The organism is Occallatibacter sp. (assembly GCF_049582745.1).
GTDB lineage: Bacteria > Acidobacteriota > Terriglobia > Terriglobales > Acidobacteriaceae > Telmatobacter.
The window spans coordinates 1-55,667 of sequence record NZ_JBAUUO010000083.1; the positions used below are offsets into that span (position 1 = coordinate 1).

Genomic DNA, 55,667 nt, shown 5'->3' on the forward strand with positions numbered 1-55,667 from the left:
CTCGTCCCCGCCGACCCCACCCACTCCCGCAAATTCACCGCCAGAATCAACAGAAACGAAACATACAGCAAGCTCAAGTCCCGAAACTCCCCCGGCTGGCAGAACAGCAAAAACAGCGGAATGTTAATCGCCGCCGCGATCTGCGCGTGCCGCTTCACCCACAGCGGCAGCAAACGCCATCCCCGCCACACGACCCAGATCAGCATCAGCATCGGAATCGGCGCGCTCAACGCAGGAAACATCAGGTCGTACGTCCGGTCGACCCACGTATCCATCTTGAACGGATGGAGGTAGAAATCGATCTGGTCCCTGAGATGCCACTCAACCGTCCCGCCCGCGTTGTGCGCGAACGCATGACGGATCGGCAGGTAAACCGCCGCGCACACTGCCACCTGCACGCCGACGCCGATCAGTGAACTCACTCGCGAATGCCGCCGCCGGAACACCGGATACAGCGTGAACATGAAGAGCAGAAACGACTCCTTGTTCCAGGTTCCCAGCGCCGCCACCGGAATGACCCACCACCAGTCGAGCTTCAGCGCAATCCAGAACGCCGCCGCCATAAAAAACAGTTCCGGATAGTCGCAGAAGTATCCCCCCTTCACCCCGAAATGCGGAAACAGCAGCATGAACACAACCGCCGCAAACACCGCCACGGGCTCTCCCACATTAGCCGCCGCACAAACCATGTACAAAGCCGCGGCCGCCAGCAGCGCAAACAAATACGTAGCAATATAAAAAATCAAGTATTGAGCTGGATACTTCTTTGAAGACAAGTTGAACGCAACGCTGATCCGGTCCTTCGCTCGTTGCGGCACCCGGCGCGCAATCGCTTCACCCGGCAGTACACGGGTAAGCGAATTGGCAAGGTCGGGAAGCAATTGCCGATAGATATACGGACGGTGGGCCGTGCCGTCGATCATCCGATCGAATTCGGCAATCAGGTCGGTACCCCGCGCTCCCTGCTCTCTGAAATGCCACTTCTGGTAGAACGCACTGAACGACGCAGCCGAAACCACGATAAGTAAAACCAGCACGCACATGCGATGGAAGAGCCGCGTGTTGCGCGTCTCATTCGCACCAGCGCGCGACTCAGTAGGCGGCAACACACCGCCTTCTTCATGGGTTTTGATATCAAGGCGCAAAGCGGCAGGGGAAGCTTCGAAAGCGGGTGTAGGGTTCATTCGATGGTTCCAGATTATAGCGGATGTCTTCGTCAGTGCGAACTTGGGCTTGCATTACTACCAATAACAAAGAAATGTGTCGGGCAAAACCAATTGTTACGATTCCGTGAAGCCTCCCCGTCGCCAATGCAAAATCACCCGCGTACGGCGGTCGACGGTGCTTTTGCGGTCTCGACGCGAGAGGCCACTGCTGGACTGGGAATCGCCAGGAAATCGGCGCGGTCTTCGGGATCTTCGGGAGAATCAAAACACTCAAAGTGATAGCCGTATCCTTCCATCAGCGCACGGCACTGGTCCCGCAGCAGGTTAGAATGCGTAGCCAGCAGCCAAATGATGTCCCCTTTGGAGAGAAGCCTTTTCGCTCCTTCCAGCGCCAGTTTTTCTACACCTTCGATGTCCATCTTCACGAAGGACGGCAGAGGATGCCCGGCCGCAATGAATTCGTCGAGAGACATCGTTGGCACCACGTACGATTTTTCCGTTCCCATGCGCCAGCCGTCGAAGGTCACCAGGCCCGTACGGTCGGCGATAGCCGTTTGCACAACGGTTACGTTGCGGATGTTGTTTAGTTCGAGGTGCCGCCGCAGGAAATACACGCTCCGCGCCGCCGGTTCGAATGCGAAAACATGTCCCGATTCGCCAACCAGCCGCGACAGCGCCAGCGTATAGAACCCGACGTTTGCTCCAATATCGTAGGCAATGGTTCCGGGCTTGATCAGGCGCGGAAGGGTCACTGCATGGTCTCTTTCGTAGTTTCCCAACCAGCAGCCATGCGTCGGCCCCGATCCGGTGATCCACCGTGAACCCTTGTTTACACCGCTGAGCACCCGCACGGTGCGATTGTTGGGAACGAGCCGAAGAGGTAAGCGAACAACCTGACCGATGAAGCTCTTGGGGTCTGGAGCTGAATGGAAGGAAGGCCTGCTGCTCATGGCTTCAGGATATCCGATATCGACTCACGGCAATCGCCAGGCCCATCCCCCGGTGCGGTTGTATGATGACTGCCATGTCGAAAAAGATTCGCTGGGGTGTCCTGAGCACTGCAAACATAGGAGTTAAAAAGGTATTGCCGGGCATGCAACGGGGCCAATACACGACCGTCGACGCCATCGCCTCGCGCGATTTGGCCAAGGCAAAAGGGGCGGCGGCCGCGCTCGGCATCCCCCGGGCTTACGGGTCCTACGAAGAGTTGCTTGCCGACCCTGAAATCGACGCCATCTACAATCCCCTGCCCAATCAGATGCATGTGCCCTGGACCATCAGAGCCGCAGAGGCTGGCAAACACGTTCTCTGCGAAAAGCCCATCAGCCTCACCGTCGCCGAAGCCAAAACCCTCCTCGCCGTCCGCGCACGCACCGGCGTCAAGATCGGCGAAGCCTTCATGATCCGCAGCTACACCCAATGGCTGCGCGTAGGCGAGTTGCTCCGCGCTGGCCGCATCGGCCAGTTGCGTTCAGTGGTTGGATTTTTCAGCTACTTCAACGACGATCCCGCCAACATCCGTAATCACATCGAAAGCGGCGGCGGCGCGCTGCTCGACATCGGTTGCTACTGTATTCAGGCCGCCCGCTTCGGCTTCGGCGCCGAACCCAGACGCGTCATCGGCCTCATCAAGCGCGATCCAAAGATGAAGATCGACCGCCTCACCTCCGCTATGCTCGACTTCGAAGGCGGCCACGCCATCTTCACCTGCAGCACGCAGCTCGTCCCGTATCAGAAGGTCCAGTTCTTCGGCACCACCGGCCGCATCGAAATCCAAATCCCCTTCAACGCGCCCAAAGACCGACCAACGCGCATCCTCATTGACGAAACCGGCGAACTCTTCGGCAGCGGCATCGAGATCGAAGAATTTCCCATCGCCGACCAGTACACCATGCAGGGCGACGCTTTCTCCCGCGCCGTCCTGGAAGGCGGCGAAGTCCCCATCCCTCTCGAAGAAGCCATCGCCAACATGGCCGTAATCGAAGCCATCTTCCGCTCCACCGAAGCCGGCCAGTGGGAAACTCCGCAAGCTTAGGAATAGTCCTGCAACCGGCGGGTGGCCCACTCATCGATTCCGAATATGCGTTTTTTAGGAGGTGCAGGAAGTGTGCCCCGTTCATCGCGGCTCCATCGCGATGAGCGGGTCTTCCACTTTCGCAGGCGGGTGGCCCACTCATCGATTCCGAATATGCGTTTTTTAGGAGGTGCAGGAGGTGTGCCCCGTTCATCGCGGCTCCATCGCGATGAGCGAGGGTCTTCCACTTTCACGGCGCCTGCTACCGAGTCTCACCCGTCCGCAGAATCGCCTCGGTCCGCCTGCTATACCGTCCCGTGAGCGCATTCCACCGCACAATCGCCAACTCCTTCAGCATCTGCAGGCCGTCCCGCAGGTAGCTCATCCGGGAGCGCTCATCGTGCGCCCAGCTTACCGGCACTTCCACCACGCGGAATCCCCGTTTGATGGCGATAAACAAAATCTCCGGGTCGAACCCCCACCGCTCAATGGTCTGCAACTGGAAGACCGTATGCGCCGCCGCCCGCGTAAACGCTTTAAATCCGCACTGCGTATCCGCAAACGGCAACTGCATCACCATGCGGCAGACAGCGTTGAAACAGCGCCCGAAAAACTGCCGATACAGCGGCTGGCGATGGGTCTGCCGTCCGCTTTCGAGCCACCGCGACCCAATGGCAATATCGGCGCCGTTCGCAATTGCGGCAAACAGGCGTCCAGCCTCGTCCATCGGTGCCGACAAATCGGCATCGGTAAACATGACGATGTCGCCCTGTGCATTTAAAACTCCGGCCCGCACACTGTAGCCCTTGCCGTGATTTCCGGGGTTTTCCAGCAGGCGAACCTCCGGAGCGCTCACGGCAAAATCCCGCACCAGTTGGGCAGTTGAATCGGTCGAACCGTCATTCACCACGATCACTTCGGCGTCCCACCCGTTCGCGCGAATCGCAGCCACCACCGACTCAAGCGTCGCCGGAATGCGGGCGCTTTCGTTGTATGCCGGAATGACAACGCTGTATTTCGGAAATTCCACGAGCCTCTGGCTCCTTCCCTCTGGATGAAACGGCAGCGGGGGAAGACTCAGGACATGATAAACCCGTGGCGTCCGCCCCTGGCGCCCTTCCCGCGGGAAAGGTCTACTCCGGCCCCGATCCGTACTTCAGAAAGCTCAATTCCACAGAAGAATCGGTTTTTTCTTAACCCCCTGTGCCGAATGCGTTTATCCTGTGGTACGGAGGCCAGAGGACATGACGAAGGCAGATCTGGTGGAAAAGGTCACTCGCCTGGGCGACCTGACGCGCCGCGATGGCGAAGTCATCGTGGAGACGGTTTTTGATTCGGTGATCTCTGCACTGCAGAGCGGTGACAAGATCGAAATCCGCGGCTTCGGTTCTTTCCGCATTCGCCAGCGCAATCCCCGCATTGGCCGCAACCCCAAGACTGGAGAGCGCGTCGAAGTCCCCGCCAAGCGTGTTCCTTACTTCAAACCCTCAAAGGAACTGCGCGACCTCGTCAATCCCGGCGAAGCCGCCCACGCATCCTCATAGTCTGCACAACATCGAGCGAAGCCGATTCTCCATGCTGAGATCGGCAGACCTTTCTCGTCTGCGTAAACATTCTTCGCAACCACTCCAGCAAAAGCTGCGGTCCATCCGGCCGCAGCTTTTCCGCGTTCGCGGCGTTCTACGAAATCAGATCGTTCACCTTGAGTGGCCAGCAAAGAGAGCAATGTCCGAATTGGCGACAAACCGGTGCTTCGAATGACGAGACTGACTTTTTTTCTATTTGCGATTGTTTGTCTCACCACCCCGGCTTCCTTCGGACAATCCCAGTGGGTACACTTCGGAGCGGACGGAAGGCTAGAGTACGCGAGAACACCCAAAGGATCTCAGGTCCCCGATTTTTCCTCGGCCGGATACCGTGGCGGTGGTGTCGCTCTACCCAATGCAATTGCGCGCGTGAAGGTCTCGCCCGCAGGCGGACCGGATGATACGCCATTGATTCAGGCCGCGCTGGATAAGGTGGCCAAACTCGTTCCTGGAGCGAATGGCGAACGCGGTGCTGTGGAACTGACGGCAGGAAAATTTCGCCTCGCGGGAACGCTCTCGATGCATGTTTCCGGCGTAGTGTTGCGGGGCGCGGGTAGCTCGGGTACGCATGCGACCGTGCTCGAGATGGTAGGCGCGCCACATCTGGCAATTGAAATGAAAGGAGAGTTTCACGAGCAGACATTCGGCGGAGATTCATGCCGGGGACACAATCCAGATCATGAAGCCGGTCACAAAGCAATGGACCCACTTCATGGGTATGGATCAACTGTTTCGTGACGGAAAGCCGGAAGTGTGGGTGCAGAACGACATCCGTGTTCGGCGCCGCGTTGCATCGGTCACCCGAAATATTCTCCGACTCGATGTGCCGTTGACTGACACATTCGACGCGCGACTCTACCCGGGGCAACAGGCAGAAGTGACACGGGTGGAGGTGACCGGACAAATTGCGCAAGTGGGAGTGGAGGATCTACGTGTCGTCTCACCGGCACGCGCAATCAATTATCGTCAGGATCCGGAGTTCGATGGAATTGCGATGGACAATATAGTCGACTCGTGGCTGCGCTCCCTCGCGTTCGAAGACACCACCAATTCGGTTCGCATCGATCAAGGCGCGGAGCGGTTGACGGTGGTGAACGTGGATGTGCGCCAACACAAGGGGGTGACGAGCAGCGCTAAGCCGTTTGATTTTCGGATCAACGGGGCGCAGATCCTGCTGGATCGGTGCACGGGCCAGGGGAACAAGGTTTGGTACGTTGCAACTCAGTCCCGGTCTGAAGGGCCGGTCGTCGTGCTCCATTGCCGATTCACCGGCGATGGCGAGATCGAGGGACATCAACGATGGTCGACCGGTTTGCTCGTCGATGGGTGTGCGATACCCAACGGAAAGATAAACCTTCGCAACCGTGGTGAAATGGGCAGTGGACACGGCTGGGCGGTCGGCTGGTCCGTCTTGTGGAACAACCGCGCAAAGAGCTTCGTCGTGCAGAATCCGCCCGGCGCTCTGAACTGGTCGATTGGTGATGTCGGAAAACACGCGAGCGAGTCGATGCCCGTCTTTGGACAGCCGCTTGGCCCGCCGCTCCCGAGCGGCGTCGTCGAGTCCACCGGCAAACCCGTCAAGCCCGACAGCTTGTATCTCGAACAGCTGCGAGAACGAATGGGACCAAAGGCCGTAACGGCCATTGGAGATCACTGATAGTCGTTCACCGGTGGGGCTGCCCCCATACCCTTCACCCCCGCACCCCAATCACGCTCATCATCCGCCCCGCATGTCCCCGCGATGCACGATGCGAAAAAAACAAGTCCGTATGGCAACTCGTGCATCCCCCCGTCACGCTGATCGCCGACGCCTTCACGCCCGCATCGAGCAGCTGCCTGCGATTGGTCTCGATCAAATCAAGGTGCAACGCCGGCCCCATCGGCGAATGCCCCGGCGCCCGCTGCGTCAAAAACAGCATCGGATACTTCCTGCGCACCGGATCGGAATCGAACACCTCGCGAAAAAGCTCCCGCGCATAGTTGAATTGCGATTCAAATTCAGAGACCACTTCTTCTCCAACCGCATAGCAGCACTGCCCCACCCCAGGTCCGATCGCGGCGATCAGATCTTCCGGCTGCGAACCAAACTCAAGCCGCATCCGCCCCACGCCAAGTTCCACAATCCGCTTCACCGTGCCCCGCCAGCCCGCGTGGAAAGCCCCAACCACCCGGCGCCGCTTGTCCGCCACCAATACTGGAATGCAGTCCGCCGTCTGGATCGCGATCAGCAATCCCGGCTCGGACGTGATCGCTCCATCCGCCTTCCGCGGCCGCTCGCGGTCCGCATCAGCGCCGCTCACCACAATCACCAGATTCGAATGAAACTGCCTCAGCGCAACAATCGGCGTGGACTCATCGCCCGCGACAGCCTGCGCCAGCAGCCTGCGATTCCGCGCAACCGCCTCGCGGTCATCCGCGGCGGTAAAGCCCAGATTCAATTCGCCCGGAGCACCCTCGCTGCAATAAGCCCTGCTTGTGCCGCCCCGCCGCGTGCTGAATCCATGCCAAAGCCACTTGCTCACCGCTCGCCGGTCGCGCCACGACGGAACCTGCAGCAAACTCACTCCGTTTCGCGACACCGTGGGAATCGGGGCAGCAACAGCCAGCTCCTGCTTCGTCGCGGCATCCTGCCGCTGCGCACGCAGCCGCGTCGTAATCCGCGGCGGCGTCCTGCGCCGGCTCCGCATCAGGCCGGCCTTGCGGAACAAGTCATCGATAGGCTGCAGGTTGTGTTCGGGTTTTACGCTTGGGGAAGGCAAAGACCGCTTCACAAATTCGATTGTACGATTGTAGCGAGGCGCCATAGCTCCTCTAAAGAGCAGATGGGCCCACCTTCCGGTGAGCCCGCTCGAGAGGCATTTTTATGGAGGGAGGTCCTGAAGGGGTCGTGAGAAGGGGTCTAAAATTCAGACCCTCAAAAGGAGTAGATACCTTTCTTGGAAGGGCCAAATTCGGGGAAGCCTCTGCTAATTACTTAGTCAGATGCGCCAAGGACCGAAACGTTGCCCTCCACCCCAAAAATTCTTCTCCGCACTCAATTATCTGTGGAAAAAAGGAAAAAGCCGTCCAGATTCCCAACCTGGCCTCGACCATGCCCCAACTTTGCACTGAATTCAGTGCGGTGTCCGGTCCGAAATCCGCCCTAAGCCCTTGATTCCCTTCTTTTATTGGCTGGGAGCCTTCGGCGCTTCCTCCTGCTTCACCTGCGGACCTTCATCCGGGAATGGCCAATTCTTGTCTAGAAGAAGTTCCTTCTCCCGCTCCGCCTTCGGGACTTTGTCGACTTTCAGATTTTCAAGCAAGTGCACCCCGGTCTTGCCTGCCACCACAATATCGATGTCGCCGTCCTTATCCATGTCCTCGGTCACAAACTGCGTCCCCGCGCCCGCCGTCCCGTTCACGCTGATCGGATAGCGATTGAACGTCCCCGTCTGCCGATCGATCTTGTAGTAGTAGATGACCAGCGGATCGTACGAACCGGGATCGTTCCCGTTGTGTCCGCGATATCGCTTGCCCGCCAGCAGTTCCGGCTCGCCATCGCCGTCGATATCCACCAGCTTCAGCGCGTGCACCTGCGAGAACGACTCATCGATCGCCCGCCGCACCCAGTGGCGATTGTCCCCGTCGCCAATCTGCTCAAGCCAATAGAGTCCATAACTGTGCCCCTGTCCGTAGATCACATCCATCTTCCCGTCGTTGTTCACGTCATAGCCGATGATCGGAAATCCCGCATCCCCCAGCTGCCAGTCCGGATGCCACTCCCAATCGTTCTTGCTGGCGTCTACCTGCTTCAGCCAGCCATTCGGCGTAAGAATATCCGCCAGCCCATCGCCGTCGATATCGGCAACTCCCACGCCATGTCCGTCCTGTTCAGCCCCGCCAGCATGATGCACCTTCGGCTCGGGACCCGAAAAATCTATCCAGATAAGGCCCGAGTGGTTGTAATGCGCAAACACCAGGTCCGGAACTCCATCGCCATTCACATCGGCCATCACACCGCCTTCGGTGTCGTAGCTGTCGGTGATCATGTGCTTCTTCCACATCACGCCGGGCTGCTTCGGATTCTCAAACCACCAGATCCCGTTCGTCTGCCATCCCGCCGTCACCACATCCGGCGCACCGTCGTGATTTACATCGATCGCCCACTCCCCGCAGTCCGCAACAAATTCCCCCAGCGTGCTCGCCTCGCGATACTGATGCCGTTTCCACTCGCCCCCGTTCGCCCCCGGATTCTCATACCAGTACGCGCCGCTCAGAATGTCCGGATAGCCATCGCCATTCATATCCAGCGTGGTCACGCCTTCCGCGTGATCTGTTCCAAGACGATGTACCAGAAACGTAACCTGCGGCAAGGCCCCCGGCCCCGCACCCGGCGCGGTCTTCCGTTCTGATTGCGGCGAAGCCGGCGCGACAAGTGACACAAGTAAAACCACGAGAAACGCAAAACGCACGCTGAGTGTCATGGCACAAACCTTTCGACTGCGTGAACCTGCTTCGGCTGCCCTTGCGAAAAGGAAGGTATCTCGCACGCCATTCTCAATCGCGAAGGGGCCACCGCGCAAGCCGATCATGCGCGAAGAGCGCACGCCGGAACAGAAGTAGATGTACATGATCAACAGCGTAGAAAGCAGCCGAAGCAGAGTTTCGCGCGACAAAATGGAGTCTCGTGCAACGGCCTCCACCGGCGTTTCCGACCCGCGAGAGATGAAAACGCGCCGGAGCCACCGTCCAATGAAACGCTCCGGAGGCCACTGCCCGATAAAACGCGCTTAAGGCGCATTGTTCGATCAAAACGCGCCGGAGGCGCACCGTTCATTAGCCCCGCGCTTCAGCGTGGGGGGAAATCGAATCCCCTGAAGCCCTCGAGTTCCGTAGGGACAGCGCCTCTCAATTTTCGGGTTTCTCGCCCGAAAACCCGGTTCATCCCCTCAATCGTTCAGCCCGTATCGCCTCTTCACGCTCTCCAGCATCTCCGGTGTCGTGAGTCGTGCCCGCATCTCGGCTTTCCGCCGTTTATCCAGCAGGATGATCTCCGGCGTTTTGGTGCTCGCGGCGCTGCGCCTCCTGGCTGCATTCAAAGCGCCCAGGCGCGCATTCTGATTTTTTTCAATGCGCAGCTTCCACGCCCAGCGCAACGCACCCGACAGAATTTCTTCGCTCGCCAGGGCAAGGCGTACATGCGTCGCTCCATTGTGCCCCCATGTGCCCGCAACAGGAAGAAATACATCCGGCTCGTCAGCAATAAAGGCCGCCTGCTCCTCCGGGTTCAACATCAGATTGCCGAAACCCTGCCTCTCCGAAGCCAGGGTCGCAAAGATTCTTCCGCCGACGCGAAAATCCGCCGCTCCCATGTGCGAGCCTTCCTCGGCCCCTTCGAGATTGAGAGCGATACGGCGAAAATCTGCTGCAGTCACAATAACTACTCCTCTAAGAATCTCTTCGTCTTTCGATTGCGGGGCTCATCAAAAGCAGTCGTGATCCTTCGACGCAACGTGATGCTGTATTCCTGCGTCAACATCTCAGCGCTTTTGGCGCAGATTTACGGGATCTTGCCGTTCAGCCTTCTTGCGGCATACTCGTTTAGATGCGCAAGTCTCCCAGCGAGACGCCCGGCAGTAATCAAATTCAAACGCTTTGGTAAGAGACTTACGAGTCTGCAGGCGCAAACTCGTTTCGTTTCGACTTACTGCGCCGCGCACGGTCGAAACGCCGCCCAATCGATCGCCCGCTGAAACGCTTCGCTCGGCGGAGTCACTGTCTGAAACGTGAATGCAAACTCCGAAGGTCCATGCGCCTCGAGATACGCCAGGCGCTGCTTCGCTTCGTCCACACTCGGAATGTGTCCCGCAGGCACCCACCACAGCGCCGTATAAACGCCGGCAAGCTTTTCAAACCACGCATGCCGCTCCCGCAGCAACTCGATGTGCACTGTCTTGTACACGAAATGTCGCAACTGCTCCACCGTCTCCCACACCGACATGTTCATCAGCATCCGGTTATCGTCAAACGGCCGCAGGTACGTCGCATTGCCCTCGCCCTCAACCAGCCGCCACACAAACCCCGGGCTCCCATCTGCCAGCGCATTGCTCTCATCCAGCCGGTTCACAAACCCCGCCATCACGGGATGACTGAGTTCCTCCACAATCCGCCCGATGTTCACCTGCGCAATGTGATATCCACTCACCGCCGCCTCCAGAAATGCAGCAGCCCTTTGTCCCTTTGTCCCTAGTCCCTACTCCTATTCCTTATGCCCTATTCCTTCAAACTCTTCATTCAGCCAATTTGAAAACGCCGCAAACTCCTCATCACGCCCCAGAAAATCTCGCACCATCTCCCGCCCCGGCTTCGATCCGCCCTGTTCCAGCACCAGCTTGCGATACCGCGCACCCGCATCGCAGCCCAGCGGATCCTCCGTATCGAACTGCGCAAAGAAATCCAGCGCAATCACCTTGTCGAACGCATACGTGTAATAGTTCGACGAGTACCCCGTCAAATGCCCGAAGCTCGCATACATGCGATTGCCATCAAGCCATGTCCATGGCACCAGCGATGTGTACAGCCGCTTCGTAATCTCATCGAAATCAATCTGCGCCGAATTCTGGTCGTGCAGATCGAGCGACAGTGTCGTGTAATACAGCTGCGTCCGCACCCAGTCCGCACGCCCAAACGCGCCTGCTGTTTTCATCTTGCGAATGATCTCCGCCGGCAGCACTTCGCCCGTCTCGTAGTGTTTCGCAAAACTCTGCAAAAGCTTCTCATCGCGGAAAAACTCCTCCAGCATTTGCGAAGGCACTTCGATGAAGTCGCCCTCCGTCGCAAATCCTGAAACCCCCGCCCACTCCGTCTGCCCGCCAAGAATCGCGTGCATCAAGTGTCCGAACTCGTGGAAGAACGTCACCACGTCGCTGTACTGCAGCAAACCTGGATCATCAACATCTCCTCCCGGGAAATTGCAGATCAGCGCAGCCTCCGGCATGTACCGCCCCCGCACGCCCGTCACCACCGGCGCCGCAGAAAACCATTTGTCCTTCCCTTCGCGCGGATGCATGTCGAGATAAAAACGCCCCACCTGGATGCCTTCTTCAAACACATCGAAGACACTCACCGCCTTGTCCCACGCCGTCCCCACCGACTTGCGAAACTCAATCTTGAACAGCTTCGCCGCCGTCTCCAACACGCCCGCCTCAACCTTCGCGTATGGAAAATAAGGACGCACCGACTGCGAATCGAAATCAAACGCCGACCGCCTGTACTGCTCGTACCAGTACCCGCGGCTCGTGATATCGATGGCCTTCAACTCCGGCTGCCTGCTCTGCACAAACTCCATCACCTGTTCATGCTCGCGAACCGCACCTTCCCGGCTCGCCTCCTCCAGCTTCGCCAGAAACGTCCGCACGTTCGCCGCCGAGCCCATCATCTGGTCTGCGGTCGCCAGGTCGGCCCAGCTGCGAAACCCCAGCACGGTAGCAATCTCCTGCCGCGTCGCCAGCAGATCGAGCAGGATCTGCTTGTTCTCCGGATACGCGCGCGTGTTGTACGCCACAAACATCCGCTCGCGCAGTCCTGCATTCGACGCAAAGCTCATCACCGGCTGCATGTCCGGCTGATCCGTTGTCAGTGTGACCTGCCCCTGCGCATCCGGCTGATGCCGCCCAATGTAGTCTGGCGGCAACCCATCGAGTTCCGCCTGCGTCGCCACTATCGTCTTTCCGCCCTCTTGAATATTGCGACTGAAATCCAGCGAATGCCGCGTCGCCTTTTCATGCAGCGCCTGCAGACGATCGCGCGTCTCCTTGTCTTTGTCCACGCCGGCCAGTCGATAACCCAGCAACGTCCGCTCGACGTAATGCCGCGTCGCCGCGCTCGCGCCCGTCAAATCCATCGCCGCCAGCGCGTCATACACCCCGCGATTCAAACTCAGCGCGCTCCCCGTCATCGCCACACCCTGCGCTTCCATCTGCGCCTGGTCGCGAACCGCCTTGTCCGCAGCCACCGAATTCAGCACGCCAGCTTGTGCACCCGCCAACGCCAGGTGCTCAATCGCCGCATCGTAGAGCCGCAGCGTGTTCTCGATGTTCCGCGGGCCTTCGACAGCAAGCAATGCTGCCAGCGCTGCCTCATGCGCCGAAAGCCGCGCCCCCACCCACGCCGCAAGAGCCTCCGCGGACGACGCCCCACCCGCATCCCAGGAATGAACATCGTTGGTGACGAGCGCCGCAGCCACAGTTTCAACCGCCATAGTGTGTACAACCCTCCATTCCCTAGGTTGCCACATCGGGCCCGTCTCAGCAGCACCCCGAGTTTTTTCCCTGCCCGAGCACCCCGGATGCGATCAGGCTTTGTACGGTAAGGTAACGTCCAAATTGGCCGCCCGGATCTCACAAAAAAACACCGGATGTTCGGCCAATCTGACCAACTCGTGGTCAAATCGGCGAATCGGACGACCAATCATCCCTCTTGACTTCCCGTGCAAGCCGCATACATACTGGTTGGTATGTTGCTGGAGCGGAAGAAGCTGCAAAGCACGGCGAAAAGGCTGCGCGACCCAGAGGTCACGCGACAAGGCTTGTTGCAGGCAGCGTTTCGCGAAGTTTACCGATACGGGTTCCAGAGCGCGGGGATCGATGCTATTCTCGCCGCCACCAACGTCACCAAAGGAGCGCTCTACTACCACTTCGAGAGCAAGGAAGCTCTGGGCCATGCCATTATCGAGGAAGTCGTCGCAGAAATCACCAAGGACCGGTGGCTACGTCCTCTAGGGCAGAGCAAAGACCGGAATCCTATTGATGCTTTGATCGGCATCGTACAGGCGATACCCGCCCGGCCAGGGGATGTAAAGCGGGGTTGCCCCCTGGTCAACTTGACGCAGGAAATGTCTCTGCTCAATGAACAATTCCGAAAGCGATTGGAGAAAATCTTCAAGGCTTGGCAGGAAGGCATTGCCACCGCTTTGCGAGAGGGGCAGTCTACGGGAACAGTCCGCCGCGACCTGGTTCCGGAAGAGACTGCGAGCTTTTTGATCGCGATGGTCGAAGGCTACGAAGTGCTGGCAAAGAACACTCAGGACGCGAAGGTGTGGAATATGGGAATCAAAAATATCGCGAACTGGTTGAGTTCTCTTCGAGCGCCGGGCAAAAGCAAGTGAGGCTGAATGCAGTGAATCCAGCCTGCTGTTGCACGTCGTTACATACCAACCTGTTCGTATGTCAGAGTGTTCAGCATCGCGGGGACTCGAAAATCACATCATGGAAGGAGAACGATCAATGACGAGGATGACAGTGTCGCGCAGGAAACTGTTCGCAACGGGAGCCTGCGTACTGGTGGGTGCAGTGGCTCTGCCTGGACCGGAAAGTGCCAGCGCATTGCGAGGGCAGAACTCAATGAACGAGGAGATCGTCCGTAAATGGTACGCTGCGTGGGAAAACAATGACCTGGGCACGTTCAATGCCCTGCTCGCCGACAACTTCACCTTTAGCAGCGCAGCGGGCGACGACCACATCAGCAAAAGCACCTTCAAATCGCAATGCTGGGATACTCAGGTTGCTTTCATTCAACATTTTGACTTGGAGCGGATCAGCACGGGTGCGGACGACGCTTTCGTGAAGTATCTTTGCCACACAAAGAACGGTAAAGCGTTCCGGAATGTGGAGTACCTACGCATTACGAGCGGAAAGTTGGAATCAATTGAGTGTTATTTCGGCGCACAGTCTAGCTTCCCGTCCGCGGTAAGCACTGGGCAGAAGTAGCCTCCGGGTCGGCTGAAATCACTCCAGAAAGGGTGGAGGGTGGTCTCCGACGCGGGCGGGCGCCTTACCTCACCTGGGCGCCGGCCGTTTGATTCACGTTGAGTGGGGCGGCAACCTTCGTGCTAGGACAGTAAAAGGAAATGCCTCATTCGGAAGTGATAATCTCGCAAGGGTTTCGTGGAGGAACACTCACCTATCGTGAAGGCGACCACGAAGTCCCATTCGACTGGGAGTGCTGTGGTTGTGCGGCTGTGATAATTTGGGGAACGAAGAAGCGTACTTGGGATATCTGTCACCCCTGGGCAGCCGGTCGCCAATCTGAAATCTGCGATTTTGTTGCCAAAGAAGTGATCCGCCAGAAGGCCCTAACTTCAAATTTCAAGCTTGATCTGGGGTCAGGAACCATGACCATTCTGTGAAGCCATTTGCACGACTTTGGCGGCAGTTCTGCACGTTTCACATAGCTGCGCAGCCAATGTTCGATTGTGGCTAACCCCGCAAAAGCATCCACTTGGTACGGGACGCGATTTGGCAAGAGGCGTGCTCGCATTTTCCCGTATCTCTCCGCAGCCGTTCCCAGGAGGCACTCGCATGAACTCTTTCACTCGCAATCTCCGCCTCGCCCTCCGCCAACTCGCTCGCAACCCCGGCTTCACCGCCACCGTCATCCTCACGCTCGCCCTCTCCATCGGCGCCAACACCGCCATCTTCTCCGTCGTGAACGCGCTGATGTTGAAGAGCCTCCCCTATCCCCAGCCCGACCGCATCGGAACCCTCTTCCAGCGCGAACAAGGACCCGTCGCCTCCGACGAATTGCGCTGGATCGACGGCACGCAATGGGAGCGTCTCCGCGACAACGTGCCCTCCCTCGTCTCCGCGGTCTCCTCTGCGCTGGCCGCTGGCGCGAACCTCGAAGCCGGTCACCGAATCGACTACGTCCACGACGGTCGCGTCTCCGCTCATTACTTCGATGTCCTCGGCATTCGCCCGGCTCTCGGCCGCAACTTCAGCGAAGAAGAGGACCGTCCCAGCGGCCCCAAAGCCGCCATCCTCAGCTACAACCTGTGGCGCACGACCTTCGATACCGATCCCAACCTCATCGGGCAGGTGATCCATCTGAAGGGCGAGCCGTACACGGTTATCGGCATACTTCCTCAGGGCGCAACCACTCCCCTCAATGCCGACCTCTACACCGCACTCCAGCCCAGCCCTACGGGCGAAGGCAACGGTACTAACTACGAAGCCTTCTTCCGCCTGAAAGACGACCTTACCTGGCAGCAGGCCGATGCCGAGATCAATCGCGCCTGGGCCTATCGCATCGCGCAGATTGAAAGCAAAAATCCCGGAACCAAAATCCTCTACTACACCGTCCCCCTGCAGCGCGGAATGACCGCCGAGTTGCGTCCGCGCGCCATCGCCCTCATGCTTTCTGCGGGATTCATCCTGCTCATCGCCTGCGCCAATCTCGCCGGACTCACTCTCGTCCGCATGTCGCGCCGTCTGCCCGAGATCGCTACCCGCCTGGCCCTCGGCGCCTCCCGCTGGCAGATTCTGCGCCAGTTCTGGATCGAAAACCTCCTGCTCGCCTGCCTCGGCGGTGCCGCGGGTATCGGCGTTGGCTTCGCCGCGTTGCACGGTCTGCTCTCCCTGCTGCCCGAGGGCTTTCTCCCCGTCGCCAGTGTCCCCCTCGACGGTCCCGTCCTCGCCTTCACCATGACCGTTTCGCTCCTCACCAGCGTTCTCTTCGGCATGCTGCCCGCGCTTTTAACCAGCCGTGTCGATCTGCGCAACTCCATGTCCAGCCGCGGCGCGTCACCCGGCCAGTCCGTTCATCTGCGTCAGGCCCTGATTGCCGGCGAAGTCGCGCTGACGGTGGTTCTGCTTGCAGGTTCCGGCCTGCTCATCCGTTCGCTCATCCACCTCGAAACCCTGCCCCCCGGTTTCAATCCCAACGGCGTCATGACCGCCAAAGCCTCCCTCGACGACGCCCGATACCACGACCCGGTCGCGTTTCGCCGCCTCATGAGCGACAGCATCGACGCCATGCAGCACATTCCCGGTGTCCAATCCGCCGCCGTGGGATTAACCCTGCCCTACGAACGTACCCTCAACGACGGAGTCGTCCTCCACGATGGTCCGCAAAACGGCAAGTCTGTAGGCACTGATGTTGTTTATGTCACTCCCCGCTTTTTCGACGTGCTGCAGATGCCGCTCATTCGCGGTCGCGCCTTCACCGCTGCAGACTCGCCAAACTCGCAACCGGTGGTGATCATTAACTCGGCCTTCGCGCAAAAATTCTTCCCGGGGCTCAATCCGGTTGGCCTCGTTATTTCGAAGAACGCTCTGATCGTCGGCGTCGTCTCCGACACGCAACTCTCCTCTGGCCTGAACCCCACCGCTCCCATCCAGAGCGAAGAAACCATCTACATTCCCGCCACCCAGGTCGCAGCGCCGATGCTCGGCGTTCATGTCTGGTTCCAGCCCAGCTGGGTGGTCCGCACCGCGGGACCAGTAGAAGGATTGACCGGGCAAATGCAAAAGGCGCTTGCCGCCGTCGACCCCGCGCTCCCCTTCTCCGGCTTCTATCGCATGAGCGATCTTCAGGCCACCGCTCTTTCCGAGCAGCGCGTCGAAGTAGCACTCCTCGGCACCATGGCGGGTCTCGCCCTGCTCCTCAGCGCAGTGGGAATCTTCGCGCTCGTAGCCAGCCTGGTAACGCAGAAGACCCGCGAAATCGGCATCCGCATCGCCCTCGGTTCCACCATCCGCCAGGCCATGACCCACGTCTCGTCCTCCGGAGTTCGCGCTGCCGGAGCCGGCCTGCTTCTAGGCTTGGTGCTCTGCTTCCTCGCCTTGCGAACCATGCGCAGTGTCCTCTACGGCGTAGGTGTCTACGACGCGCCCAGCCTGTTTGCGGTCGTCGGAACGCTGGCGGCCGTAACCCTGCTCGCCGCCACCATCCCCGCCCTCCGCATCGCCCGCATCAACCCCGCCACCACCCTCCGCGAGGAATAGGAGACCGCACCCGTGCCGACGGACACCTATTAACCGCATCCGTTCAATTTTTGTTGCAACCCTTTTTACTGCAATTACTTCCAGACACCCGAAGGTTGCAGGCAGTTCCCCCCATTCGGACGCACAATCAGTTCATGGGCACGATCTTCGAGACTCACCGCCTTCTCCCCTTGTTCTCTTGTTCGCTCGTTCCCTCGTTCTTTTGTTTTCTCGCTCCCTCGTTCCCCGCCTCTCACAAAGTTACGAAAGCGCTTATCTTGCTGTTGCATACGAAACCCAAGCCATCTAAGATGCGTCAATTGAACGAAGATGCCGCAAGCGCTCGCCATTCCGCCCCCACCTACCCCCGCCCCCGCCCCGCCCCGCCTGCGCTTCGGCAAGCTCTGCGTCGCCATCCAGGGAAATTCGCCCGCGGAGTTGTTCGACCGGGCCGAGTCGGCTGTCAGGCATTTCAAATTCATCGAGTTGAGACTTGATTCCCTGTCCAAGCCCGCCAATGCCTTTTCTTACCTGAAACAGTTTTTGGGCGAGCACAGAGACGTCACCGTCATCGCCACCTGCCGCCGCAAGTCGCATGGAGGAGGATTCGACGGGCCGCTCGCCGCCCAACTCGACATCCTCACCAGGGCAGCTCAGACCGGCTGCCAGATCATCGATCTCGAAGTCGAATCGGCCGAACAGTGCAAATCGGCCCAGCTAAACAAACTCCGCTCCGCCGGAGCTGCCTTGCTCATCAGCTTCCACGACTACAGCCGGACCAAGGGCCTGGATCAGGCCGCCGACCGTATTGAAGCGTTCAAGCCCGATTTCGTGAAAATAGTCTCCACCGCTCGCAACCTGGTCGACAACCTGGCAGTCCTGCGGGTGATCGAAGACCACTCGCTCGCCTCGCACGTCGTCGGCATCGCCATGGGCGAAGAGGGCCTCGTAAGCCGTGTACTCGGTCCCCGCGCAGGAGCAGCGTTTACCTTTGCGTCGTTTTCCGAAGACACCGAAACTGCACCCGGACAGATAAAAGCGGAGACGTTGCGCGACGTCTATCGCCTGGAGCATCTCGACCAGGCGACCCGCGTCTTTGGCGTCGCCGGAAACCCGATCTCCCACTCCCTCTCGCCGCTGCTGCAGAACGCAGCCTTCCGGCGCGAAATCGTGAATGCCGTACTCCTTCCCTTGAAGGCCAAGTCCGCGCAGGATCTGTTGACCCTCGCGCTCGAGCTGCCCCTGGCCGGTTGCGCCATCACCATGCCGCTCAAGACTGAGGTCCTGCCGCACCTCGCGAACATGGACCCTCTCACCGCGCGTATCGGCGCCTGCAATACCCTGCGCATGGGCGCGGATGGAAAGCTCTACGGTTTCAACACCGACGTAGCCGGCGTCATCCGCCCCCTCGAACGCCGCCTGAGGTTGAAAGGCGCTCGCGTCGCGGTCCTCGGAGCCGGTGGCGCTGCGCGTGCGGCCGTCTTCGGCCTTGTTGAGCAGGGCGCGGAAGTGTTGGTCGTCAACCGCACCCACGAACACGCCGTAACGTTAGCCCGCCAGGCAAAAGCGAAATCCCTAAAGCACGAGTTGCTGGCCAAGCAGCGCTTCGATGTCATCGTCAACGCCACACCCTGTGGCATGCCGGGGTCAAAACAGCCGCTTCCCCTCGCCGAAAACGAGTTGAATGCAAGTCTCGTTTTTGACTTGATCTACAATCCGCTTGAAACACCGCTGCTGAAGCTCGCGAAGTCGCGTGGCATCCCGGTCATCAGCGGCCTCGAGATGTTCGTACAGCAAGGAGCGCGTCAATTCGAGATCTGGACCGGCAAACCCGCTCCCGAATCCGAAATGATGCGCGTTGTCGAACATGAATTGCGCAAACGCGGCTGAACGAACTCTCTTTGCGACAACGAATTCTGTACCCCCTGTCAAAAAATCCATCCCCGCAAAGCACCCTTCTGCCCTCTGTACCCGTCAATAGCTTCAGCGCTGGCTCCCGGTGTATTTGACTAAACTTCCCCGCCTTTATAGGTTGAAAGTGGCTGATGAGAACTTCCCCTAGGATCGGCCGCAGTCTGCCGTGCAGCCGAAGCGTGGTTTTGATGTCCCGTGATCGTTGGCGGCCGTTCTCGCCCGCTCACCTGGTCATCCTTTGTCTTGCCGCTCTTGTGTCCGGCTGCGGCTACTTCATCAACCCGAACGCCGTCATCCCCAGCGGTCCCGGCACTCCTAGTCAGAGCGGTTCGGTCACCATCTCCCCGACCTACGTTGCGCTCTCCCCTGGACAGAAATTCCAATTCACCGCTACCGCTGCCGGAGGCGGCCAGATCGAGTGGCTCGTGAACAATGTCGTCGGCGGAGTCCCCGCGACTGGCCAGATTGACACCGCCGGCAACTACTCCGCGCCTGCCGTAATCACCCAGAGTGAGAACATCTCCGTGACAGCCGCACTTACCTCCTCGCCGGCGCAGAATTACGCCACCGCCATTGCCGCCATCGTTCCCGGCGGCCAGGTATCGTGCCCCGACGCGACCGGAAGTCCGCTCGTGGCGGCATACACGATGAATCTTCCCTCGTCGGGCAAGGTATCCGTCGAGTTCGGAAAGACCACCGACTATGGCATGAACACCTGGCAAGTCCCGAGCAGCGCCAATGGCGGCGCTGTGAAAGTGCTGGTCGCCGGAATGATGGGCAAGACTCTCTATCACATGCGGGCAGAGGTTGCGCTCGACAATGGCGCGACCTACACAGATGTTGACCACACCTGTACCACGGGAACTCCGCCGCCGACTTCACCGCTTCAGATCTCCACCATGAACGGGGCAACGCCTCAGTCAGGCATCGAGATTTGGAACACGGCCACCCCTGCAGGGGTCATCCAGGCCTTCGCCACAGACCTGCAGGGCCAGGTGATCTGGTCCTACCTCTATCAGGGCGCAACCGTGGACCTGATCCAGGGCATTCAACTCCTGCCCGACGGCAACATGCTCATGCTCATTTCCTATCTTTCGTCGCTCACCGTCAACGGAACCCTTGGCTTGGTGAACGACGTCCGCGAAATCGATCTGGCGGGAAACACCGTCCGCGAGATCACCATGGACACCCTCAACCAGAAGCTCGCAGCGTCCAACCTCCGCGACGCCGACGGCAATAAATATCAATTCAAGAGCTTCCACCATAGCGTAGTCGCGCTGCCCAATGGGCATTGGGTGATGCTGACGACCTACAACAAGAATTACTCGAATCTGCCCGGCGACCCTGGGACGACCTCCGTGATCGGTGACGCAATCGTCGACGTCGACCAGAACGGCAATCCGAACTGGGTTTGGAATACCTTCGACCACCTCGACATCAACCGGCACCCCATGAATTTCCCTGACTGGACCCACTCGAATGACATGGTGTATTCGAGCGACGACCACAACCTGCTGCTGTCGATCCGCCACCAGAATTGGATCATCAAGATCAACTTCCTTGATGGCACAGGTTCAGGCGCGGTGATGTGGAGGCTGGGCGAAGGTGGCGATTTCAAGCTGGCGGGTGGTACGGATCCCACCGACTGGTTCTACGCGCAACACGGCTTGAGCTACTTTTCGCCGAACACCACCGGGGTCTTTCGTTTGGGCATGATGGACAATGGCAATGACAGGATCTTTCCAAGCGGACAGGTGTTCTGCCAGCCCCTCAAACCCTCCACACCAACTTGCTATTCCACCATTCCAGTGCTGGAGTTGAACGAATCCAACATGACCGCCACGCTGGTAACCCACTATCAGCCTCCGCCAAGCTACTTCACGTTCTTCGGAGGCAACGCGGAACTGTTGCCGAACGGCAATATCCATGCAAATTTCAGTGCCGCAGCGAGCGGCGCAATCATCCAGGAACTCAATCCGCAGGCCACGCAGGTGATCTGGCAGGGCACAACGCCCGGTGCATTCCAATTTCATGCCTACCGTTGGCCCAGCCTCTATCCGGGAGTTCAGTGGTAAATCGATGGGCCAGATGTTCACGGGCTGAACACTAATCCGGCTGCCGAACAATTTTGCTGAAATCGACGTTACATTTCATTGACACCTTGCGGCCTTCGTGAATCTAAGAATATCTAAGGCGTAGATTTCGCGGACCGAGGTACAGCGTGACCCCTGCCTACATCAATCGCATCGCAACATCGGTGCCGCCCCACGATGTGCATCGCCCATTCATCGACTTTGCCGAGGGCATGCTGCCCCAGGGAACCATGCGGTCGCTCTTCCGGCGCATGGTGCGCATGTCGGCAATTGAACACCGCTTCTCCTTTTTGCGGCCGATCGAAGGTGACAACGGAACTTGGAGAGACGCTGAAGATTTGTACGCTACGGGAAGATTTCCGGGGACCGCACGCCGGATGCAGGTCTTTGAAAAGTTCGCACCTCAACTGGCCGCGTGCGCATTGAACAAGCTTGGATTAACCACCGAGGAGCGCGCGCGGATTTCGCATGTCATTGTCACCTCCTGCACAGGCCTTTACGCTCCCGGACTCGACTACGACATCGTGGATCACCTTGGATTGGATCCCTCGGTGGAACGAACCATGATCGGCTTCATGGGGTGCTACGCCGCGATCAACGCGCTGAAATCCGCGCATCACATCGTGCGCTCCGTACCCGAAGCTCATGTTTTAATCCTCAATCTGGAGCTTTGCTCTCTGCACATGCAGGAAACGCAGGAACTCGACCAGTTGCTGTCTTTCCTGCTGTTCGCCGATGGATGCGCGGCCTGCCTGGTAAGCGCCAATCCAGCGGGCCTTTGCATCGACAGTTTTCGCGCCCTGCGCATCCCTGAAACCAGTCATCTGATCACCTGGAAGATTCGCGAAATGGGATTTGACATGCACCTCTCCGGTCACGTGCCCGCCGAAATTTCCAAGGCCATGAAAGAAGTAGGCCCCCAGATCACTCCGGGTAAAGATCCGCTGGAGATTGATCTCTGGGCTGTGCACCCCGGAGGAAGAACGATCCTCGATGCCGTCGAAAAAGGCCTGGGGCTGCGCGAAGATTCTCTGCGCTCATCGCGCGAAGTTCTGGCGTCCTTCGGCAACATGTCGTCTGCAACCGTAATGTTTGTCTTGAAGAGCATATTAAAACAGGCGCGCTCGGGCCAGCAGGGCTGCGCAATGTCGTTCGGGCCCGGAGTGACTGCGGAGACAATGCTCTTCCATGCCGCCTGAGGTGCTCGACTTCAGCAAGCGCGCGGAGCTGACGGAGCTGATGGACGCGCCCTGCAGTCGAGAAGTGATGCAGGCATGTCTCCGGGATCTCAGCAAAGTCAACCGCTGGTTTCTGGGGTACAGGCCGACCCTCAACTGGCTCGAGTCTCTTGCATTGCAGCAGTTCCACTCGCCCGTGCGCATCCTCGACGTCGGCTGCGGATACGGCGACACTCTGCGCAGAATTGAAACCTGGGCCACCGGGAAAAAGATCCACATGATGCTCACCGCTTGCGATCTCAATCCGGACACAATGGCGATTGCCGCTCAAGCCACTGCAAAGACGAGTGCGATCGAATGGGTGGCCGCCGATGTTTTCAGTTATCGGAATACAGAACCCATCGACGTCGTCGTGAGTTCGCTTTTCACACATCACTTGATCGAAAGTGACATTGTCCGTTTTCTCCAGTGGATGGAGAAACACGCGCGTGTTGGGTGGTTCATCAACGACCTTTCGCGCGCGCAGATTCCCTATCATCTCTTCAAGGCATTCTCGATGCTGGTGGGTCTGCATCCTTTCGTCCAACATGACGGCCCCGCTTCCTTCGCCCGCGCATTTGTGCCGGAAGACTGGCAAAACATGTGTGCCGCCGCGGGACTTCCCATGGATGAAATTGTGATCGAAGGGTTCACACCGGCCCGGCTCTGCGTGGGACGAAAGAAGCCGAAGCAATGACGTGCGAGTCCGTGGAGAACCTGGCAATCGGCGGCGGCCTCGCAGGCTCGATGGTCGCGATGCGGCTTGCTGCCGCCGGCCGCGAAGTCGTGCTGGTCGAGAAAGAGCGCGAAGCGCACCACAAAGTCTGCGGCGAATTCCTCAGCGCTGAAGCCATCCACTATCTGCGCCAAGCCGGGATCGAGCCACTCGATCTCGGTGCTCAATCCATCCAGCGCGTCCGATTTCTTTCCGGCGCGAGGAACGTTGAAGCGCGCCTTCCTTTCACCGCGCTCTCCCTTTCCCGGCGCATTCTGGACGAATCTCTCCTTGTCAAAGCACAGCAGGCAGGATGCGCAGTGCGCCGTGCCGCATGCGTTGAACGGCTCGAAGCGGCCGGTAATGGCTGGTCTGTTCGCCTCCGCGGTGGAGAGGCGATCCAGGCGAAAACAGTCTTCCTCGCAACCGGAAAACACGACCTGAATGCGTGGGAGCGCGGCGGAGCGAGCCAGCCAGACCTTGTCGGGTTCAAGATGCATTGGCGCCTGGCTCCCGCGCAATCCGAGATCCTTCGCGGAGTCATGGAGCTCTTTCTGTTTCGCGGCGGCTACGGGGGTCTTGCGATGGTCGAGGCCGGAACAGTCGAAGGAGGCATAGCCAATCTCTGTCTCGTTGTCCGCCGAAATACCTTGCGCCTTCTCGGCGGCTGGGAGCAGTTGCTGCATTCGATGCAGAATCAGTTGCCGGCCCTTCACGATCTACTGACAGACGCCACACCATGCTGGCAGAAACCGCTGGCAATCTCGCCGATTCCCTACGGCCATCTCGGCGGCCCTGCCAATGGCGTATGGCGAGTCGGAGATCAGGCTGCGGTGATCCCTTCCTTCACCGGCGATGGAATGTCGATAGCACTCCACACCGGCATTCTCGCAGCGGAGATGTACCTCGCCGGAAAAGGCCCGGACGAATATCTTCTCAGCGTGACGGTTCAGCTTCGAGCCGCCATGCAGTTTGCGTCGCGACTTTCGCGAGCGATGGTCACTCCCGCTGCTCGAGCGATTGCTCCCGTCTTGCTGTCGCTCGTTCCCAGTGCGATAGCGCGGATCGCGCTTTCGACGCGCATCCCCGAACCTGCGTTGCTGACCACGCGAGTTGGGCCGGTCGCGCCCATCCCTCGGCAATCCGCACCAATCGCGTAACGCTATCGAGAATCTTGAGTCTGGAATCCTTCAGGTAATTGGCGGTGTCATTCTGTCGAACGAGCCCCCAAACGCAGTTCAGTTTGGGGGTGGTAAGCGAAGAGTCTGCTTCTTGTCTTTCCGAATTCGCGTTGCTTCTTGCCTTTCCGAATTCGTGTTCACACTCACCACACTACCGCCGCTTCCTCTTCCGCGCTGCGCCCGACTTTGATTTCTCTCCCGGCACATGCGATGTTGGAATGGACGCCATGTCAGGGCCAATCCGGCGCATCAGGTTATCCCGCATCACATAGGTGATGGTACGCGGATTTACGGGCTTCGTGATTCCGGTGTCTGGATCGATGGAAACATCGGGGGAGCCCGAAATTCGAAAGCTGAACACAGGGTCAGTCCCATTCTGTCCCGGCTGAGTCCAGACTTTCACAGGCAGAAATCCCTGGATTGGGCGGACCCGGAACGCCGTCTCGTACCGGTGGTGCTTCACGCTCCACGTGAAAACGCGAATCTGGTCGAAATCAAAAGGCAGGCCCGATTTCGGCGGACTCAGCGCGGTCACGTATTCCGGAACCTGGTGATTAGGGACGTTCGCCTCAGCGTCGTTGACGTGGGTGAGCACATAAGCGCCCACGATGCGCTGGCCTTCGGCATATTGGCCAATCTCGTCGGGCACATCGACATCCACGCGGCTCGAAAGCAACCAGCCTGTGCGTCCCTGGCTGTCGCGAATCAGCCACCAGTCTTCCATGGGAACTTCGGGCTCTTCCGCTTTCTCCACATTCTCTAATACAGGCGCAGTCGCAGACGTCGACGATGCGGTTTTGCCGCCGTTCGTGGCCGGTCGAACGGGATGCTTCACCGGCTCAACGGGCGCCCCCGGAATCGCTTTCGGTACTGAGGCGCGCACAAGCAGTTGCACCTTGTCATTTTCAGGAAGCAGATAGAAACGATCAGTATTGCGGCCAGGACTGATATGCAGATACATATCATCGCGCAGCGTGCCCGTCGCGACAACCGGATCCTGTTTGTGTTCCGTTCCCATATGCGCAAACGCGTCATAGGTCTTGGAATCAATCACGGCGCGTTCTTCAATCCAGCCGATTTCGTTTTTTTCGGTCTTTACGCGGAGAAACCGGCGACCGTGTTCCAGCACTTCGAGCGGTTGCCCGTTGACAACCTGGCCGACGCGGTTCGATACGGCGGCGACGCGGTCGTGAAGGTACATTTGCCGGGCAGAGACGTAAACCGTCTCATGCGCCTGGCGATGTAACCGACCGCATCCCAAGGTGAGCAAAAGAAAAACACACACCAGCAGCCCAGGGATTCCTGCCACAGCGCAACGGACAGATGAGACGGAGGGATTTGGCAATCGGATCAACACAGCAGGAGGATCTATCTGAGGATATCAGCAATGCGCGCTCTGGCGACAGTCACCGCATCAATGAAGCGCGGCAACAGCGCTGGCCTGCACGGGATCTGTCCCCGTTGCGTTGGAGATCACCTTGTCAAGATACCCTGCATTGGTGGTGTCGAAGACATAACCGATCAGGTCCGGGCTGCCGCCGAAGTCTGCGGCGAAGACGAAAGCCTGCGTGTTGTCTTCCACAAGCGCCTGGGGATTTGTACCCGTGGCAAACGTGCTGCCCAATGCCGTCAGGGTGAATGCGCTGTTCGCACTCGTAATCGAGAATCCAGCGATGACTCCCGTTGATCCACTGCTCGTTTGCCTGCTCACCACATAAACATAGTCCCCGGTCGAGAGCGGCAAAATCGAGTAAGGTGCCAGACCGCCAATCGCGTAGGGCGAACCCGAGATTTCCTGGCGCGTGCTGAAGTTGACGACCCGCAAACCGCCGGTATTCGATCCCGAGGTGGCCACCGTTTCGCCGATATAAAACAGTCGTGGCACCGTCGAACCGGAAGGACCTGGATCGAAGGCAACAGAAAGTGCGGCGCCGTTTGCGTTCTTCACGCCGATCGTCCCAACCGTACCGAAAGGATTGGCGTTGTTGGGATTGAATCCAACAATGGCCGTTCCGCCGGAGCCCATGGCGGCCAGCACCGAGCTGTCGTCCGGAGAAACGGCAACTTGTTCGAGGCTCGTGGCAGGCAACACCGCGGTTTGCTCGGTGTTCGAGGCCAGCAACCCGGTAGTCGCGTTCACGTGAATCGCAAACAAGTTGGAAGTTCCAGAAACACCCTCCACGAGCCACGTGTTGGTGGAATCCACCTGCATGCTTGTTGCGGGATCCGAAGAGATGGGCTGGCCTGAATTCCCAACGGTCAGCTCTCCCGTCGAAGTGTTCACGTTGTACACAAAGATGCCGCCCAGCGTGCTGACGTAGAGAAAGGCATTATTCGGCGCAACCGTAATGGCGATGGGAGCAGCAGAAAGCGTATATGGGCTCCCTGGGAGAACCGTCAGCGCGCCGGCGTTGACGTAGAGACCGACCATCTGGCTCGTCGCGACATTCAGGACATAGACATCGCCGCTGCTGAGAGTTGTCGACCCCGTCCCGCCGCCGCCACTACTCGCCGGTGCATCCCAAAACCCCGTGCAGCCTGTCAGGCAAAACGCCGCCACCGCCAGGCACCCCCAAAAACGAGACCTCATGGCCGCTCCTTCTGCAAACCCGGGTTTCCCTATGCCGCTCAACAGCCTGTCCAGAATGGCATACCCGTCTTTCCAAGCTTCCCGGAATCGTTCGCTCCATCAAGACCCGTCGATTGCAGGAGTCCCCCGCCCCGGAATAAAGCAATTCTCGGAACGCTCTCAGGGTAACGCCTCCCGGCGTATCTGTCCCAATACGATTGCGGACAGGGATATCGCTTATTTTCCCATCTGAAAGAAAGGACGGGCAAAGAAGATGATTCGCTCAGACAAATTGGCCGATTTTTCGCCATGCGTACGGGCGAACGATCTGCCTGGAGCGTGTTTCATAAATAGGCTTTGTGTCAGGGCACGACTTCAGTCGTGCCGAACGTGGCCTGACAAGCGGTTTTAACTCCTGAGGAACCTCAACGAACGCTGCGGACATTTGTGAAACACACTCTAATCTCAGACGCAATCGAACAGAATCAGTGCCATGAAACTGACTACAGATTCACGTCCACGGAATCGATTCCACACTACTGAAGCGCATGCCACACAAGGCGCGCGGCCGTGACATCTTCAATCGCCATGCCGACAGACTTGAAGACAATCCGCTGACCGCGGGGAATATTCGCCGCAGATGGTTCGGCCAGGATCTCTCCAATTTCAGCCTCCACCTTCGCACCCGAAAGAATCACGTCGCCGGATTCCCGTTCGACGCACGATCTGCCTTCCGCAACAACGTAGCTCGAAAGCATGGCCTCATCATCGAGTTCGCGCACGCTCGCGCCGCTTGCGCCAACAGCAAGAACAAACGCATTCGGCTTCAGCCACTTTCCCTGTAATACAGGTACGTGCGAAGTCGTGGCCGTAAGCACCACATCGGCGGCAGCAGCTTCCTCCACCGGAACCGAGCGAGCACCTACCTCTTCGGCAAGTCGAGTCGCATTCGAAGCCTTGCGGCTCGCAATGCGAATCTCGCGCATCTCCGGCCACACATGCCTCAGCGCAGCAATATGCGCTCGAGCCTGCACGCCCGAACCGATGATGCCAAAACTCGAAGGCGCCGAATCAAAATGGAGCGGAGCCAATCCGGCGAACGCAACCGCAGACACTGCCGCGGTGCGCATCTCCGTGATCAGGCGGCCGTCCATCACTGCCAACGGCTCTCCGGTCTCGCGTCGAATCAGTTCGACGATAGCCATATGCGTATGCAGGCCCAGTTCATCGTTTCCAGCATAGAACGTAACCGTCTTCACACCCATCACGTCGCCCGCAACCACGGGCATCACGCCGAACCAGCCATTGCGATAGTCTTCCGCATTGCCGGCGCGAAGAATCATGCGCGGCGGCTGATTCACACGGCCGGCCGCGTAGTCAATCAGAGCCTGACGGATCGCCGGGATCAGGACCTCATAGGTGAGAACTGCGCGAACCTCTTGCTCGGAAACGTACATGGAGGTGCCAGTTTACAGCGCCGGAAAGGTGCGGGTCAGTTGGGGCGATTATTGCTCGAGTTCGATCTGCGACGGAACCGCTCATCCACCGGCTTGCGCCCCTTGAAACCGTCCTCGATCGTATGCCAGTGCTCGATTGCAGTCTCCCCCATGCGCCAGCAGAGCAGCACCACGTGGTCATCGATACGGCACGGAAAATCGAGCAGGCCCGTATCGACATCCTTCACCTGCACGCCGATCGAATCGATCTCGGCAATACTTTCGCGCACTCGCTGCATATGCGCTTCCATCTCAGTGCGCTGCCGCCCTACTTCCGCCACATTCACGCGCATGCCTCCGGAAAGGTAGATGCGCCGGCCCAGCTCGGCAATCTGCGACTCAATCTCCTGCGCGGCACGCTTTCCTTCGATAGCGCGCTTCAACAGCGACTCCAGCAGCGGCAGCAACGACTGCGCCTCGTCAATAGTAAAAGTCTTCAATAAAGTTCCCTGTTCTGCTCCAATGATTCCCTGTTCTAAGGATACGTCGGACGCGCTCGCCCGGCCACTGCCATTCGTAACCAGCACCGCACCAATCGGTCACTGTCTCGCAATGACGCTCGCGATCAGCGCTCAGACACAGGCCGCACGCCCCCGAAGGCCTTCCTTACTTGTCTCAAATCTGAAGATATTCCTTCAGACTCAGCCGTGTCATTCTGAACGAACGGGGCCCCAAACGTACTTCAGTTTGGGGGTGGTGAGCGAAGAATCTGCTTTCGCCTTTCGGGAAGACGGCCCTACAGAAACCGCATTTGCCCTCATCCAATCTCAAGCATCCGATCTAGCGCGACCCGCGCCCAGTGCTTAACGCTGGCGCGCACCTTGATCCGATTCACCACGCGCCCTTCCACCAGGTTTTCCAGCGCCCATGCCAAGTGCTGCGGACTGATGCGATACATCGTCGTGCATAGGCAGCCATGATCGTCGAGGCTCAGAACGCGCTTGCCCTCGGCGGCAAATCGACGCGCCAGCCGATTCACCAGGTGGATCTCCGTCCCCACCGCGAACGTTGTGCCCGCAGGCGCTTCCTCCACAATCTTGATTAGCCGCTCCGTCGACCCCAGCGCATCCGCCTTCTGGCAGACTTCCCACCGGCACTCCGGATGCACGATCACCTGGACCCCTGGATGCTTCGCGCGAATCTCATCCACGTGGCTCGGCAAAAAGCGCTGATGAACCGCACAGTGTCCCTTCCAAAGCACGATCCGACTGTCCGCTAAAGTCGACGCCGACTGCCCGCCCTGCAGGCCCCACGGATCCCACACCGCCATCTGCTCCAGCTTGATCCCCATCGCAAATCCGGTATTGCGCCCCAGATGCTGATCAGGCAGAAACAGGATCCGCTTGCCCCGCGCAAAAGCCCACTCAAACGCCGCCCGGCAATTGGACGACGTACACACCAGCCCGCCGCGCTCTCCGCAAAACGCCTTGATCGCGGCCGTCGAATTCATATAGGTAATGGGCACAATCTCGTCCGAAAGATGAAGGCGCGTGAGCGCTTCCCAGCACGCCTCCACCTGCGAAATCTCCGCCATATCCGCCATCGAACAGCCCGCATTCAAGTCCGGCAAAATCACCTGCTGCCCGTCGCGGCCCAGCACGTCCGCACTCTCCGCCATAAAGTGCACACCGCAAAACACGATGAAGTCGGCTTCCGTCTCCGCCGCAATCTTCGAGAGCTTGTAGCTGTCCCCCGTAAAGTCCGCAAAGCGAATCACCTCGTCGCGCTGATAGTGGTGCCCTAGCAGAATCGTCGAAGCGCCCAGTCGCTCGCGCGCCTTCGCAATTCGTTCATCCATGCTGTGGTCGGGAAGCGCCAGGTAGTTTTCCAGGCTGCATGCATTGCCGGTCTCCGGCGAGACCGCCGTCTCTTCGTCAATGATCAAATTCACTTTGTCCGCCTTCAGTCCGCCCGGCTCTGTAGAACCGGCGAACGGGGATGTTGAAAGCAATCAGCGGCTGCAGCGGATGCGCATTCTCTGCAAAGTTGCCCGGCGATTCCCACCAGACCTGCTCAGCAGCGACCCACCCACGGGGATGTTGCAGCCCTCTTTTAATAGACGCGCCCAGTTTGCTGCGGACTCAACAGATTCAGCCCGCAAAGAGCGCTACCATTACCTCGATTTTACCAAAGCCGCATCCATCCCCAGCCCCGGTGCGTAATGCTGGTGAGGCCAACCAAGCGGATGTTTGTGAGCACCGTGCACATACAGGTATCATTAGCCTTCATGAGCCCTCACCCTCCAATCCTCCTCGGCACCGTGTCGATGGTGGACTCCCTCATCCTGATGGTGATGGCGCTCGTCGTGTTCGGCCCCCGCCGCCTGCCCCAGATCGGCCGTCAGATCGGCAAGCTCATGTACGAATTCCGCAAAGCCTCCAACGACTTCAAGTTCCAGATGGAGGAGGAGTTGCGCAACGCTGAAGAAGCCGACCGCCGCAAGAAGGAAGAAGAACGCCAGCGCTCCCTCGCCGCTCTTGCCGCCACCGATCAGGCATCGGTCTCCGCCGATCCCCCAAAGACCCTCGAGCTTCCTTCTTCCACCATCAGCTCTGAACCCGTGGTCTCCACCACCGATTCATCCAGCGCGAGCGAAGAAACTGCCCCCCGCATCATGCCGCCTTCCATCGGCGAGACCGTCGCCGCCGCCCGCCCAAACCGCGTCTCGGAGACCTCCCCGGAAACCCCGGCAGAATCCTCCGCAACAACCCCGCCTTCCCCGGAAACAAACACCGACGAATCCGCCTCCTCCATCCGCCCCTCAACCGACTCCGCAGAGGCTCTGAACCACCATGCTTGACGCCACGGACGCCATCGGCAAAGCGCGCGCCGCCGTAACCGAACGCGCCGAACTCCCCGGCATGAGCCTCATGGAGCATCTCGACGAGCTCCGCAAGCGCATCGTCCACTCCGCCGCCTACCTTGCCGTCGGCTTCGTAATCGCATGGATCTTCCACGACCGCCTCGTCGGCTATCTCCAGGGGCCGCTTCTCAAAATCGGCAAGTCTCTTGTCTTCACCCATCCCATGGATGCGCTCAATCTCAAGCTGCAGGTTGCCCTGCTCGCCGGAGCCATCCTCGCCAGCCCCTTCATCCTTTTTCAGGTCTGGCTCTTCATCGCCCCCGGCCTCTATCAGAAGGAAAGACGCTTCGTCGTTCCCTTCATGGCAGCCACCGTGGGGCTCTTCCTCGCCGGCGCAAGTTTCGGCTACTTCTACGTGCTCCCCGGCGCCATGAGAATCCTCATCATCGACATGGGCCACGACTTCACCCCCATGATCACCATTGAGGATTACAGCAGCTTCTTTCTCTCCATCATCCTCGGCCTCGGCATCAGCTTCGAACTCCCCATCCTCATCTTCTTCCTCGCCATGTTCGGCATCGTCAGCCCCAAATTTTTGTGGAAGAACATCCGCTACGCCATCCTCGCCGTCTTCATCGTCGCTGCCGTCATCTGCCCCAGCCCCGATCCGTGGACCATGTGCATCTACGCCATCCCCATGCTCGCCCTCTATCTCATCGGAATCGCCGTAGCCTGGTACGTCCACCCCTCCCGCAGAAAGGCCAAAGAGGCCGCGCTATGACCGCATCGCCCGGTGCCCCATTTATGACGCGTCTTTTCCGCGTCATGAGTCGGATACCACGACTCCGGGTGCCGGGGAAAGCACGAACAACCCAAGCCCGTGTCATCCTGAGCGGAGCAGCTTGGGGCCCCACGCAGTGGGGTAAGCGGAGCGAAGGATCTGCTTTCTTCTTTCAGCATCACTGGCGGGTGCCCCCGGTCTCGCTTCTGAGACCGGGGAAACAACAAATCTCACAATTCATCGCAGCTCTCCTCCTCCTCCTCCCCATCGCCCTCCCGGCCCAGCAACACTTCAACGGCGGCAAAGCTTACGAATACGCCCGCGCCTTCGCCGCCATCGGCCCCCGTTGGCCCACCGGCCCCGGCCACCTCAAGGCCGAGCAGTTCCTCAAGACCCACTTCCAGCACGACCAGCTTGAAGACGACGCCTTCACCGCCAACACCCCCATCGGCCCCGTCCCCCTGCACAACTTCATCGTGCGTTTCCCCGGCAAAAAAGATGGAGTCATCGTCCTCGGCTCCCACTACGAGACCAACTACCCCCTCCGCAACATCAACTTCGTCGGCGCCAACGACGGAGCGGCAACCACCGGCCTGCTCATGGCCATCGCCGACGAACTGCGCGGCAAAAAACTAGAGGGCTACTCCGTGTGGCTGGTCTTCTTCGACGGCGAAGAGGCCTTCGAACACTGGTCCGCCTCCGACTCCACCTTTGGCAGCCGCCATCTCGCCGCTAAGTGGAGCAGCGATGGAACCCTCCGCCGCATCAAGGCCTTTATGCTCGCCGACATGATCGGCGACAGGGATCTCGACATCCAGCGCGAAACCCGCTCCACCGGCTGGCTCGTCGACCTCGTCCGCCAGGCCGCAAAAAAGTTCGGCGATGAGCACTACTTCTTCCAGACCGAAGAAGCCGTCGACGACGACCACCTCCCCTTCGTCGAACGCGGCGTCCCGTCCATCGACATCATCGATCTCGACTACGGCCCCAACAACAGCTACCACCACACCGTGCAAGACACCATGGACAAGGTGAGCGCCCGCAGCCTAGCCATCGACGGCGACGTCTTCATGGAAACCATCCGCCTCATCAACCAACGATAAAAATCACTTGTCGACAATCGGCCGGATGCCGGCTGCTGGGATGATTCGGCATGCTTGCTTGAATCGACACTGCAGAATGGCCGTTGATCGTTGAACGGTCGGACACTCCCGATACAAAGGGACTCAATTGTTCATGGTTAGAAGTAGAGGTCTGATGCAGAATGGCTCGTTGAATCCTGATTCTTCATATGGTCGGTGATATCGATGCCAATGCCAATCATGCGCTCGGAAGCATCGCCCACCATCACACCGCGTGCATCAACCCAGCAGATTGAACCATCCGGTCTCAGAACCCGATATTGAGCCGCGTATTCGTCTGTTTCGCGAGTAATGACCTTTCGAATTGCCGAATCCACTAACGGGCGGTCCTCGGGGTGGATTCTGGGAACGGCATCAGCGACCTTGCTGGAAAACGCCTCGCGCGTGAATCCCCATTGGCGATAGGACTCATCGGACCAGACAACGGTATTCGCTCGAATGTCCCAATCCCACAGGCCGATGCGTAAGCCTGCACACTCTGCCAGTTCGATGCGCTTCCGCCAACCCGTTTCCACGAGTTCGACTCGCTTCATGTCCGTGATATCCCGCAGCACACAGGCAACCGTTTCCACCACCCCGGAGACTTCAATTGGCGAATAGGAAACACTCAAGTGCCGCACCCCGATCCCCGGTAGGTCATACTCCATGCTGAAAAGAACAGGATTCCCGCGGAAGCACTGCTCGAGGTTCGGGATGACAATCCGTTCAAACACATCCCTGTTGATGGATTCCCGGATTGACCGCCCTTCGATTCCCGAGTTGGCCCCGCCGAACACTTCAAGGAAAGCGCGATTTGTGAGTACATACCGATGATTCCGGTCCACAACGGCAACCATTTCATCGAGACCCTCAACGAGTCGTTCGTACTGCCGAAGCTTATCCTCGGCATCTTTTCGAGCGGTGAAATCCTTCACCGCGCAAGATACGCCAACGACCTCTCCGGCCTCATCAAATGCCGGCTGGTACGACACGAGAAAGGTTCTCCGGCTATGCCCGTGCGAAGCGGGCTCGCGAATCTCCAGATCGCAAGTCCCCTTTCCATTCAGGGCCTCTTTTACGTGGGCCTCCAGAGTCGGGTACAACTTCGGGATGACTTCGGCAAGCGTCTTTCCATAGTGGTCCCCGACCGAGACACCATGTAGCTCGGCAAGCCTGCGGTTGATGTTGATGTACTTCAGATTTCGATCGAGAAAACCCAACCCTACGGGCGCGCCGTCGTAAACTGCCTGCAGTTGAGCCAGACGCTGTGACGGAAGCCCCTCCCTGCAAATGACCGACGACCCTATGCCTTCATTGCCAGCGCGCGAAACCGCGCGGGGCCGTCGCAACTCGATGACAGATGGAAGCTGCTCAGCCGGGGCCGGCCGTCCGTAGTGCCAACCCTGCCCCATCTCGCAGCCAAGGCGCACGAGCATGTCCGCCTGCTCCTGGGTCTCGATGCCCTCGGCTATCGTTTCCAGTCCCAGGCTTTGTCCAAGCCCCACGACGGCGGCTACGATCTTTCGGCTCTCCCGTTCAGTCGCCATCGAGCTGACGAATGTCCGGTCGACCTTCAATTCGTCGAAAGGAAGAGACTTCAAATGATAGAGACTGGAGTATCCCGTTCCGAAGTCGTCCAGCGCGATGCGGCATCCCATCGCCTTTAAATCTATGGATATACTGCGGGCCGCGTTCATGTCCTCTGCTATTGCGCTCTCAGTGATTTCAACCGTGGCGCATTCAAGGGAAAAGCGAGCGCCCTCTGCGATCTGCCGGATACGTCTCGGCAAATTCAGATCTTTAAGTTGCAGCGGGGAGATATTGAACGCGAGCCTGAGACCCTCTCCGTGAAGCGCGATCGCCTCAAATGCCTTCTGCAGGATCTGGCTGCTGAGTTCACCGATCAAGCCATGGCTCTCCGCCAGGGGTATGAAAATATCTGGAGCGATCATGCCGAAATTCGGGTGCTGCCAACGTGCGAGCGCCTCAAACCCGTGAAGCTTGCCCGTTGCGAGAACCACAAGTGGCTGAAAATACGGAAAGAATTCTCCGTTTTCCAATGCACTGCGAAGGTTCGAATGATCAAGTTTCTGCGTCTCGTCCATGGATGGCAATATATATGTTAGGTTGAGGTCATTACTTGGAATGTGATTTAAATCACCTCTCTGTTCGCGGGCAGAGGTCCTCCCTGTGAATCAGGATTTCGCGGTAATTGTCCTCGGTGGTACGGGACAAGTCGGCGGCGCAGCCGTCGCAGAACTGCTGGCAATCTCGGCATGCCGCGAAGTCGTGATGGTCACCCGGAAGCCAATTGCTTCGCGATCGCGAGTGCGCAACGTCGTCCTTGACACTGCCTCTGCTGACTTTGCCGGGCATACTGCCGCACTTGCCCGCGAAATTCTAAGCCAGGGTCCCGTCAGCGCCGTCAGCTGTGTGGGTGTCGGTTCTGGATCGGCGCGCTGGAGCGAAGAAGAACTGCAACGACTCGAGATCGGCGTCGTAGGTGCCTTTGCGCGTGGTTGCCATGACGCCGGAATCGCCCAGTTTTGCCTGCTTTCCGCGGCAGGAAGCTCCGCGCGCAGCCGGCTTCGCTATGCCCGCGTAATGGGCATGAAGGAAGACGCCGTGCGCAACATCGGCTTTACCCGCCTCGCCATCTTTCGCCCCGGCATCATTGTCGGCAACGCTCATACCCCGGCCTGGGTCGCTTGGTTGGGAAGCCTCGTGCCTGGATCGTTTGGCAATATCGATCAGCGAATTCTCGGCCGCTCAATCGCCGCGGAGATCGCTTTGCACAGTCGCGAGGCTGGCGAAGTTACCCGCGAAAATGCAGCCATGAAAAAACTCGCCGCCGAATTCAAGACCGCGCCGGGTGCTCCAACCTAAGCCTCTCCAAACATGCCGGTGCCCCATCCTGGCGTAGCAGTCCGGGGTCCCCACGAAGGGGTCGATCTTCGTGGGGTGGTCAAGGGTGGGAAAGCACCAACCCTGCTTGGTTCCGCGAATACCGACGCCTGAGTCGCCCAGCTCCCTCTCGTTGTCTCCTCTCCCGTGCTGTTTCATCCCCAATGCCGTGTCATCGCTGAACGTAGCGTCTTGGGGCCCCACGAACGCAAGCGTTCGTGGGGTAAGCGAAGTGAAGGATCTGCTTCTCCCCCGGTCTATCTCAGGAGACCTCGTACATGAAGCCGAATGAACCCAGCCGCACAGCCCTGATGATCGCCCGGCAACGCGCTGCTCATCAGCTGCTCGATCATGGCTCAATCCTCGATGACCCCTTTGCCATGAAGATTCTCGGTGAAGACGAAAAGGAGGTGCTTCAGTTTGCGAACAAACACCCCCTGGCCAGCATCGGACGTCTCTTCACCGCCGCGCGCAGCCGGATTGCGGAAGACGCTTTGTCAGGTGCGGTCGAAAGAGGGGTTCGGCAGTTCGTTATCCTTGGCGCCGGGCTCGACACGTTCGCTCTTCGTAATCCTCATCGCGCACGCGACATCCGTATCTATGAGATTGACCACCCCGCCACGCAGGCCGGCAAACTCCAGCGGCTGGCCGAAGCTCAAATCACCCTTCCGCCATGGCTCGTTCTCGTGCCAGTCGATTTCGAGCGGGACGAAGTGGGAGAGAAGCTCGCCGCCGCAGGCTTTCTTGAGAACGCGCCCGCGTTTTTTACCTGGCTCGGCGTTGTGCCCTATCTGACCAAGGACGCGATCGTCCGCACTCTGGACTACATGTCGTCCATCCCGAACTCGGAGGTGGTGTTCGACTACATGGAACCTCCCGAAGCATTCTCTGAAGAGCTAAGGCAAATAGAAAAAGCGCGGGCCGAACAGCTTGATAAAATTGGGGAACGTTCTTGCAGCCGTTTCGAGCCGGCCGGCATTGCAGCGATTCTTCGCTCGCACGGATTTAGCGCCACCAAAGACATCGATTTCCACCAGATCGCGTCCAGGTTCGGCCACGCCATCCAGTCACTCGCGCCCGGACACCTTGGCGCTCACGTTGTCCAAGCGAAGCACTGATTCGAACGTCTTCTAGGTCTGAAACTCTTCCCTGAATGAGGCGGTTGCCCACCCTTCGGAATCCCCCTCGGAGGGATGCCCGAAACTTCCGGATTTTTTTGTGTCAAGCCGATCATTCCAACATTCCCGCCTAACCCACTCAAAACACACGGCAAATTCTTTTCGCCATTTTGCAGGTTATTTCCCGTCCTTGGCGCACAATGAACTTGAATCAACATCTCTCCGGAGAGCGGCTGCATCCATACAGGTTCATCTTCCTTCTCTGACCACGGATCACCTGAAAATTGACCGCTGCGGTCGGAGCTAACTCCAATCCGTAGAATCATCTGCAGCGAAGTCCAATGACCGGAGTAATTTGGCGCCACCCCCTATCTCTAACCCAATGAAAGCAGGATATTTACCCAAAGAGACGGGATAATAGGGGGGGCTCCTGGAAGAGGCCCTGATGGGTGCGGCATGCCGAACAGAACAGAGAATCCGTCGCCATCCCGTCCACTAATCACTGATCCCCGTTTATTTGTTCACAGTTCACTCTTTCACTTGTTCACTTAGTCACTTCTTCACTTGTTCCTTTTGTTCACTGTCCACTGCCCACCGCCCACTGCTCCTGTAGCATTCAAAGAATGATCGCGGGCGCATCCTGGGGATGGTGGATCGGTTTTCACTTGGCAGTCCTCGTGCTCCTGCTCGTAGACGCCTTCTTGCCGGCGCACCGAACCGATGAGCCCCGCTCCCAGGCAACTGCATGGATATGGACCGGCGTGCTGGTGGCAGCCGCGATGGTGTTTGCCGTCTGGATCGCGATCGGGCAAAGCCAGCATCACGCGCTCGAATTCGTTGCCGGCTATGCCATCGAGACGTCGCTCAGCGTCGACAATCTCTTCGTCTTCCTGGTCCTCTTCCGAGGCTTCCGCATCAGCGAAAAGCGGCAGCATACCGCCTTGCTCTGGGGAGTTGCGGGAGCAATCGTTTTGCGCGCCCTGTTCATTGCCGCCGGCGTCACTCTGATCCAGCGCTTCGACTGGATCACCTGGGTCTTCGGTCTGTTTTTGCTCTACGCTGCATTCCGGCTGATGCGCGGCGGTTCCGCGCACGCTGCCATTCCCGAGTGGATTCGCCGCCTGCAGCCTGCCAAGGGCTCGCTGCTTCCGGTAATTCTCGCGGTCGAGTTCACTGACCTCTTGTTCGCGGTGGATTCCATTCCCGCGGTGCTGGCCATCTCGCACGATCCGTTCGTCGTCTACACCTCGAACATCGCCGCGATTCTCGGTCTGCGTTCTCTCTACTTCGCACTCGCCGCGCTGCTTGATCGCCTCCGCTACCTGCACTACGGCCTCGGCGCTTTGCTCGCCTTCGTCGCCTTCAAGATGCTCGCCTCGCACTGGCTCGATGTGCCCATCACGATCTCGCTCGCCATCATGGGCGCGATCCTGGCGATTTGTGCTGTCGTTTCCTGGTTCGCCGGCAGCAAGCCCGCCGATTCCACGACCCACAACGATCCATCATCCTGACCACCCTCACAAAGCCTCAAAGGTGACGATTCCATCCGCCGTATAGATCGAGTGCTTCTGAAAGCGCTCATCGTCACGCCGCGAAAAGTCGCTGCGAAAATGCGCTCCCCGGCTCTCCTCCCGCGCCAGTGCGGAGCACAGAATCGCCCGCGCCACGCGCGCACGCGACCGCGCTTCGAAAAGCGCCCGGCTGCTCTTTCCCTGCTGCTCGAAGCGCTCGATGCCTGCTGCACATTCCGCCTGTGCGAGCAGCCCACGCTCCAGGCTCGAAGCGGAACGCAGCAATCCGCCGTCCGCCCACATCGCGCGCCGCAAAGCACCAACATGATCCGCAACGAGAGCTTCGTCGCCGGCGTCCAGCGTCAATGTCTCGGAAACCCCGCCGTCCACCGTCACCAGCTCGAGCGAATCCCCAATCATCGCCTCCGCCGCCCGCGCGCCAAACACCAGCCCCTCCAGCAGCGAATTGGAAGCCAGCCGATTCGCGCCGTGCACACCCGTGCAAGCCGCCTCGCCCGCCGCATACAATCCACGCACGGTCGTCCGCCCCATCAAATCCGTCCGAATCCCGCCCATCAGGTAATGCGCAGCCGGCCGAACCGGAATCAGATCCCTTGAAAGTTCCAGCGAGTACCGCTCAAGAAACCGGCTGATCCCCGGAAATCGCAGCCGCAGATCGACGCCCTCCACATGGCGCATATCGAGGTAAACCGTACGCGCCTCTCCTCGCTCGCCCAACCCTTCGCGTGTGATAGCCCGCGCGACGACATCGCGCGGAGCCAACTCAAGCAGCGGATGATACCGCTCCATGAAGCGTTCGCCACGATCGTTGCGCAGGTTGGCTCCTTCCCCGCGAAGCGCCTCCGAGATCAGAAAGCGCGGTGCTCCCGCCAGCGAGAACGCCGTCGGATGGAACTGATAGAACTCCATGTCCGCAAGCTGCGCACCCGCTTCGAGAGCCAGCGCAAGCCCGTCGCCCGTAGCAACCTCTGGATTCGTAGTATCGCTATAAACCTGCCCAGCGCCACCTGACGCAATCAGGACAGCCCGCGCACCAATCCGCTTCCGATCTCGGCTCTCACCCCCCTCAGCCTTGGCCGAAGCCAACTCGGCGCCGACTACGCGACCATCCTCCACCAGCAGCTTCGTCACCATCGTCCACTCTGCAAACTGGATGCGCGGATGCGCATGGGCGTACGCCACCAGCGACCGGCTGATCTCGGCGCCAGTAGCATCCCCATTTGCGTGGAGTATGCGAGGCAGCGAATGAGCGCCTTCCCGCGTTCTCAGCAACCTGCCCGCTTCGCTGTCAAAATGCGCTCCCCACTCAATCAGCTCAGCAACGCGCTCGGGCCCTTCGCTGACAAGCGCTCGTGCTGCAGGTTCGAATACCAGCCCGTCGCCCGCGGAAAGGGTGTCTTCCAAATGAAGTTTGATGTCCGCTTGATCGTCCTGCGCGGCGACAGCAATACCACCCTGCGCATAGTGGGTATTCGATTCCCCCAGCGATTCTTTCGTGATCACCAGGACCTCGCCGTGATCCGCAAGGTCAATCGCAGCACGCAATCCCGCCACGCCCGCGCCCATCACCAGAAAGTCCACCGAAGACACTGGAACCATCACTTTCGAGGCTATCATTCAGTACAGAGCACCGACGAAGCGAGACAGAGCCGGTACGCGCTTCAGTCCTTTAGGATGGAAGCAGCGTGCAAACCATACGAGTCGACACTCCTTCGGCAAAATACGACGTGATGACGGGCAGCGGACTGATCGGCTCGCTCGCTTCGCGCATTCAACGCGTGGCAGGAAAACTGCCGCGCCGCGTCTTCGTCCTCACCTCACCGGAGATCTGGGCGCTGTGGGGCAATGCGTTTCTCAAGTCATTCTCCGAGCCCCCAGTAACGCTCTTTCTGTCCGCGGGCGAAAAGCACAAGACGATACAGAGCGTTGACCGGCTGTTGCGCCAGATGGTGGATGCCGGCGGCGACCGCGGTTCCATGTTGATTGCCTTTGGCGGCGGAATCGTTGGCGATGTCGGCGGATTTTTAGCCGCAGTTTTCCTGCGCGGAATCCGCTACGTCCAGGTGCCGACCACGTTTCTCGCGCAGGTCGATTCGTCCGTAGGCGGAAAGACAGGAGTCAACCTTCCCGAGGGCAAGAACCTCGTCGGTAGCTTTCATCACCCTGTCGCCGTTTTTGCCGACATCGATCTGCTCGGTACGCTACCTGATCGCGAACTGCGCGCCGGCCTCATGGAAAGCATCAAGGCGGGCATTATTCGCGATCGCGCCCTCCTGCGCTTCATGGAAGAGCAGGCCGATGCAGTTCTCGGCCGGGATCCCAAGGCTCTTGAAAAAGTGATCGCCGCTTCCATCCGCATGAAGGCCTCGGTCGTAAATCGCGATGAGCGCGAGAACGGCTTGCGCATGATTCTGAATCTCGGCCACACGGTCGGCCACGCCATTGAGCAGGCAACACGCTACAAGGCATTGCTGCATGGCGAAGCGGTGGGCTGGGGCATGATTGCCGCGCTCTACGTCGCGCATCGGCGCAAGAGCATCACCGGTGCACAGGCCGCGCGCCTTGAGGGCCTCATTCACCTCTACGGACCGTTGCCGGTGCTCAAACTTCGCCCTGCCAAAGTGATTGCAGCGACGGGCGCTGACAAGAAAAACATCGGCGGGATCCGCCGATTCGTGCTTCCAATCGGGATCGGCGACGCCGGCGTGATCGAAGACCTGGAGACCTCGGAGTTGCAGGCTGCCGTCGGCTATATGCTTTCGCAGGCCAGGGAGCCCCGCGCGCAATGACCGTGACGGGTGCTAAGCCGTTGGGAGCCGAGAACGAAGCCCATGCAGCCGCAGCGGTGCAGCAGATGTTCAATACGATCGCACCTCGCTACGATCTGCTCAATCATGTCCTCTCGGCAAATGTCGATCGGCTCTGGTGGTCGCGAACGGCATCGAGATTCCACGCCGTGCTGGCCGATCCGAATGCAGCGGTGCTGGATATCTGCTGCGGCACCGGGGATCTGACGATGGCCCTCTTAAAGCACCGCGCCGCGGATGCCCGTCCGATTCTCGCAGCCGATTTTGCGCATGGCATGTTGCGCCGCGGCGCGGAGAAATTCAGCCGGCAACCGCCGAATCGCTCCAGCGCAATCGCTCTGGAAGCCGATGCGCTTCACCTGCCAGTCCGCTCGGAATCGCTCGATCTGGTCGTCACGTCGTTCGGCTTCCGCAACCTGGCGAATTACGAAGCCGGACTGCGCGAATTCCAGCGCGTCCTGAAGCCCGGCGGCCAACTCGGAATCCTCGAATTCAGCGAGCCCGGCGGTCTCATCGGGAAAATCTACGCTCTTTACTTTCGCCGGGTGTTGCCGGCAATCGGGCGCCTTATCTGCGGCAACGACGGTCCGTATAGCTATTTGCCCGCTTCTGTCGGCGCATTCCCGCAGCCCCCTGAAATGCTTTCCATGATTCACGGCTCCGGCTATTCCAGTTGCGAATGGAAACCCTACACCTTCGGAATCGCCGGGTTGTACACGGCGGTGCGCCCGACTGTACTCTAGGAGGCGCAATGACTTCTGCCGCCGAAAGCCCCGCCGCACCCAGCCCGATCGAATGGTCAGCTCTGAAGCGGCGCGTCGCGCTCAAGTCGATGCTGGCGGCCACCTGCATGACTGCGCTTAAGCTGGCGGCAGGACTCATCTCGGGCTCCCTTGGCGTTTTGTCCGATGCAGCGCACTCGGGACTCGACCTCGCCGGAGCTGGGATTACGTTATTCTCGGTGCGCGTCTCCGACAAACCCGCCGATGAGGATCACACCTACGGCCACGGAAAGGTCGAAAATCTCTCGGCCTTCTTCGAAGCCGGCCTCATGGCCCTTTCCTGCGCATGGATCATCTGGGCGGCAATCCAAAGAATCCTCCATAACACCTTCGAACTCCGTTATTCCGTGTGGCCCGTCCTGGTGCTGCTCACTTCGATTGGCGTCGATTTTTGGCGGTCACGAGAGTTGCGCCGTGTCGCCGAGCAAACTGGATCGCCGGCGCTTGCCACGGATGCATTCCACTTCGCATCCGACATCTGGGCATCGCTCGCAGTGCTCGCCGGATTGCTCGCCACATGGGTGGGAATCGCTTTCCACGTCAACTGGTTGCGCTACTCCGATCCGGTCGCCGCCATCTTTGTATCGCTGATGATTCTTCGCGTCACCACCCAGCTGACAAAGGAAACCATTGGTGTGCTTATGGATCAGATCCCGGCAGAAACGCGCCTCCGCGTGATTCTCGAAGCCGAACGCGTGCCCGGTGTGCTCGCAGTGGAACAGGCGAGGGTTCGACGTGCCGGACCCAATTATTTTGCTGACCTCACACTCGCCCTGCCGCGAAGCTTCACCTTTGAGCACACTGGCGAACTGGTACGCGCGGCGACTGAAGCCGTGCATCGCGCTCTTCCCACCGCCGATGTCGTGATACACACGGTTCCGCGGCAAGCGAGGGCAGAAAGTATCTTCGACCGCGTGCGGGCCGTCGCTGCCAGAAACAATGTGGCTGTGCACGATCTCAGCATCCAGTCCCTTCACGGCAAGCTCCACGTTGAGTTGCACGTGGAACTCGACGAAAAGATGAAGCTCCTCGATGCACACAGTTTTGTCAGTAGCCTTGAAGCGGAGATCATGCGCGAAACTCCAGAGATTGATTCCATCCTCACGCACATTGAAAGCGAGCCCGCCACCATCGAGCAGCCGCATGAGCTGGTTGAAGAGGACCGCAGGATCGAAAAGGCCCTGCGAGACGCCGCCAGCCACTATGCGGAGATTGTGGATGTGCACCAGATCCTGGTGGGGCGTACGGCCGAACACATCGCACTGTCCTGCCACTGCACGCTTCCTGACGACTTGTCGATGAATCGTGTACACGAATTGATCACTTCCCTCGAGGACCGATTCAAGCTCGAATGCCCCGAGGTGCACCGTGTCACAATTCATCCCGAACCGGTCACGGATAACACCCGCTGATTTAAATCGAGCAGGCTGCAGGAGAAACCCTGCCAACGTCCTTGCCATCTAGACAGGCGCCACTGCCTCGCGTCAATGTCGGATAATGAAATCAATGGCCAGGGAGGGCTGGGTTCTTGATCGCTCACAGCGAGTGGAAACATGGTGAGGTTTTTGAGGGAATCACCGAAAAGGGCAATACCATCACAATCGACGGAGATTCCGCCCACACGCACGGACCGAGCCCCTTGGAAGCCGTTCTCATGGCGCTGTGCGCCTGCACCTCGGTCGATGTCGTCAGCATTCTCCAGAAGAAACGCCAATCCCTCACCGGGCTCCGCGTGACCGCCGCCGCCACGCAGGCGCCTGCTCCGCCTCGTGTCTTTACGCACATCAGCCTTACCTATGCAGTTCGCGGAAAGCTCAACCGTAAGGCAGTCGAAGATGCGGTCTCGCTCTCCAAAAACAAGTACTGCTCCGTATCGAAGATGCTCGAAAAGGCCGCGACCATCGATTACCAGATCGTCTATCCCGACGGAGAACCGGAGCCATGAGCACGGGCTTCATCATCCGGTTTTTTCGCATGTCTTCCGTCGTGATGCTGCTGGTTGCCGTTGCACTTCTATCGGCGATCACCACAATGCACTTTGCGATTCATGGCGCTGAGGTGAAGATTCCTTCATTGAAAGGCATGACCGTTGCCCAAGCACGGAGCCAAGCCGCCGGCATGGGGCTGAATCTCGATGTCGACAATCGCTACTACTCGTCAGACATTGCAGCTGGACATATTCTCACCCAATCGCCTTCGCCGGGCTCTGTGGTCCGTCGCGAATGGCATGTACGCGTCGCCGAGAGTCTCGGTCCGCAAAAGGTTGACGTTCCTGATACCGTCGGTGCAGATGCCCGCGTTGCTGCATTGCGACTCCGCCGCGCCGGGCTTGAAGTGGGCATCACCGCAAAGCTGCCCTGGCCTGATGCACAAGACGGCACAGTGCTGGCGCAGGATCCGCCCGCGCACTCCCAGGGAATCGCACAGCCGAGCGTAAGCATCGTCGTAGCCGCGCCCGACAACGCCTTGCCCGATGGATATGTCATGCCGGACTTCACCGAAATTCCCGTCATCGCTGCGCAGGCGATGCTGACCAAAATCGGCCTGAAGGTGGATACCCCAACATACGTCGACGTCTCTGTTCCGTCCGTAAGCACCGGAACCCAGCCGCCCAAGCCTCCCATTCAGCCTGGATCCATCGTCCTGCAGCAACCTTTAGCGGGCGCACGTGTCGACCAGGCCACCGTCATAAAGCTGACCGCGGCAAAATAGAGCGGGCCGATACGCTCGAACAAACATCTAAATCAAAGACGCATGACACTGGACCCCCGTAACCCACAAGAGGAGTCAACGGCTGCACCCGCCGCCCGCGACTTTTCGCATGCCTGGCGGGCGCTGCGTCATCGCAACTTCCAGCTCTTCTTCGGCGGCCAGAGCATCTCGCTCATCGGCACCTGGATGACGCGCATCGCGACGTCCTGGCTTGTTTACCGGCTGACGGGATCTCCGCTGCTCCTGGGCACCGTTGGCTTCGCCGGCCAGATTCCGACCTTTCTGCTCGCTCCCATCGCTGGAGTCCTGGTCGATCGCATCGACCGTCGCAAAGTGCTGGTGTGGACCCAAAGTCTGGCCATGGTGCAATCGCTCGCACTGGCGTGGCTCACGCTCTCGCACCGCATCACCATCGCCGAAGTGCTCGCGCTGAGTGCCATGCAGGGCGTCATCAACGCCTTCGACATGCCGGGCCGCCAATCGTTCATGGTCAAGATGGTCGAGGACCGCGCCGACCTCTCCAACGCCATCGCCATCAATTCCTCCATGGTGAATACGGCGAGACTCATCGGCCCCTCGCTCGCCGGATTGCTGATTGCAGCCACCAATGAAGGCTGGTGCTTTCTCGTCGATGGCATCAGCTACATCGCGGTGATTGTTTCTTTGCTAATGATGCGGATTGCCCCTGACCAGGTCCCGCGCTCAACAACTTCCTTGATCGGTCAACTGAAAGAAGGCTGGACGTATGTCGCCGGATTCGCGCCTATTCGCACCATTCTGCTGCTGTTTGCCCTGCTGAGCCTGATGGGATGGCCCTTCATGGTGCTGATGCCCGTGTTCGCTGTGCAAGTTCTGCATGGCGGCCCACACACGCTCGGCTTTCTGATGGGGGCCGTTGGCGTCGGCTCCCTCATTTCGGCGCTCTCACTCGTGATGCGGCGTTCCGTCCGCGGCCTGACCAGGATGATTCCCATAGCGGCAGCCGTCTTCGGCGTCGGATTGATTTCTTTCGGTTTCTCCCTCTTCTTATGGCTCTCCATGTTGATGATGCTCGTAACAGGATTCGGCATGATGCAGGGCATGACTGCAAGTAACACCATCGTGCAGACGCTCGTCGACGAGAATGTGCGCGGCCGCGTGATGAGTTACTACACCATGGCCTTCGTCGGCATGGCCCCATTCGGCAGCCTGCTGGCCGGCGCCCTCGCCCACGCCATCGGCGCACCACGCACAGTCATCGTGAGCGGAGTCGCCTGCATCCTGGGCTCCATCTGGTTTACAACACGCCTGAAGTCTATTCGCAAGGAAATGCGCCCATTTACGAACGCCTGGGCATCGTGCCGCAGCGAATTCCCGTGGAAGATGCCGCCGAGAGCTGAGCCTCACGCATTATGATGGCAACGCAAGAGGACGCAACCGATGGGCCTGAGCGAAGACTTGGAACGAATCGCATTGCAAGAAAAAGAACTCACATTGCCGCGTTTCGATGCGAAGACGGCGTGGACGCTTGGATCAAAGCTGCGCGCGACGGCTGCCGAGCGCAACCTGGCCGTCGTCATTGACGTTCGCCGATTCGGACAGCCGCTCTTCTACGCCGCCATGGAAGGTACGACTCCTGACAATATTGAGTGGGTGCGTCGCAAGAGCAACGTCGTCGCTCGCTTCCATCGCAGTTCCTACGCTGTCGGTCTGCAAGAAAAACAAAAAGGTCAGTCGATTTATGAAAGCCAGGGTCTATCCCTCGCCGATTACGCGACCCACGGCGGCTCATTTCCGCTCAGCGTGACGGGCGCTGGCGTTGTCGGCAGCGTTACCGTTTCCGGCCTGCCGATGCGCCAGGATCATGAACTGGTGATCGAAGCGCTTTGCGTGCTGCTTGGTCGAGACTACAAGACTTTAAAGCTTTCGTTGGAATAGCGCTGGTCCAAGCCACCGCATCATGCTTTCTTCTCAATCATCGCCACAAAGAACCCGTCGCTCTCAAACATCCCGGGCAAAAGTCGCAAATTGCCTTCCGTCGTAATCCCGGGAAGCAAATTCTCTGCTCCCCAGGCAGAAAGCACGCCCCCACAACGTAGCTCCTCAATCCGCGCTCGAAGCGGAACCAGTCGCGCATTCGAGTCTTCTGCAAGCACCGCCGCGACAATCTCCTCGTTCTCTTCGGGCTCAAGAGAACAAGTGGAATAAATCACAAATCCGCCAGGCTTGGCAGCCCGTAGAGCTGCGCGAAGAATCGCACCCTGCCGTTCTGCCTGCCGCCTCAGATCCGATAGCTGCAGCCGGTGTCGAATCTCAGGATTGCGCCCCAGCGTGCCCGTACCGCTGCAAGGCACGTCAGCCAGCACAGCATCGTACTGTGCCTCTTCCTCAAGCGCGGTGACGTCGGCGAGACGGCATTCGACCCGCTCCCCTAATCCAGCCAACCGCTCCTGCAATCGCTCCAGCCGCTGTGGGCTCACTTCGCAGGCCACGATGCGCGCATCCGGATTCCGCTCTGCAAGAATCAATGTCTTTCCACCAGGGGCGGCACAGCAATCGAGAATTGCCTTGCTCCGCGGCACAAGTTCCGCAACCAATTGCGACCCCTCATCCTGAAGCCGAACGCGCCCCTCGCGAAATGGGGCGCTCGCCGTGATATCTCCTGAAGCTACGGTGAACGCCTTCGTGAGAATTCGCCCCGCCTCCAACTCAATTCCGGCCGACGCGAGTTCTTCCCGCATTGCCGCGTTATCTGCCGGCACTGTGACCTTCGGCTGGCTCTGTCCTTGCCTGCAAATCGCACCAGCCGCTTCCTCGCCGTAAGTCGTCGTCCAGCGCGCAACCATCCACTCTGGAAATCCACGCCGCCAGTCCCGCTCGGCCGACGCTTCTCCCTCTCCCTTTGTGCGCGACGCCGCAACTTTGCGAAGCACCGCATTCACCATTCCCGAAGCAAACCGGTGTCCCGCCCGTTTCGCCAGTTCCACGCTTTCATCGATCGCCGCATGTACCGGAATCCGGTCCATATGCAGCAGCTGAAATGCACCGAGCCGCAGCGCGATCAGCACCTCCGCGTCCAGCTTGGCGTTCGGATGCTTCAGCAGCGGCAGAACGCGCCGATCGAGATCGATCTGCCATCGCAGCACACCCAGCACCAGGGCCGTGGTCAGATGGCGATCAGATTCGGAAAGCTCCGCAACACTCCTGCCGCGAAGCAGATCGTCGGAATGGCCTTTGCCTTTTTCAAGGACGTCCAGAATCGAGAAGGCTGCTGCCCGCGCTGGCGAAACCGCATGCATCGCGCTAGCCCAGCCGCATTCCAGGCGTCAATCCCGCACCCCGCAGAAAATCGGAAGCAGCCATCCGCTTCTTGCCTTCCAACTGCAATTCCGTGATCTCTATCCAGGTGTTCTGCGCACACGCGACAAGAAGGCGGCGGTCAGCAAAATCAACCTCGCCAGGCAGACCCGGTGCGGTTTTCCCATCCACCCGCACCTTGTGTGCAATCAACTTCCTGCCATCGAGCACAGTGTATGCTCCCGGCCACGGCTGAAACCCCCGCCACCGATTCCAGATCTCCATTGCCGTGCGCCCCGCAAAATCCATGCGTCCATCCGTGCGATCGAGAATCGGCGCGAGCGTTGCCCGCGCGTGGTCCTGCTGCCGCGGCACAATCGTGCCATCGTGAAGACCAGCCAGCGTCTCGACCACATGCGGCGCGCCCTTCTTCGCCAGCACATCGAACAAGTCCGGCGATGTCTGTTCAGGCCCGATTGCAACCTCGCGCTGCAACAGAATCGGTCCGGTGTCGAGACCCTGTTCCAGCAGCATCGTGGTGTTGCCCGTAACAGCTTCGCCCATCGCAACCGCCCACTGAATCGGCGCCGCTCCGCGGTACTTCGGCAACAACGAGGCATGCAAATTAATGCAGCCCAACCGCGGTAGCGCCAGCATCCATGGCGGAATAATCCGCCCATAGGCCACCACGACAATCGCATCCGGCGCGATCGCTTCAAGCCGCGCCCGAAACTCCGCATTATTCTTGATTTTTTCAGGCTGCGTCACTTCGAGACCCGCGGCCACTGCCGTTTCTTTTATGGGTGGCGCAGTCAACACCTGCGAGCGCCCAACCGGGCGATCCGGCTGCGACACCACCAGGGGAATCTCATGACCCGCCGCAATCAGCGCCTGCAACGTCGGCACGGCGAAGTGGGGGGTTCCGCAGAAGACCAGCCTCACGGTCTTACCATGTGCCTTCGCGTTGCATCTTGCGAATCTTGCGCAGCACAAGATCTCGCTTCAGCGAACTCATGCGGAAAATGAACAGCATCCCGTCGAGATGATCGATCTCGTGCTGAAATGCCCGCGAAAGCAGTTCCTCGCCGTCCATCTCAAACCATTTGCCCTTCAGATCCTGCGCACGGATGCGCACCTTTGCGGCGCGCTGCACCTTCTCGCGAATCTCAGGAAAACTCAGGCAGCCTTCCTCTTCATACTGCTTTCCTTCGCGAAGAATCACCTCCGGATTGACGAGAACCAGCTTCTGCGCCGGATCCTTTCCCAGGCTCAAATCGATGATTGTCACGCGTTTCGCCACGGCCACCTGCGGCGCCGCGAGGCCAATGCCCTGCGAGGCGTACATGGTCTCAAACATGTCGTCGACCAGCTTCTTCAGCTCCGCATCGAATTCGGTAACCGGTTCGCCGGGCTGCGAGAGCACCGGTTCCGGGTATTTGACTACCTTCAAAATCATCTCTGCCTAATAGCTCCGTATCTGTTCGATGTAACCCAGGAAATTTCGTTTCATCTCGCCAGCCGAGTCGCCCCCGAACTTCTGCTGCGCCAATCCCGCAACCGTAATCGCCACCATGGCCTCTGCAGCCACCCCCGCCGCGGGTACCACGCAAATATCGCTGCGCTCATAACTTGCGCTCGTCGCTTCGCGCGTGTCAAAGCGCACCGATTCGAGGGGACGTCGCAATGTCGATATCGGCTTCAGATATCCGCGCACCACGATATCCTCGCCGTTAGAAACGCCGCCTTCCACCCCGCCGGCATTGTTCCTCTCACGGGTAAAGCGCGTCGGCTTCCCGGTATCTTCCTTGGCGTAATGGATGGCATCGTGCACTGCAGATCCGAATGACTCCGCCGCCGTGATGCCGCGGCCGATTTCAACCGCCTTCACCGCCTGCAAGCTCATCACCGACCACGCCAGCAGCCCGTCGAGCCGCTCATCCCAGTTGGCGTAGGTTCCCAGTCCCGCCGGCGCGCCATGCACCACCACTTCAAACACGCCGCCCACCGTGTCGCCTGTCCGGGAGGCCTGCTCGACCTCCTCCTTCATCCGCGCTTCGGTCGTCCCGTCAACGCAGCTCAACACAATCTCCGGTCGTTCCGCCACAGCCGCAATCTCGTCCCATGTGGCCGTACGATCCAACTCCACACGTCCCACCCGAATCACGTGGCTGCCGACCTCGATTCCCAGGTACCGCAACAACAGCTTGGCAAACGCTCCCCCCGCAACGCGAGCGGTGGACTCGCGCGCCGATGCTCTCTCCAGCACGTAACGCGCGTCAGGAAAGTCGTACTTCAGGGCGCCCGCAAGGTCCGCGTGCCCCGGTCGAGGCGATGTCACCGGCTGGTGCTTTGCCACGTCCCCGGTCTCCACCGGCAGCTTCTCTTCCCAGTTTTTCCAGTCGCGGTTCACAATCTCGATCGCGATCGGCGACCCGATCGTCTTCCCATGCCGCACGCCGGAGAGGATATGCGCCTTATCCGTCTCGATCTTCATGCGCCCGCCGCGCCCGTACCCCTGCTGCCGACGCCAAAGCTCGCGATTGATGAATGCGAGATCGACCGGCAGTCCCGCAGGCAGCCCCGAGACAAGCGCAATCAGAGCCTCGCCGTGGGACTCCCCTGCTGTTGAAAAGCGGATCATGTTGAATCCATTGTACGATGAAGCGCATGGCCTACTTCCTCTTCAAAACAGAGCCCGGCGTCTACTCCTTCGACGATTTCCTGCGCGACAAAGAAACGAACTGGGATGGCGTGACAAACCCGACCGCCGTCAAGAATCTCCGCGAGATGAAGCCCGGCACAAAGTGGATCTTCTATCACACAGGAGATGAACGCACCGCCGTCGGAACCGGGACGGTTGTCAGTGTGGATGCCAAGGACCCCAAGGTCCCCATCGTGCGCGTGAAAGTCGGCAATCGCCTCAAGCACCCGAAGACGCTGGACCAGGTGAAAGCCGACCCGATCTTCGCCGATTCCCTGCTCGTCAAGATCGGGAGGCTCTCCGTCGTGCCGCTGACCGAGCAACAGTGGAACTGGTTTCTAAAATAGCTTTCCCGGTTCCGGCTTCGCGTCGCCTTTCAGCCACTCGCGCGTGTTCAGCATCTGCCGCTGATCCAGCGCCCATATCCGGCCCGTCAACTCGTCGGCGCCTTTGCCCTCGCGTGTGGACTTCTCGAACTCACTCGCGACAGCCTGCATCTTGGCGTCGAGATCATCCACAAAGTTCAGCACCAGCGCCTCGGGAATCATCGGCAACTTGGGCGATCCAAACTCAAGCTTGCCGTGATGCGACAAAATCATGTGCAGCACCAGCGTCTTCAGACGCGGCGGAAAATCAGGCAGGCTGTCGATTGTGTTCTCCACCAGTTCCATCCCCATCTGGATATGCCCCAGCAGAACGCCTTCCACCGTGTATTCAAATCCAATCTCCCACGCCAGTTCACGCACTTTGCCGATGTCGTGCAGCACAACCCCGGTGAGCAACAAATCTCGATGCAGGATGGGGTAATGCGGCGCCACGCGATCAGCGAGCGTCAGCAGGCTCACGACATGCTCCAGCAAGCCGCCAAGCCATGCGTGATGAAGCTGCTTGGCTGCCGGCGCCTCGCGGTAAGCCTGTGCCAGTCCCGCATCCGCCAGTAGAGTATTCAGCAGCAATTTCAGATGCGGATCGGTAAAGCTCTCCACAAATTCCAGCAGCTTGTGCCAAAGCTCATCCACATCGCAGGTGGTGCAGGGCAACAGGTCGCCCTTCTCCACTTCGCCGGCGACGCCCTTGCGCAGGTGCTCGACCTTCATCTGCAGCCGGTCGTCAAAGCGCGACACACAGCCGCGAACTTTGACAATATCTCCTCGCTCAAAATCCTTCGCAATCCTTGAGTCACCCGGATCCCATACGCGCCCCTCAACCTGCCCCGTCTTATCCCCCAGAATCAAATTCAAATAAGGCTTGTTCGTCTTTGTGGTTCGCTGCTGCTTGTGCAACACCAGAAAAAATGCGTCGAAGTTCTTGCTCTCTTCGAACCCCGCCAGATCGGCAATGTAGATGTCCTTCATGCTGCGGGAAAGCATACAGCAACCAGCGGAGCGCTTCCAAAACGCCTTCCTCTCTGTGAGAACATGGTGATCGTGAACGGTCCCTCCGCAGAAGAATCTGTCACGTTCGTGATCCGCCCCGTCGAACCACGCGACACAGCAGAAGTTTGCGCCCTCATCCAACAGCTTGGCTATGAACGTCCCTTCAACGATGTCGCAGCCTGGATTGAATCGCTCGGGAAACACCCTCAAAGCCAGGCCGCTTTTGTAGCCGAACTCGCCAACGAGGTAATCGGCTGGATTGAAATATCAATCCAGCATCGGCTCCAATCGGCCCCCTACGCTCTCATCGGCGGACTCGTGGTGAAGGAAGGCTTTCGTAATCAAAAAGTCGGTCTTAGGCTCTGCGAAAAAGCTGAAGCCTGGAGTTGGGAGCGCCGCGTTTCAGTCATTCGTGTAACCTCACGCAGCACTCGCCTCGACGCGCACCGCTTCTACGAGAACAATGGCTATCGCCTGACCAAGGTCTCGCATATTTTCGAAAAGAACTGGCTGCATAAATAGCGCCGATCCACCAGGCCGATAATCATCGCATTGACGGCCGGGCAAAAATTAAGCGGGCCCGAGATCGAGGAATCTCAGGCCCGCCAACTCTGGAATGATCGCGATCTACTGCGGTGGAACAGTCGGTAAGCCCGACTGCGTTGGCACCGGCGTGGTTGCATTCGGAGCCTGCTGCTGCGCAGGCTGTTGCGGAGCATTCCCCAGCGGCTTGTCACCCGTGTCTTCTGTGCTGTCCGAAGTCTTCTTCTTGTCGCTCAGACGTGTCTTGTCGCCGGTCGTGGTGTTCTTCTTTTTCTTCTTGCCCGGAGTCTGGTTCCCTCCCAGCCCCAGCGGTCCGGATTGCGCGGCGCGATCCGCCACTTCGGCTGCATCCGCGGGCGAAGGAGCCTCCGGATCCAACCGGGGCCCCTTTTGCTTTGGCTGCTTCGACAGACGTGCGCGGTCACTGAAACGCGTCTTCTTTTCGGGCTTCGGATTGCTTTCTAGCGGGTTGTCCGGCTCGGCGTCCGCGTTTCCGGCCACCTGATCGCCCGCCCCGGCGTCTTCTGTCTGGCTCGAGGGAGCTTTCGGCAGAGTCTCCTGCGGCGCCTTCCCAAAGCGAATCTTTTCCTTCTTGCCGGGCTTCATCGAAGCCTGCTCGGCTTTATCTTTCTTGGAATTCGCCTTCTCAGCTTTCGCCGGAGCCGCCGCAGTCGCCTGATCCGATGTCGCTACCGGCGCCGACTTCTGTCGGAAGCCGCGCGTCGTCTCGCGGAACCGGGTCCGCTCTACCTTCCGCTTCTTCTTCGTCGTGGGCGGCGTATAAGCGCTGAAGGTGATGCTCGGATGCTTCTCTGCCGCTGTCGCTGCGCTGTCCTCGTATCCCGGCTTGATATAGATGGCCGACTCATCCCTCAACTGCGCAAGATATTGGCGCATGGCAGGACCGGCTTTGGCCTCGAAGTAATTCTGCTCAACGTCGTTCTCAACGTCCTTCAGTTGCGGAATACCCTCTGGAATGTGCTGGATGACCTTCAAGATCACGTATCCCTGTTTCGTGAGAATCGGATCCGTGACATCCCCAGTCTTGAGCGCAAACGTCTTCTCTTCAAAGATTGGGCTCAGTTGGCCGCGCTTGTACTGGCCTAGGTCGCCGCCCTCAGCCGCAGTCGTTCCTTCGCTGAAACTCCGGGCCAACTGGCTGAAGTCGCCCCCAGCGTGTAGACGGGCTTCGATGTCGTCGGCCTTCGCCTTGGCCTCTGTCAGTTTCTTCTCATCATCCGGCTGCGTGCCGGTCGAAATCAGAATCTCACCCAGCTTTACGCTCTCCGGCTGCGCATATTGCTGCTTGTGCGCCTCAAAATACCGTTGAATCTCACCCGGAGTCGGCGCAATCTTACGGCCCACCTGGTCGCGCATCACTTCCTGGGTGACGATCTGGTTGCGGATATTGGCCTTGAAGTCCTCGAACGAGACCCCTTGCTCCTTCGCCGCCTTCTCCAGGTCCTCCATCGTCGCCAGATTGTATTGTTTGCGGATCTCGTTGAGCCTATTGACCAATTCCGTCTCGCCTGTGATGCCGAGTTCCTTGCCCTTGGCCAACCACAACTGCTGATCGATAAGGTTGCGCAGCAAGTCCTTGTGGGCATCGGACGTCTCCTGCATCGAGGCGCCTCGCTGGTGCATTTCCTGGTCCAGTTCGGCCTGCGCGCGGTCGTAGTCAGACTTGGTGATGATCTGGTCGTCCACGCGCCCAATGATCTCCTCGACCGTTGTGCCGCCATAGGGGCTTTCGGGATTCGAGGGTCGGGCTTGCGCCAATGCAAAACTGCTAAGCAGGAGTGCGGAGAGCGAAACCGCTCCGGGGATACAAAGAATTCTCAGGTTCATAAGTTGGCACGCTTCTGGAGGTCGGCGGGCTCCCCACCATAGGCATAGACGTCATTGTAAATGCCTGGGCAGCAAAAGCGGCGAGAGAGAAGCGGATTCCCCAGGGACGAACCGGGCCTCGCCACGGTCGCAAACCGGTTCTCGCGTCTCCCCGCGACAGTAATGGGCTACCCGAAGCCGCCAGCACTCCGTCAAACAACCCAGTGCTATACTTTAGCCCAGGTTTGGCCTGCGAGGTCCCTTTCAGGCGCCTGGTGCAGTTGCACCCCGGAGGTTCCTTCCGCCTATGACTCCCCCTGCCCGCAGGGCAATATTCAGCCTCATCGTCTTTTTCGCCGTATGCGCGGTTGCCGGTACGTTTTTGCAGCGCAGGGTGGGAGCCCAGTCCTCGCAGGACGAAAGCCAGATTCGCGACAATCTGAAATCGTTCACTGACGTCTACGCGATCGTCGAGCAGAACTACGCTGAGCCTATCCAGGGCGACAAGGCCGATACCGCCATCTATGACGGGGCCATCCCCGGCATGTTGCGCGTCCTCGATCCACACTCAAACTTCTACGACCCGAAGGCCTATGCCAAGATGCGCGAAGATCAGCGCGGACATTACTACGGCGTTGGCATGGTCATCCAGCAGCAGAATAACAAGGTCTACGTCATCACCCCGTACGAAGG

At 59.2% G+C, this 55,667-nt stretch carries 49 protein-coding genes; 28 read left to right on the forward strand and 21 right to left on the reverse strand.

Going from position 1 to position 55,667, the window contains the following annotated elements; all coding sequences use genetic code 11:
- Both WCA10_RS13755 and WCA10_RS13760 read right to left on the reverse strand, forming a co-directional pair.
- The coding region (locus WCA10_RS13755; RefSeq protein WP_472823100.1) for a hypothetical protein at nt 1-1,184 on the reverse strand (1,184 nt) is incomplete at its 3' end.
- Between the two features lie 134 nt (nt 1,185-1,318).
- Nucleotides 1,319-2,116, reverse strand: a complete 798-nt coding sequence (locus WCA10_RS13760; RefSeq protein ID WP_472823101.1) for an FkbM family methyltransferase — start codon at nt 2,114-2,116, stop codon at nt 1,319-1,321.
- 74 nt (nt 2,117-2,190) lie between these two features.
- Here WCA10_RS13760 and WCA10_RS13765 point away from each other — a divergent pair, with 74 nt between their 5' ends.
- On the forward strand, nt 2,191-3,201 hold the full coding sequence (locus WCA10_RS13765) for a Gfo/Idh/MocA family protein (protein ID WP_472823102.1): 1,011 nt from the start codon (nt 2,191-2,193) through the stop codon (nt 3,199-3,201).
- Between the two features lie 241 nt (nt 3,202-3,442).
- On the opposite strand, the gene WCA10_RS13770 is transcribed toward WCA10_RS13765, so the two are convergent.
- Complete coding sequence (locus tag WCA10_RS13770; RefSeq protein WP_472823103.1) at nt 3,443-4,210, reverse strand: dolichyl-phosphate beta-glucosyltransferase; 768 nt, start codon at nt 4,208-4,210, stop codon at nt 3,443-3,445.
- 214 nt (nt 4,211-4,424) lie between these two features.
- Here WCA10_RS13770 and WCA10_RS13775 point away from each other — a divergent pair, with 214 nt between their 5' ends.
- The 3 genes from WCA10_RS13775 (at nt 4,425) to WCA10_RS13785 (ending at nt 6,423) form a co-directional block, all read left to right on the forward strand.
- Complete coding sequence (locus tag WCA10_RS13775; RefSeq protein WP_472823104.1) at nt 4,425-4,724, forward strand: integration host factor subunit beta; 300 nt, start codon at nt 4,425-4,427, stop codon at nt 4,722-4,724.
- 213 nt (nt 4,725-4,937) lie between these two features.
- Nucleotides 4,938-5,504, forward strand: a complete 567-nt coding sequence (locus WCA10_RS13780; RefSeq protein WP_472823105.1) for a hypothetical protein — start codon at nt 4,938-4,940, stop codon at nt 5,502-5,504.
- Nucleotides 5,446-6,423 (forward strand): hypothetical protein, encoded by a 978-nt coding sequence (locus tag WCA10_RS13785; RefSeq protein WP_472823106.1) that lies wholly within the window; start codon nt 5,446-5,448, stop codon nt 6,421-6,423. Before WCA10_RS13780 ends, WCA10_RS13785 begins: the two co-directional genes overlap by 59 nt.
- 34 nt (nt 6,424-6,457) lie before the next feature.
- Here WCA10_RS13785 and pgeF read toward each other — a convergent pair whose 3' ends face one another.
- From pgeF to WCA10_RS13810, 5 genes are all read right to left on the reverse strand, one after another.
- Nucleotides 6,458-7,570 (reverse strand): peptidoglycan editing factor PgeF, encoded by a 1,113-nt coding sequence (pgeF, locus tag WCA10_RS13790; protein WP_472823107.1) that lies wholly within the window; start codon nt 7,568-7,570, stop codon nt 6,458-6,460.
- A 360-nt stretch (nt 7,571-7,930) separates the two neighbouring features.
- The gene (locus tag WCA10_RS13795) at nt 7,931-9,421 is read right to left on the reverse strand and encodes an FG-GAP repeat domain-containing protein (RefSeq protein ID WP_472823108.1); all 1,491 of its coding nucleotides are present in this window, start codon (nt 9,419-9,421) and stop codon (nt 7,931-7,933) included.
- A 273-nt stretch (nt 9,422-9,694) separates the two neighbouring features.
- Entirely contained in the window at nt 9,695-10,180 is a 486-nt protein-coding gene (locus tag WCA10_RS13800; RefSeq protein ID WP_472823109.1) for an MmcQ/YjbR family DNA-binding protein, read from the reverse strand.
- 269 nt (nt 10,181-10,449) lie between these two features.
- On the reverse strand, nt 10,450-10,950 hold the full coding sequence (locus tag WCA10_RS13805) for a DUF3291 domain-containing protein (RefSeq protein WP_472823110.1): 501 nt from the start codon (nt 10,948-10,950) through the stop codon (nt 10,450-10,452).
- Nucleotides 10,951-11,004: 54 nt separating this feature from the next.
- Nucleotides 11,005-13,005 carry a M3 family metallopeptidase gene (locus tag WCA10_RS13810; protein WP_472823111.1) on the reverse strand — a complete coding sequence of 667 codons (2,001 nt, stop codon included), beginning with the start codon at nt 13,003-13,005 and terminating at the stop codon, nt 11,005-11,007.
- A gap of 228 nt (nt 13,006-13,233) precedes the next feature.
- On the opposite strand from WCA10_RS13810, the gene WCA10_RS13815 reads away from it, so the two are divergent.
- The 8 genes from WCA10_RS13815 to WCA10_RS13850 all read left to right on the forward strand — a co-directional run bounded on the left by WCA10_RS13815 (nt 13,234) and on the right by WCA10_RS13850 (nt 24,605).
- Complete coding sequence (locus WCA10_RS13815; protein ID WP_472823112.1) at nt 13,234-13,911, forward strand: TetR family transcriptional regulator C-terminal domain-containing protein; 678 nt, start codon at nt 13,234-13,236, stop codon at nt 13,909-13,911.
- A gap of 235 nt (nt 13,912-14,146) precedes the next feature.
- The gene (locus WCA10_RS13820) at nt 14,147-14,512 is read left to right on the forward strand and encodes a nuclear transport factor 2 family protein (RefSeq protein ID WP_472823113.1); all 366 of its coding nucleotides are present in this window, start codon (nt 14,147-14,149) and stop codon (nt 14,510-14,512) included.
- 591 nt (nt 14,513-15,103) lie between these two features.
- Complete coding sequence (locus WCA10_RS13825; RefSeq protein ID WP_472823114.1) at nt 15,104-17,527, forward strand: ABC transporter permease; 2,424 nt, start codon at nt 15,104-15,106, stop codon at nt 17,525-17,527.
- A 309-nt stretch (nt 17,528-17,836) separates the two neighbouring features.
- Nucleotides 17,837-19,396: a shikimate dehydrogenase gene (aroE, locus tag WCA10_RS13830; RefSeq protein WP_472823115.1), complete on the forward strand. Its 1,560-nt coding sequence runs from the start codon at nt 17,837-17,839 to the stop codon at nt 19,394-19,396.
- Nucleotides 19,397-19,608: 212 nt separating this feature from the next.
- Nucleotides 19,609-21,495 carry an aryl-sulfate sulfotransferase gene (locus WCA10_RS13835; protein WP_472823116.1) on the forward strand — a complete coding sequence of 629 codons (1,887 nt, stop codon included), beginning with the start codon at nt 19,609-19,611 and terminating at the stop codon, nt 21,493-21,495.
- Nucleotides 21,496-21,641: 146 nt separating this feature from the next.
- Nucleotides 21,642-22,712: a type III polyketide synthase gene (locus tag WCA10_RS13840; RefSeq protein ID WP_472823117.1), complete on the forward strand. Its 1,071-nt coding sequence runs from the start codon at nt 21,642-21,644 to the stop codon at nt 22,710-22,712.
- Nucleotides 22,702-23,427 carry a methyltransferase domain-containing protein gene (locus WCA10_RS13845; RefSeq protein ID WP_472823118.1) on the forward strand — a complete coding sequence of 242 codons (726 nt, stop codon included), beginning with the start codon at nt 22,702-22,704 and terminating at the stop codon, nt 23,425-23,427. The genes WCA10_RS13840 and WCA10_RS13845 overlap by 11 nt, the downstream gene beginning before the upstream one ends.
- Complete coding sequence (locus WCA10_RS13850; protein ID WP_472823119.1) at nt 23,424-24,605, forward strand: NAD(P)/FAD-dependent oxidoreductase; 1,182 nt, start codon at nt 23,424-23,426, stop codon at nt 24,603-24,605. The genes WCA10_RS13845 and WCA10_RS13850 overlap by 4 nt, the downstream gene beginning before the upstream one ends.
- Before the next feature lie 172 nt (nt 24,606-24,777).
- On the opposite strand, the gene WCA10_RS13855 is transcribed toward WCA10_RS13850, so the two are convergent.
- The 5 genes from WCA10_RS13855 to nadA form a co-directional block, all read right to left on the reverse strand.
- Complete coding sequence (locus WCA10_RS13855) at nt 24,778-25,935, reverse strand: SH3 domain-containing protein (protein ID WP_472823120.1); 1,158 nt, start codon at nt 25,933-25,935, stop codon at nt 24,778-24,780.
- A gap of 105 nt (nt 25,936-26,040) precedes the next feature.
- A complete protein-coding gene (locus WCA10_RS13860; RefSeq protein ID WP_472823121.1) occupies nt 26,041-27,216 on the reverse strand; it encodes a beta-propeller fold lactonase family protein in 1,176 nt (391 codons plus the stop codon).
- A gap of 515 nt (nt 27,217-27,731) precedes the next feature.
- Nucleotides 27,732-28,652 (reverse strand): ornithine cyclodeaminase family protein, encoded by a 921-nt coding sequence (locus WCA10_RS13865; protein ID WP_472823122.1) that lies wholly within the window; start codon nt 28,650-28,652, stop codon nt 27,732-27,734.
- 35 nt (nt 28,653-28,687) lie between these two features.
- Nucleotides 28,688-29,131: a DUF2203 domain-containing protein gene (locus WCA10_RS13870; protein ID WP_472823123.1), complete on the reverse strand. Its 444-nt coding sequence runs from the start codon at nt 29,129-29,131 to the stop codon at nt 28,688-28,690.
- 317 nt (nt 29,132-29,448) lie between these two features.
- On the reverse strand, nt 29,449-30,582 hold the full coding sequence (nadA, locus tag WCA10_RS13875) for a quinolinate synthase NadA (RefSeq protein WP_472823124.1): 1,134 nt from the start codon (nt 30,580-30,582) through the stop codon (nt 29,449-29,451).
- 336 nt (nt 30,583-30,918) lie between these two features.
- Between nadA and WCA10_RS13880 the strand changes: the two genes are divergently transcribed.
- The 3 genes from WCA10_RS13880 to WCA10_RS13890 are packed head-to-tail and all read left to right on the forward strand — an operon-like array spanning nt 30,919 to nt 33,378.
- On the forward strand, nt 30,919-31,491 hold the full coding sequence (locus WCA10_RS13880; RefSeq protein WP_472823125.1) for a twin-arginine translocase TatA/TatE family subunit: 573 nt from the start codon (nt 30,919-30,921) through the stop codon (nt 31,489-31,491).
- Nucleotides 31,484-32,275, forward strand: a complete 792-nt coding sequence (tatC, locus tag WCA10_RS13885) for a twin-arginine translocase subunit TatC (protein ID WP_472823126.1) — start codon at nt 31,484-31,486, stop codon at nt 32,273-32,275. Before WCA10_RS13880 ends, tatC begins: the two co-directional genes overlap by 8 nt.
- Complete coding sequence (locus tag WCA10_RS13890; protein ID WP_472823127.1) at nt 32,272-33,378, forward strand: M28 family peptidase; 1,107 nt, start codon at nt 32,272-32,274, stop codon at nt 33,376-33,378. Before tatC ends, WCA10_RS13890 begins: the two co-directional genes overlap by 4 nt.
- A gap of 137 nt (nt 33,379-33,515) precedes the next feature.
- Here the strand turns inward: WCA10_RS13890 and WCA10_RS13895 are convergent, their stop codons facing one another.
- Nucleotides 33,516-35,501 carry an EAL domain-containing protein gene (locus WCA10_RS13895; RefSeq protein ID WP_472823128.1) on the reverse strand — a complete coding sequence of 662 codons (1,986 nt, stop codon included), beginning with the start codon at nt 35,499-35,501 and terminating at the stop codon, nt 33,516-33,518.
- Between the two features lie 85 nt (nt 35,502-35,586).
- Between WCA10_RS13895 and WCA10_RS13900 the strand changes: the two genes are divergently transcribed.
- The 3 genes from WCA10_RS13900 (at nt 35,587) to WCA10_RS13910 (ending at nt 38,929) form a co-directional block, all read left to right on the forward strand.
- Nucleotides 35,587-36,282 carry a Rossmann-fold NAD(P)-binding domain-containing protein gene (locus WCA10_RS13900; protein WP_472823129.1) on the forward strand — a complete coding sequence of 232 codons (696 nt, stop codon included), beginning with the start codon at nt 35,587-35,589 and terminating at the stop codon, nt 36,280-36,282.
- Nucleotides 36,283-36,578: 296 nt separating this feature from the next.
- On the forward strand, nt 36,579-37,418 hold the full coding sequence (locus WCA10_RS13905; RefSeq protein ID WP_472823130.1) for a class I SAM-dependent methyltransferase: 840 nt from the start codon (nt 36,579-36,581) through the stop codon (nt 37,416-37,418).
- A gap of 623 nt (nt 37,419-38,041) precedes the next feature.
- Nucleotides 38,042-38,929 (forward strand): TerC family protein, encoded by an 888-nt coding sequence (locus WCA10_RS13910; protein WP_472823131.1) that lies wholly within the window; start codon nt 38,042-38,044, stop codon nt 38,927-38,929.
- A 6-nt stretch (nt 38,930-38,935) separates the two neighbouring features.
- Here the strand turns inward: WCA10_RS13910 and nadB are convergent, their stop codons facing one another.
- Entirely contained in the window at nt 38,936-40,567 is a 1,632-nt protein-coding gene (gene nadB, locus WCA10_RS13915) for an L-aspartate oxidase (RefSeq protein WP_472823132.1), read from the reverse strand.
- Nucleotides 40,568-40,635: 68 nt separating this feature from the next.
- Here nadB and aroB point away from each other — a divergent pair, with 68 nt between their 5' ends.
- From aroB to WCA10_RS13950, 7 genes are all read left to right on the forward strand, one after another.
- Nucleotides 40,636-41,739 carry a 3-dehydroquinate synthase gene (gene aroB / locus WCA10_RS13920; RefSeq protein ID WP_472823133.1) on the forward strand — a complete coding sequence of 368 codons (1,104 nt, stop codon included), beginning with the start codon at nt 40,636-40,638 and terminating at the stop codon, nt 41,737-41,739.
- Nucleotides 41,736-42,500, forward strand: coding sequence for a ubiquinone/menaquinone biosynthesis methyltransferase (locus WCA10_RS13925; protein ID WP_472823134.1), 765 nt, complete (start codon nt 41,736-41,738; stop codon nt 42,498-42,500). Before aroB ends, WCA10_RS13925 begins: the two co-directional genes overlap by 4 nt.
- Before the next feature lie 8 nt (nt 42,501-42,508).
- The gene (locus WCA10_RS13930; RefSeq protein ID WP_472823135.1) at nt 42,509-43,951 is read left to right on the forward strand and encodes a cation diffusion facilitator family transporter; all 1,443 of its coding nucleotides are present in this window, start codon (nt 42,509-42,511) and stop codon (nt 43,949-43,951) included.
- Between the two features lie 116 nt (nt 43,952-44,067).
- Nucleotides 44,068-44,484, forward strand: a complete 417-nt coding sequence (locus WCA10_RS13935) for an OsmC family protein (RefSeq protein ID WP_472823136.1) — start codon at nt 44,068-44,070, stop codon at nt 44,482-44,484.
- On the forward strand, nt 44,481-45,251 hold the full coding sequence (locus WCA10_RS13940; protein WP_472823137.1) for a PASTA domain-containing protein: 771 nt from the start codon (nt 44,481-44,483) through the stop codon (nt 45,249-45,251). Before WCA10_RS13935 ends, WCA10_RS13940 begins: the two co-directional genes overlap by 4 nt.
- A gap of 42 nt (nt 45,252-45,293) precedes the next feature.
- Nucleotides 45,294-46,646 carry an MFS transporter gene (locus WCA10_RS13945; RefSeq protein ID WP_472823138.1) on the forward strand — a complete coding sequence of 451 codons (1,353 nt, stop codon included), beginning with the start codon at nt 45,294-45,296 and terminating at the stop codon, nt 46,644-46,646.
- A gap of 24 nt (nt 46,647-46,670) precedes the next feature.
- Nucleotides 46,671-47,168, forward strand: coding sequence for a heme-degrading domain-containing protein (locus tag WCA10_RS13950; RefSeq protein WP_472823139.1), 498 nt, complete (start codon nt 46,671-46,673; stop codon nt 47,166-47,168).
- Between the two features lie 20 nt (nt 47,169-47,188).
- Here WCA10_RS13950 and rsmB read toward each other — a convergent pair whose 3' ends face one another.
- The 4 genes from rsmB to aroC are packed head-to-tail and all read right to left on the reverse strand — an operon-like array spanning nt 47,189 to nt 51,168.
- On the reverse strand, nt 47,189-48,529 hold the full coding sequence (rsmB, locus tag WCA10_RS13955) for a 16S rRNA (cytosine(967)-C(5))-methyltransferase RsmB (RefSeq protein WP_472823140.1): 1,341 nt from the start codon (nt 48,527-48,529) through the stop codon (nt 47,189-47,191).
- 4 nt (nt 48,530-48,533) lie between these two features.
- Nucleotides 48,534-49,469 carry a methionyl-tRNA formyltransferase gene (fmt, locus tag WCA10_RS13960; RefSeq protein ID WP_472823141.1) on the reverse strand — a complete coding sequence of 312 codons (936 nt, stop codon included), beginning with the start codon at nt 49,467-49,469 and terminating at the stop codon, nt 48,534-48,536.
- Nucleotides 49,470-49,473: 4 nt separating this feature from the next.
- Entirely contained in the window at nt 49,474-49,983 is a 510-nt protein-coding gene (gene def, locus WCA10_RS13965) for a peptide deformylase (protein WP_472823142.1), read from the reverse strand.
- A gap of 6 nt (nt 49,984-49,989) precedes the next feature.
- Nucleotides 49,990-51,168: a chorismate synthase gene (gene aroC, locus WCA10_RS13970; RefSeq protein ID WP_472823143.1), complete on the reverse strand. Its 1,179-nt coding sequence runs from the start codon at nt 51,166-51,168 to the stop codon at nt 49,990-49,992.
- 17 nt (nt 51,169-51,185) lie between these two features.
- Here aroC and WCA10_RS13975 point away from each other — a divergent pair, with 17 nt between their 5' ends.
- Nucleotides 51,186-51,575, forward strand: coding sequence for an EVE domain-containing protein (locus WCA10_RS13975; RefSeq protein ID WP_472823144.1), 390 nt, complete (start codon nt 51,186-51,188; stop codon nt 51,573-51,575).
- Here the strand turns inward: WCA10_RS13975 and WCA10_RS13980 are convergent.
- The gene (locus tag WCA10_RS13980; RefSeq protein WP_472823145.1) at nt 51,567-52,598 is read right to left on the reverse strand and encodes a 3'-5' exoribonuclease YhaM family protein; all 1,032 of its coding nucleotides are present in this window, start codon (nt 52,596-52,598) and stop codon (nt 51,567-51,569) included. The two genes, WCA10_RS13975 and WCA10_RS13980, sit on opposite strands and share 9 nt — an antisense overlap.
- Nucleotides 52,599-52,655: 57 nt before the next feature.
- On the opposite strand from WCA10_RS13980, the gene WCA10_RS13985 reads away from it, so the two are divergent.
- Nucleotides 52,656-53,126, forward strand: coding sequence for a GNAT family N-acetyltransferase (locus WCA10_RS13985; protein ID WP_472823146.1), 471 nt, complete (start codon nt 52,656-52,658; stop codon nt 53,124-53,126).
- A 105-nt stretch (nt 53,127-53,231) separates the two neighbouring features.
- Here WCA10_RS13985 and WCA10_RS13990 read toward each other — a convergent pair whose 3' ends face one another.
- On the reverse strand, nt 53,232-54,995 hold the full coding sequence (locus tag WCA10_RS13990) for a peptidylprolyl isomerase (protein WP_472823147.1): 1,764 nt from the start codon (nt 54,993-54,995) through the stop codon (nt 53,232-53,234).
- 286 nt (nt 54,996-55,281) lie between these two features.
- Here WCA10_RS13990 and WCA10_RS13995 point away from each other — a divergent pair.
- Nucleotides 55,282-55,667: S41 family peptidase (locus tag WCA10_RS13995; RefSeq protein ID WP_472823148.1), on the forward strand; the 386-nt coding region annotated here is incomplete at its 3' end.

What these genes read in the sequence shown, in the direction of transcription:
- WCA10_RS13860 (WP_472823121.1), bottom strand. Translation starts at nt 27,216, where the DNA reads ATGAGGTCTCGTTTTTGGGGGTGCCTGGCGGTGGCGGCGTTTTGCCTG.
- WCA10_RS13850 (WP_472823119.1), top strand. Translation starts at nt 23,424, where the DNA reads ATGACGTGCGAGTCCGTGGAGAACCTGGCAATCGGCGGCGGCCTCGCA.
- tatC (WP_472823126.1), top strand. Translation starts at nt 31,484, where the DNA reads ATGCTTGACGCCACGGACGCCATCGGCAAAGCGCGCGCCGCCGTAACC.
- WCA10_RS13760 (WP_472823101.1), bottom strand. Translation starts at nt 2,116, where the DNA reads ATGAGCAGCAGGCCTTCCTTCCATTCAGCTCCAGACCCCAAGAGCTTC.
- WCA10_RS13845 (WP_472823118.1), top strand. Translation starts at nt 22,702, where the DNA reads ATGCCGCCTGAGGTGCTCGACTTCAGCAAGCGCGCGGAGCTGACGGAG.
- WCA10_RS13880 (WP_472823125.1), top strand. Translation starts at nt 30,919, where the DNA reads ATGAGCCCTCACCCTCCAATCCTCCTCGGCACCGTGTCGATGGTGGAC.
- WCA10_RS13990 (WP_472823147.1), bottom strand. Translation starts at nt 54,995, where the DNA reads ATGAACCTGAGAATTCTTTGTATCCCCGGAGCGGTTTCGCTCTCCGCA.
- WCA10_RS13775 (WP_472823104.1), top strand. Translation starts at nt 4,425, where the DNA reads ATGACGAAGGCAGATCTGGTGGAAAAGGTCACTCGCCTGGGCGACCTG.
- WCA10_RS13810 (WP_472823111.1), bottom strand. Translation starts at nt 13,005, where the DNA reads ATGGCGGTTGAAACTGTGGCTGCGGCGCTCGTCACCAACGATGTTCAT.
- WCA10_RS13930 (WP_472823135.1), top strand. Translation starts at nt 42,509, where the DNA reads ATGACTTCTGCCGCCGAAAGCCCCGCCGCACCCAGCCCGATCGAATGG.
- WCA10_RS13825 (WP_472823114.1), top strand. Translation starts at nt 15,104, where the DNA reads ATGAACTCTTTCACTCGCAATCTCCGCCTCGCCCTCCGCCAACTCGCT.
- aroC (WP_472823143.1), bottom strand. Translation starts at nt 51,168, where the DNA reads ATGATCCGCTTTTCAACAGCAGGGGAGTCCCACGGCGAGGCTCTGATT.
- WCA10_RS13765 (WP_472823102.1), top strand. Translation starts at nt 2,191, where the DNA reads ATGTCGAAAAAGATTCGCTGGGGTGTCCTGAGCACTGCAAACATAGGA.
- WCA10_RS13980 (WP_472823145.1), bottom strand. Translation starts at nt 52,598, where the DNA reads ATGCTTTCCCGCAGCATGAAGGACATCTACATTGCCGATCTGGCGGGG.
- WCA10_RS13785 (WP_472823106.1), top strand. Translation starts at nt 5,446, where the DNA reads ATGAAGCCGGTCACAAAGCAATGGACCCACTTCATGGGTATGGATCAA.
- WCA10_RS13945 (WP_472823138.1), top strand. Translation starts at nt 45,294, where the DNA reads ATGACACTGGACCCCCGTAACCCACAAGAGGAGTCAACGGCTGCACCC.
- WCA10_RS13895 (WP_472823128.1), bottom strand. Translation starts at nt 35,501, where the DNA reads ATGGACGAGACGCAGAAACTTGATCATTCGAACCTTCGCAGTGCATTG.
- WCA10_RS13890 (WP_472823127.1), top strand. Translation starts at nt 32,272, where the DNA reads ATGACCGCATCGCCCGGTGCCCCATTTATGACGCGTCTTTTCCGCGTC.
- WCA10_RS13975 (WP_472823144.1), top strand. Translation starts at nt 51,186, where the DNA reads ATGAAGCGCATGGCCTACTTCCTCTTCAAAACAGAGCCCGGCGTCTAC.
- WCA10_RS13950 (WP_472823139.1), top strand. Translation starts at nt 46,671, where the DNA reads ATGGGCCTGAGCGAAGACTTGGAACGAATCGCATTGCAAGAAAAAGAA.
- WCA10_RS13780 (WP_472823105.1), top strand. Translation starts at nt 4,938, where the DNA reads ATGACGAGACTGACTTTTTTTCTATTTGCGATTGTTTGTCTCACCACC.
- WCA10_RS13925 (WP_472823134.1), top strand. Translation starts at nt 41,736, where the DNA reads ATGACCGTGACGGGTGCTAAGCCGTTGGGAGCCGAGAACGAAGCCCAT.
- WCA10_RS13865 (WP_472823122.1), bottom strand. Translation starts at nt 28,652, where the DNA reads ATGTACGTTTCCGAGCAAGAGGTTCGCGCAGTTCTCACCTATGAGGTC.
- pgeF (WP_472823107.1), bottom strand. Translation starts at nt 7,570, where the DNA reads ATGGCGCCTCGCTACAATCGTACAATCGAATTTGTGAAGCGGTCTTTG.
- WCA10_RS13835 (WP_472823116.1), top strand. Translation starts at nt 19,609, where the DNA reads ATGTCCCGTGATCGTTGGCGGCCGTTCTCGCCCGCTCACCTGGTCATC.
- WCA10_RS13820 (WP_472823113.1), top strand. Translation starts at nt 14,147, where the DNA reads ATGAACGAGGAGATCGTCCGTAAATGGTACGCTGCGTGGGAAAACAAT.
- aroE (WP_472823115.1), top strand. Translation starts at nt 17,837, where the DNA reads ATGCCGCAAGCGCTCGCCATTCCGCCCCCACCTACCCCCGCCCCCGCC.
- WCA10_RS13940 (WP_472823137.1), top strand. Translation starts at nt 44,481, where the DNA reads ATGAGCACGGGCTTCATCATCCGGTTTTTTCGCATGTCTTCCGTCGTG.
- nadB (WP_472823132.1), bottom strand. Translation starts at nt 40,567, where the DNA reads ATGATAGCCTCGAAAGTGATGGTTCCAGTGTCTTCGGTGGACTTTCTG.
- WCA10_RS13910 (WP_472823131.1), top strand. Translation starts at nt 38,042, where the DNA reads ATGATCGCGGGCGCATCCTGGGGATGGTGGATCGGTTTTCACTTGGCA.
- rsmB (WP_472823140.1), bottom strand. Translation starts at nt 48,529, where the DNA reads ATGCATGCGGTTTCGCCAGCGCGGGCAGCAGCCTTCTCGATTCTGGAC.
- WCA10_RS13905 (WP_472823130.1), top strand. Translation starts at nt 36,579, where the DNA reads ATGAAGCCGAATGAACCCAGCCGCACAGCCCTGATGATCGCCCGGCAA.
- def (WP_472823142.1), bottom strand. Translation starts at nt 49,983, where the DNA reads ATGATTTTGAAGGTAGTCAAATACCCGGAACCGGTGCTCTCGCAGCCC.